This is a genomic window from Bacillus sp. FJAT-27001 (genome assembly GCF_019039175.1).
Lineage (GTDB): Bacteria > Bacillota > Bacilli > Bacillales > Bacillaceae > Bacillus > Bacillus velezensis.
In genome coordinates this window covers 1,025,625-1,082,061 of the sequence record NZ_JAHOAA010000001.1, presented here as the reverse complement: position 1 = coordinate 1,082,061, position 56,437 = coordinate 1,025,625, and the positions used below count along the sequence as shown (strand labels likewise).

General features: G+C 47.5%; 58 protein-coding genes (2 of these 58 only partly in view). 30 read left to right on the top strand and 28 right to left on the bottom strand.

Going from position 1 to position 56,437, the window contains the following annotated elements; translation table 11 throughout:
• From BGM27_RS04685 to BGM27_RS04670, 4 genes are all read left to right on the top strand, one after another.
• On the top strand, window positions 1–1,579 hold the 3' portion of the coding sequence (locus tag BGM27_RS04685; RefSeq protein WP_007409283.1) for a phospho-sugar mutase. It extends 164 nt beyond the left edge of the window; the window shows 1,579 of its 1,743 coding nt (coding positions 165–1,743); the start codon falls outside the window, past its left edge; the stop codon is at window positions 1,577–1,579.
• A gap of 145 nt (window positions 1,580–1,724) precedes the next feature.
• A complete protein-coding gene (locus BGM27_RS04680; protein ID WP_007409282.1) occupies window positions 1,725–2,861 on the top strand; it encodes a GAF domain-containing sensor histidine kinase in 1,137 nt (378 codons plus the stop codon).
• Window positions 2,861–3,508, top strand: coding sequence for a response regulator (locus tag BGM27_RS04675; RefSeq protein WP_007409281.1), 648 nt, complete (start codon window positions 2,861–2,863; stop codon window positions 3,506–3,508). Before BGM27_RS04680 ends, BGM27_RS04675 begins: the two co-directional genes overlap by 1 nt.
• Window positions 3,505–4,029: an NADPH-dependent FMN reductase gene (locus BGM27_RS04670; protein ID WP_007409280.1), complete on the top strand. Its 525-nt coding sequence runs from the start codon at window positions 3,505–3,507 to the stop codon at window positions 4,027–4,029. The genes BGM27_RS04675 and BGM27_RS04670 overlap by 4 nt, the downstream gene beginning before the upstream one ends.
• 14 nt (window positions 4,030–4,043) lie before the next feature.
• Here BGM27_RS04670 and BGM27_RS04665 read toward each other — a convergent pair whose 3' ends face one another.
• Window positions 4,044–4,286 (bottom strand): YhdB family protein, encoded by a 243-nt coding sequence (locus BGM27_RS04665; RefSeq protein ID WP_003155335.1) that lies wholly within the window; start codon window positions 4,284–4,286, stop codon window positions 4,044–4,046.
• A 190-nt stretch (window positions 4,287–4,476) separates the two neighbouring features.
• Between BGM27_RS04665 and BGM27_RS04660 the strand changes: the two genes are divergently transcribed.
• A complete protein-coding gene (locus BGM27_RS04660) occupies window positions 4,477–4,800 on the top strand; it encodes a DUF3889 domain-containing protein (RefSeq protein WP_007409279.1) in 324 nt (107 codons plus the stop codon).
• Window positions 4,801–4,844: 44 nt separating this feature from the next.
• Here the strand turns inward: BGM27_RS04660 and lytF are convergent, their stop codons facing one another.
• The 3 genes from lytF to BGM27_RS04645 form a co-directional block, all read right to left on the bottom strand.
• Complete coding sequence (gene lytF / locus BGM27_RS04655; protein ID WP_007409278.1) at window positions 4,845–6,299, bottom strand: peptidoglycan endopeptidase LytF; 1,455 nt, start codon at window positions 6,297–6,299, stop codon at window positions 4,845–4,847.
• A gap of 179 nt (window positions 6,300–6,478) precedes the next feature.
• Window positions 6,479–6,913, bottom strand: a complete 435-nt coding sequence (gene nsrR / locus BGM27_RS04650) for a nitric oxide-sensing transcriptional repressor NsrR (protein WP_007409277.1) — start codon at window positions 6,911–6,913, stop codon at window positions 6,479–6,481.
• Between the two features lie 139 nt (window positions 6,914–7,052).
• On the bottom strand, window positions 7,053–8,567 hold the full coding sequence (locus BGM27_RS04645; RefSeq protein ID WP_007409275.1) for a mechanosensitive ion channel: 1,515 nt from the start codon (window positions 8,565–8,567) through the stop codon (window positions 7,053–7,055).
• 169 nt (window positions 8,568–8,736) lie between these two features.
• On the opposite strand from BGM27_RS04645, the gene BGM27_RS04640 reads away from it, so the two are divergent.
• Window positions 8,737–10,143, top strand: coding sequence for a SpoVR family protein (locus BGM27_RS04640; protein ID WP_007409274.1), 1,407 nt, complete (start codon window positions 8,737–8,739; stop codon window positions 10,141–10,143).
• Window positions 10,144–10,180: 37 nt separating this feature from the next.
• Here BGM27_RS04640 and BGM27_RS04635 read toward each other — a convergent pair whose 3' ends face one another.
• Window positions 10,181–11,560 (bottom strand): alkaline phosphatase PhoA, encoded by a 1,380-nt coding sequence (locus tag BGM27_RS04635; protein ID WP_007409273.1) that lies wholly within the window; start codon window positions 11,558–11,560, stop codon window positions 10,181–10,183.
• A gap of 459 nt (window positions 11,561–12,019) precedes the next feature.
• On the opposite strand from BGM27_RS04635, the gene BGM27_RS04630 reads away from it, so the two are divergent.
• Window positions 12,020–12,844: a C40 family peptidase gene (locus BGM27_RS04630; RefSeq protein ID WP_007409272.1), complete on the top strand. Its 825-nt coding sequence runs from the start codon at window positions 12,020–12,022 to the stop codon at window positions 12,842–12,844.
• A 68-nt stretch (window positions 12,845–12,912) separates the two neighbouring features.
• Here the strand turns inward: BGM27_RS04630 and BGM27_RS04625 are convergent, their stop codons facing one another.
• Window positions 12,913–13,788 (bottom strand): transcriptional regulator CitR, encoded by an 876-nt coding sequence (locus BGM27_RS04625; protein WP_007409271.1) that lies wholly within the window; start codon window positions 13,786–13,788, stop codon window positions 12,913–12,915.
• Between the two features lie 109 nt (window positions 13,789–13,897).
• Between BGM27_RS04625 and BGM27_RS04620 the strand changes: the two genes are divergently transcribed.
• The 4 genes from BGM27_RS04620 (at window position 13,898) to BGM27_RS04605 (ending at window position 19,159) form a co-directional block, all read left to right on the top strand.
• Window positions 13,898–15,001 carry a citrate synthase/methylcitrate synthase gene (locus tag BGM27_RS04620; RefSeq protein WP_032865267.1) on the top strand — a complete coding sequence of 368 codons (1,104 nt, stop codon included), beginning with the start codon at window positions 13,898–13,900 and terminating at the stop codon, window positions 14,999–15,001.
• A 79-nt stretch (window positions 15,002–15,080) separates the two neighbouring features.
• On the top strand, window positions 15,081–15,950 hold the full coding sequence (locus BGM27_RS04615) for an SDR family oxidoreductase (RefSeq protein ID WP_007409269.1): 870 nt from the start codon (window positions 15,081–15,083) through the stop codon (window positions 15,948–15,950).
• A gap of 333 nt (window positions 15,951–16,283) precedes the next feature.
• Complete coding sequence (gene bcaP, locus BGM27_RS04610; RefSeq protein WP_007409268.1) at window positions 16,284–17,687, top strand: branched-chain amino acid transporter BcaP; 1,404 nt, start codon at window positions 16,284–16,286, stop codon at window positions 17,685–17,687.
• Between the two features lie 116 nt (window positions 17,688–17,803).
• Entirely contained in the window at window positions 17,804–19,159 is a 1,356-nt protein-coding gene (locus tag BGM27_RS04605; protein ID WP_007409267.1) for a sodium-dependent transporter, read from the top strand.
• Window positions 19,160–19,195: 36 nt separating this feature from the next.
• Here the strand turns inward: BGM27_RS04605 and BGM27_RS04600 are convergent, their stop codons facing one another.
• From BGM27_RS04600 to sigM, 3 genes are read right to left on the bottom strand one after another with little or no spacing between them, the layout of a single operon-like run.
• Window positions 19,196–19,486, bottom strand: a complete 291-nt coding sequence (locus BGM27_RS04600) for an anti-sigma-M factor (RefSeq protein WP_003155315.1) — start codon at window positions 19,484–19,486, stop codon at window positions 19,196–19,198.
• A complete protein-coding gene (locus BGM27_RS04595) occupies window positions 19,474–20,547 on the bottom strand; it encodes an anti-sigma factor (protein WP_007409266.1) in 1,074 nt (357 codons plus the stop codon). The genes BGM27_RS04600 and BGM27_RS04595 overlap by 13 nt, the downstream gene beginning before the upstream one ends.
• The gene (sigM, locus tag BGM27_RS04590; protein WP_003155312.1) at window positions 20,540–21,031 is read right to left on the bottom strand and encodes an RNA polymerase sigma factor SigM; all 492 of its coding nucleotides are present in this window, start codon (window positions 21,029–21,031) and stop codon (window positions 20,540–20,542) included. The genes BGM27_RS04595 and sigM overlap by 8 nt, the downstream gene beginning before the upstream one ends.
• Before the next feature lie 242 nt (window positions 21,032–21,273).
• On the opposite strand from sigM, the gene BGM27_RS04585 reads away from it, so the two are divergent.
• Window positions 21,274–21,873, top strand: coding sequence for a lysophospholipid acyltransferase family protein (locus BGM27_RS04585; protein ID WP_007409265.1), 600 nt, complete (start codon window positions 21,274–21,276; stop codon window positions 21,871–21,873).
• Window positions 21,874–21,918: 45 nt separating this feature from the next.
• Here BGM27_RS04585 and BGM27_RS04580 read toward each other — a convergent pair whose 3' ends face one another.
• Window positions 21,919–23,253 (bottom strand): hemolysin family protein, encoded by a 1,335-nt coding sequence (locus BGM27_RS04580; RefSeq protein WP_007409264.1) that lies wholly within the window; start codon window positions 23,251–23,253, stop codon window positions 21,919–21,921.
• Window positions 23,254–23,314: 61 nt separating this feature from the next.
• Window positions 23,315–23,740 carry a Cu(I)-responsive transcriptional regulator gene (locus BGM27_RS04575; RefSeq protein ID WP_007409263.1) on the bottom strand — a complete coding sequence of 142 codons (426 nt, stop codon included), beginning with the start codon at window positions 23,738–23,740 and terminating at the stop codon, window positions 23,315–23,317.
• 179 nt (window positions 23,741–23,919) lie between these two features.
• On the opposite strand from BGM27_RS04575, the gene BGM27_RS04570 reads away from it, so the two are divergent.
• From BGM27_RS04570 to BGM27_RS04560, 3 genes are all read left to right on the top strand, one after another.
• Complete coding sequence (locus BGM27_RS04570) at window positions 23,920–25,104, top strand: pyridoxal phosphate-dependent aminotransferase (protein WP_023842858.1); 1,185 nt, start codon at window positions 23,920–23,922, stop codon at window positions 25,102–25,104.
• A 32-nt stretch (window positions 25,105–25,136) separates the two neighbouring features.
• Window positions 25,137–26,381 (top strand): beta-ketoacyl synthase N-terminal-like domain-containing protein, encoded by a 1,245-nt coding sequence (locus BGM27_RS04565; RefSeq protein ID WP_007409261.1) that lies wholly within the window; start codon window positions 25,137–25,139, stop codon window positions 26,379–26,381.
• Window positions 26,382–26,611: 230 nt separating this feature from the next.
• A complete protein-coding gene (locus tag BGM27_RS04560) occupies window positions 26,612–28,000 on the top strand; it encodes a hemolysin family protein (RefSeq protein ID WP_007409260.1) in 1,389 nt (462 codons plus the stop codon).
• A gap of 13 nt (window positions 28,001–28,013) precedes the next feature.
• On the opposite strand, the gene crcB is transcribed toward BGM27_RS04560, so the two are convergent.
• From crcB to BGM27_RS04545, 3 genes are read right to left on the bottom strand one after another with little or no spacing between them, the layout of a single operon-like run.
• The gene (gene crcB, locus BGM27_RS04555) at window positions 28,014–28,373 is read right to left on the bottom strand and encodes a fluoride efflux transporter CrcB (protein ID WP_007409259.1); all 360 of its coding nucleotides are present in this window, start codon (window positions 28,371–28,373) and stop codon (window positions 28,014–28,016) included.
• Window positions 28,370–28,765, bottom strand: coding sequence for a fluoride efflux transporter FluC (locus BGM27_RS04550; RefSeq protein WP_007409258.1), 396 nt, complete (start codon window positions 28,763–28,765; stop codon window positions 28,370–28,372). The genes crcB and BGM27_RS04550 overlap by 4 nt, the downstream gene beginning before the upstream one ends.
• 1 nt (window position 28,766) lies before the next feature.
• Window positions 28,767–29,483, bottom strand: a complete 717-nt coding sequence (locus BGM27_RS04545) for a glycerophosphodiester phosphodiesterase (RefSeq protein WP_007409257.1) — start codon at window positions 29,481–29,483, stop codon at window positions 28,767–28,769.
• A gap of 169 nt (window positions 29,484–29,652) precedes the next feature.
• Between BGM27_RS04545 and BGM27_RS04540 the strand changes: the two genes are divergently transcribed.
• From BGM27_RS04540 to BGM27_RS04530, 3 genes are all read left to right on the top strand, one after another.
• Window positions 29,653–29,757 carry a YhdX family protein gene (locus BGM27_RS04540; RefSeq protein WP_003155299.1) on the top strand — a complete coding sequence of 35 codons (105 nt, stop codon included), beginning with the start codon at window positions 29,653–29,655 and terminating at the stop codon, window positions 29,755–29,757.
• A gap of 162 nt (window positions 29,758–29,919) precedes the next feature.
• Window positions 29,920–31,035 carry a mechanosensitive ion channel family protein gene (locus BGM27_RS04535; RefSeq protein ID WP_007409256.1) on the top strand — a complete coding sequence of 372 codons (1,116 nt, stop codon included), beginning with the start codon at window positions 29,920–29,922 and terminating at the stop codon, window positions 31,033–31,035.
• A gap of 63 nt (window positions 31,036–31,098) precedes the next feature.
• Window positions 31,099–31,830 (top strand): NAD-dependent protein deacylase, encoded by a 732-nt coding sequence (locus BGM27_RS04530; protein WP_369878810.1) that lies wholly within the window; start codon window positions 31,099–31,101, stop codon window positions 31,828–31,830.
• Window positions 31,831–31,863: 33 nt separating this feature from the next.
• On the opposite strand, the gene BGM27_RS04525 is transcribed toward BGM27_RS04530, so the two are convergent.
• Window positions 31,864–32,712: a polysaccharide deacetylase family protein gene (locus BGM27_RS04525; RefSeq protein ID WP_007409254.1), complete on the bottom strand. Its 849-nt coding sequence runs from the start codon at window positions 32,710–32,712 to the stop codon at window positions 31,864–31,866.
• Window positions 32,713–32,968: 256 nt separating this feature from the next.
• Between BGM27_RS04525 and dat the strand changes: the two genes are divergently transcribed.
• Window positions 32,969–33,820 (top strand): D-amino-acid transaminase, encoded by an 852-nt coding sequence (dat, locus tag BGM27_RS04520; protein WP_007409253.1) that lies wholly within the window; start codon window positions 32,969–32,971, stop codon window positions 33,818–33,820.
• A 41-nt stretch (window positions 33,821–33,861) separates the two neighbouring features.
• Here the strand turns inward: dat and BGM27_RS04515 are convergent, their stop codons facing one another.
• Complete coding sequence (locus BGM27_RS04515; protein WP_007409252.1) at window positions 33,862–34,446, bottom strand: TetR/AcrR family transcriptional regulator; 585 nt, start codon at window positions 34,444–34,446, stop codon at window positions 33,862–33,864.
• A 108-nt stretch (window positions 34,447–34,554) separates the two neighbouring features.
• On the opposite strand from BGM27_RS04515, the gene BGM27_RS04510 reads away from it, so the two are divergent.
• Window positions 34,555–35,106 (top strand): hypothetical protein, encoded by a 552-nt coding sequence (locus tag BGM27_RS04510; RefSeq protein ID WP_007409251.1) that lies wholly within the window; start codon window positions 34,555–34,557, stop codon window positions 35,104–35,106.
• Window positions 35,107–35,144: 38 nt separating this feature from the next.
• On the opposite strand, the gene BGM27_RS04505 is transcribed toward BGM27_RS04510, so the two are convergent.
• Window positions 35,145–35,645 (bottom strand): universal stress protein, encoded by a 501-nt coding sequence (locus BGM27_RS04505; RefSeq protein ID WP_007409250.1) that lies wholly within the window; start codon window positions 35,643–35,645, stop codon window positions 35,145–35,147.
• Between the two features lie 421 nt (window positions 35,646–36,066).
• Between BGM27_RS04505 and bmrC the strand changes: the two genes are divergently transcribed.
• Together bmrC and bmrD are read left to right on the top strand one after the other, a co-directional pair.
• A complete protein-coding gene (bmrC, locus tag BGM27_RS04500) occupies window positions 36,067–37,824 on the top strand; it encodes a multidrug ABC transporter ATP-binding protein BmrC (RefSeq protein WP_007409248.1) in 1,758 nt (585 codons plus the stop codon).
• A complete protein-coding gene (bmrD, locus tag BGM27_RS04495; RefSeq protein ID WP_020953957.1) occupies window positions 37,821–39,842 on the top strand; it encodes a multidrug resistance ABC transporter ATP-binding protein/permease BmrD in 2,022 nt (673 codons plus the stop codon). Before bmrC ends, bmrD begins: the two co-directional genes overlap by 4 nt.
• Before the next feature lie 39 nt (window positions 39,843–39,881).
• On the opposite strand, the gene BGM27_RS04490 is transcribed toward bmrD, so the two are convergent.
• From BGM27_RS04490 to BGM27_RS04470, 6 genes are all read right to left on the bottom strand, one after another.
• Window positions 39,882–40,502, bottom strand: coding sequence for an NAD(P)-dependent oxidoreductase (locus BGM27_RS04490; RefSeq protein WP_007409246.1), 621 nt, complete (start codon window positions 40,500–40,502; stop codon window positions 39,882–39,884).
• Window positions 40,503–40,530: 28 nt separating this feature from the next.
• Window positions 40,531–40,656 carry a hypothetical protein gene (locus tag BGM27_RS20500; RefSeq protein ID WP_007409245.1) on the bottom strand — a complete coding sequence of 42 codons (126 nt, stop codon included), beginning with the start codon at window positions 40,654–40,656 and terminating at the stop codon, window positions 40,531–40,533.
• 101 nt (window positions 40,657–40,757) lie between these two features.
• On the bottom strand, window positions 40,758–40,964 hold the full coding sequence (locus tag BGM27_RS04485) for an alpha/beta-type small acid-soluble spore protein (protein ID WP_007409244.1): 207 nt from the start codon (window positions 40,962–40,964) through the stop codon (window positions 40,758–40,760).
• A 224-nt stretch (window positions 40,965–41,188) separates the two neighbouring features.
• The gene (locus BGM27_RS04480) at window positions 41,189–41,404 is read right to left on the bottom strand and encodes a YheE family protein (protein ID WP_096335138.1); all 216 of its coding nucleotides are present in this window, start codon (window positions 41,402–41,404) and stop codon (window positions 41,189–41,191) included.
• Between the two features lie 82 nt (window positions 41,405–41,486).
• Window positions 41,487–42,845: a YheC/YheD family endospore coat-associated protein gene (locus tag BGM27_RS04475; RefSeq protein ID WP_007409242.1), complete on the bottom strand. Its 1,359-nt coding sequence runs from the start codon at window positions 42,843–42,845 to the stop codon at window positions 41,487–41,489.
• Window positions 42,835–43,926, bottom strand: a complete 1,092-nt coding sequence (locus tag BGM27_RS04470; RefSeq protein WP_012117192.1) for a YheC/YheD family endospore coat-associated protein — start codon at window positions 43,924–43,926, stop codon at window positions 42,835–42,837. Before BGM27_RS04470 ends, BGM27_RS04475 begins: the two co-directional genes overlap by 11 nt.
• A 237-nt stretch (window positions 43,927–44,163) precedes the next feature.
• Between BGM27_RS04470 and BGM27_RS04465 the strand changes: the two genes are divergently transcribed.
• Both BGM27_RS04465 and BGM27_RS04460 read left to right on the top strand, forming a co-directional pair.
• Complete coding sequence (locus BGM27_RS04465) at window positions 44,164–45,297, top strand: DUF445 domain-containing protein (RefSeq protein ID WP_007409240.1); 1,134 nt, start codon at window positions 44,164–44,166, stop codon at window positions 45,295–45,297.
• Between the two features lie 85 nt (window positions 45,298–45,382).
• On the top strand, window positions 45,383–45,733 hold the full coding sequence (locus tag BGM27_RS04460; protein ID WP_007409239.1) for a YlbF/YmcA family competence regulator: 351 nt from the start codon (window positions 45,383–45,385) through the stop codon (window positions 45,731–45,733).
• 39 nt (window positions 45,734–45,772) lie between these two features.
• Here the strand turns inward: BGM27_RS04460 and BGM27_RS04455 are convergent, their stop codons facing one another.
• The gene (locus BGM27_RS04455; RefSeq protein ID WP_007409238.1) at window positions 45,773–46,912 is read right to left on the bottom strand and encodes a DNA alkylation repair protein; all 1,140 of its coding nucleotides are present in this window, start codon (window positions 46,910–46,912) and stop codon (window positions 45,773–45,775) included.
• A gap of 383 nt (window positions 46,913–47,295) precedes the next feature.
• Between BGM27_RS04455 and BGM27_RS04450 the strand changes: the two genes are divergently transcribed.
• The 3 genes from BGM27_RS04450 to BGM27_RS04440 all read left to right on the top strand — a co-directional run bounded on the left by BGM27_RS04450 (window position 47,296) and on the right by BGM27_RS04440 (window position 51,168).
• Entirely contained in the window at window positions 47,296–48,162 is an 867-nt protein-coding gene (locus BGM27_RS04450) for a Cof-type HAD-IIB family hydrolase (protein ID WP_007409237.1), read from the top strand.
• A 112-nt stretch (window positions 48,163–48,274) separates the two neighbouring features.
• The gene (locus BGM27_RS04445) at window positions 48,275–49,777 is read left to right on the top strand and encodes a coproporphyrinogen III oxidase (protein WP_007409236.1); all 1,503 of its coding nucleotides are present in this window, start codon (window positions 48,275–48,277) and stop codon (window positions 49,775–49,777) included.
• Between the two features lie 101 nt (window positions 49,778–49,878).
• On the top strand, window positions 49,879–51,168 hold the full coding sequence (locus tag BGM27_RS04440) for a lysine N(6)-hydroxylase/L-ornithine N(5)-oxygenase family protein (protein WP_007409235.1): 1,290 nt from the start codon (window positions 49,879–49,881) through the stop codon (window positions 51,166–51,168).
• A 24-nt stretch (window positions 51,169–51,192) separates the two neighbouring features.
• Here BGM27_RS04440 and BGM27_RS04435 read toward each other — a convergent pair whose 3' ends face one another.
• Genes BGM27_RS04435 through BGM27_RS04425 form a run of 3 tightly spaced genes read right to left on the bottom strand, consistent with a single transcriptional unit; the run spans window position 51,193 to window position 53,293 of the window.
• Window positions 51,193–52,407: a cation:proton antiporter gene (locus tag BGM27_RS04435; RefSeq protein WP_003155266.1), complete on the bottom strand. Its 1,215-nt coding sequence runs from the start codon at window positions 52,405–52,407 to the stop codon at window positions 51,193–51,195.
• A gap of 7 nt (window positions 52,408–52,414) precedes the next feature.
• The gene (locus BGM27_RS04430; RefSeq protein WP_007409234.1) at window positions 52,415–52,912 is read right to left on the bottom strand and encodes a cation:proton antiporter regulatory subunit; all 498 of its coding nucleotides are present in this window, start codon (window positions 52,910–52,912) and stop codon (window positions 52,415–52,417) included.
• A gap of 27 nt (window positions 52,913–52,939) precedes the next feature.
• Window positions 52,940–53,293 carry a hypothetical protein gene (locus BGM27_RS04425; RefSeq protein ID WP_007409233.1) on the bottom strand — a complete coding sequence of 118 codons (354 nt, stop codon included), beginning with the start codon at window positions 53,291–53,293 and terminating at the stop codon, window positions 52,940–52,942.
• Window positions 53,294–53,476: 183 nt separating this feature from the next.
• On the opposite strand from BGM27_RS04425, the gene BGM27_RS04420 reads away from it, so the two are divergent.
• A complete protein-coding gene (locus BGM27_RS04420; protein ID WP_007409232.1) occupies window positions 53,477–54,244 on the top strand; it encodes an enoyl-CoA hydratase in 768 nt (255 codons plus the stop codon).
• 24 nt (window positions 54,245–54,268) lie between these two features.
• Here BGM27_RS04420 and BGM27_RS04415 read toward each other — a convergent pair whose 3' ends face one another.
• Entirely contained in the window at window positions 54,269–54,454 is a 186-nt protein-coding gene (locus tag BGM27_RS04415; protein ID WP_003155259.1) for a YhzD family protein, read from the bottom strand.
• Window positions 54,455–54,559: 105 nt separating this feature from the next.
• Here BGM27_RS04415 and BGM27_RS04410 point away from each other — a divergent pair, with 105 nt between their 5' ends.
• On the top strand, window positions 54,560–55,456 hold the full coding sequence (locus tag BGM27_RS04410) for an ABC transporter ATP-binding protein (RefSeq protein ID WP_007409231.1): 897 nt from the start codon (window positions 54,560–54,562) through the stop codon (window positions 55,454–55,456).
• Window positions 55,449–56,437 carry the 5' portion of an ABC transporter permease gene (locus tag BGM27_RS04405; RefSeq protein WP_007409230.1) on the top strand. 271 nt of this gene lie beyond the right edge of the window, so 989 of the gene's 1,260 nt are visible here — the first part of the coding sequence; its start codon is at window positions 55,449–55,451; the stop codon falls past the right edge of the window. The genes BGM27_RS04410 and BGM27_RS04405 overlap by 8 nt, the downstream gene beginning before the upstream one ends.

Here is a 56,437-nt window from a genome sequence, read left to right as displayed (position 1 = left end):
GGGTACGAACAGGATGAATATTTACACGGTCCGCAAAGCATCCGCCGGACTTGCGGCGTATATCGCGAAACAGGGGGAAGACGCGAAAAAAAGAGGGGTTGCGATCGCATACGACTCCCGTCATAAATCTCCTGAGTTTGCGATGGAAGCTGCAAAAACCCTTGCTTCCCAAGGCATTCAAACATACGTATTTGATGAGCTCCGCCCGACGCCTGAGCTGTCTTTTGCGGTGAGAAAGCTGAACGCTTATGCCGGTATCGTCGTGACGGCCAGCCATAACCCGCCTGAATATAACGGATATAAAGTGTATGGCGATGACGGCGCACAGCTGCCGCCGAAAGAAGCGGACATCGTCATTGCGGAAGTGAATGCCATAGAAAATGAACTAACGATTCAAGTTGAAGATGAACAGTCGCTGAAAGAAAAAGGTTTGATTAAAATAATCGGTGAAGAAATTGATAAACCATATACTGAAGAACTGACTTCCATCTCCGTACATCCCGAGCTTTCGGATGAAGTGGATGTCAGCGTCGTGTTCACTCCGCTGCACGGCACGGCAAATAAACCGGTGCGCCGCGGTCTTGAAGCACTCGGTTACAAAAACGTCACCGTCGTGAAGGAGCAAGAGCTGCCGGACCCGGATTTTTCAACCGTCAAATCGCCGAATCCGGAAGAGCACGCGGCATTCGAATATGCCATTAAACTCGGAGAAGAACAAAACGCTGATATTCTCGTCGCTACGGACCCGGATGCCGACCGTCTCGGCATTGCGGTAAAAAACAGCGAAGGCAAGTACACAGTGCTGACGGGAAACCAGACAGGCGCGCTTTTATTGCATTACCTGCTTTCCGAGAAGAAAAAACAGGGCGCCCTTCCTGAAAACGGTGTCGTCATGAAAACGATTGTCACGAGCGAATTGGGCCGCGCCGTCGCTTCATCGTTCGGATTAGATACGGTTGACACGCTGACAGGCTTCAAATTTATCGGTGAAAAGATCAAAGAATATGAAAAATCAGGCCAATACACGTTCCAGTTCGGGTATGAAGAAAGCTACGGCTACTTAATCGGCGATTTCGCGCGTGACAAAGACGCGATCCAGGCTGCGCTGTTAGCCGTCGAGGTATGCGCCTTTTATAAAAAGCAGGGCATGTCGCTTTATGACGCGCTGCTGTCCATTTTTAAAGAATACGGTTATTACCGTGAAGGCTTGAAGTCATTGACGTTAAAAGGAAAACAGGGAGCAGAGCAGATTTCCGCTATCCTGACTTCCTTCCGAAACGATCCGCCGAAGCAGATGGCCGGAAAACAAATCACGCAGGCTGAAGACTATTCAACGGGAAAACGGACTGTATTTGCCGATCATCATGAAGAAGATATTGATCTGCCGAAGTCAAATGTCCTGAAATATTTCCTTGAAGACGGCTCTTGGTTCTGCCTTCGTCCATCGGGAACGGAGCCGAAAGTGAAGTTCTATTTCGCCGTGAAGGGAACTTCTTTACAAGACAGCGAACAGCGTCTTGCCGCATTATCTGAAGCTGTCATGAAAACGGTGGATGGCATAGTGGAAAAAACGAAATAAACAACAAACCGCCGGAAGCGACATCCGGCGGTTTTTTTATACCCCTCATCCGAAAGTATGAGGAAAATTCATGCTGAAAACAAAGGAATATACAGAAAAGAATTGATATAATATGGATAATTCTGATTGGCCGGAGTGAGGGAAATTGACGAAAACGACGGTAGAAACGTTAAAAACGTTAAAAGCGATTGCGGAAACCTTAAACCAAAGCCACGATTTAAAGGAAGCGCTTGATAAAGTGCTTCGCGAACTGCTCAGCCTGACCGGGCTGCAGACAGGGTGGATTTTTCTGATTGAGCCGGACGGATCTTATACGCTCGCCGCATCCGCTTATTTACCGCCGGCTCTCGGTCAGCGGGAAAATGCACTCATGTGCAGCGGGGAATGCTATTGTCTGACCAAATTCAGCAATGGCGGATTGACAAAGGCCGTAAACATAATGAATTGTAAACGGATTGAATTTGCGGAACAGACGACGAACTGCCGCGATACGGAGGGCATTACCCATCATGCGACCGTACCGCTTGAGGACGGCGGCCGGAAGTTCGGTTTATTAAACGTCGCCGCAAGCGAAAAGACATTTTTCAACGAAGAAGAACTGCATCTGCTTGAAGCGGTTGCATTTCAAATCGGAACGGCGATTCAGCGGATGAAATTGGCCGAATTTGAGCAGCAGAACGCCCTGTTGATGGAACGAAGCAGACTTGCGCAAGAGCTGCATGATTCCGTCAATCAGATGCTGTTTTCTGTCAGCTTAACGGCAAAAGCCGCAAAGAGCTTTACAGATGATGATCGGCTCCGGCAGATGATTACGTTTATTCAAGAGCTGTCTCAGGATGCGCTAACAGAAATGAGGGCGCTTATTTGGCAGCTGAAGCCGGAAAGTTTGACGAAAGGGCTGTATGCGTCGATCAAAAGCTATGCCGCTCTTATCGGCCTGGAAGCCGTTTGTGAAATGGAGGATGAGCTGGAGCTTACGGATGAACAGGAACACGCGCTTTGGCGGATCGCCCAGGAAGCCTTGAATAACTGTAAAAAGCATGCGGGAACGGACCGGGTTATCATTTCCGCCGTTAAAAAGTCGGATTGCGCGGAGCTTCATATTAGCGACCGTGGAGCGGGCTTCAGCGCAGATACGCATACGGGGCTGCCGTCGCTCGGCGTGACCGGCATGAAAGCGCGCGCCGAAGCAATCGGAGGCCGCTTTACATTGCAATCCGAGCTTGGCGCCGGAACGATTGTCTCCGTTCGGCTTCCGTTTCGGGACAGGAGGTCTGATTGATGAAAATTGTGATTGCTGATGATCATCACGTTGTCCGCAAAGGACTGCGCTATTTCTTCGCCACTCAGGAAGACATTGAAGTTGTCGGTGAGGCGTCCACCGGTGCTGAAGCGCTTCAGCAAGCTGAAAAGACGGAGCCGGACATCATTCTGATGGATTTATCAATGCCTGATATGGACGGCATAGAAGCGGCAAAAATTGTGGCTGAACGATTTCCGGACATCAGTATCGTCGTTTTGACGAGCTATTCTGATCAGGAGCATGTCATTCCCGCCCTTAAAGCCGGCGCAAAAGCGTATCAGCTGAAAGACGCCCAGCCCGATGATTTAGTGAAAACGCTCTGGGAAGTGTATTCCGGACGTTACCGGCTGTCGGCGGATATTGTGCCTCACGTGCTGACCCATATGGTTCAGGATGATCAGGATAAGGAAAAATATGATCAGCTCACCCCTCGTGAAAAAGATGTTCTTCAAGAAATAGCCAAAGGGAAAAGCAATAAGGAAATTGCGGCGGCACTGTTTATTTCAGAAAAAACAGTGAAAACCCACGTGTCCAACCTGCTGTCAAAGCTGAATCTTTCCGATCGGACGCAGGCGGCATTGTATGCGGTAAAATATAATGTTTTTGGAAAGGCGGTAAAATCATGAGCATATTAGTGATCAGCGGCACACCGAGAAAAAACGGGCGGACTAGAATTGCCGCTTCTTATATAAGAGATCGGTTTCATACCGATTTTATTGATTTGAGCGAAAGTGATCTGCCGCTTTATAACGGTGAAGAAGAACAGAACGAGCTGCCTTCAGTGCAAGAGTTAAGGCGGCAGGTGAAAAAGTCGGCGGCCGTCGTCTTATTATCTCCCGAGTATCACAGCGGCATGAGCGGCGCTTTAAAAAACGCCATTGATTTTTTAAGCAGCGATCACTGGGCATACAAACCGGTGGCAATCATGGCCGCGGCGGGCGGAGGAAAAGGAGGCATGAACGCGCTGGCGAATATGCGGACGGTCATGCGGGGCGTCTATGCAAATGTCATCCCGAAACAGCTGGTCTTAGACCCGATTCACATCGACATGGAGCGCCGGACCGTATCTGAGGATATGGCTGTCAGCCTGAAAGAGATGATCGAAGAGCTGAATATGTTCACAAACATAAGAAATCCCGGCGTCTGACGCCGGGATTGTTTTTATGTCAGCATGGCTAATTGATCTTCATAAGCGAGCTCTGTCGCATGATCAATATACCCGAGAAGAGAATACAGCTCTTTTTCAAGCACCGCATGATCATATTCGAAATGATACGCGTGCAGAAAGTGCTCAATACGCTTTGATAATAAATCATCTTTTGTACGAACCATCAATATTAACAAATTGTCCCATTGAGACCGGTGTGTGTAATACAAGGCTTTGTCATAATCGGCATGATCCATCTAACGCTTCTCCTTTCAATGAGAAGTTCTCCGTTAGTTTATGCCGTCGAAGCCCGATGCAACGGGGGAAAAGTTGGTGGCCTTATCACAGCGGCATAGCAATATGAGGGAGACATAAAATAAAACCGCATATCCGTCTCTTCTTTGGACACGCTAAGATTGACAAAAAACGACTCAGGAGAACATAAAGATGAAATCCCTTCCATTTGCGCTTGCCCTCTTGTTTTGCGGCATTCTCATTGCCTCGATCGCTGAAAAAGGGCATACAGAACACCTTGATCCATCAGTTGAAAAATGGGAGCAGCTCGCATGGAACCAGCTTGAACGTGAATACAAGGGGTCCGAGCTTACCGATTATTCGTACATGGGCCGTACAAAAGTGAACCGGGAACAGACGAAAGATGTGTTTCGCGTAACGGTGCAAACAGCAAAAGAAACGTTTTCATCCCGTGCTGAAGTGTATTTCCATCCCGTGACAAAACACGTGATCAGCATTAATATTTTCAGACTGTAAAAAAAGCTGCACAGCCTTATTGAGGCCGTACAGCTTGTCAGATATCAGAAGAAACGTTTTGCGCCGAGGTAGCGCTGTTTCCAATAGGAATTGTTCATGCTGGAAATAACGACACCCGAATCGTTTGCATTAATAAACTGGCCGTTCCCGAGATAAATACCGACGTGGGAAGGTCCGGCTTTATAAGTTGAGAAAAAGACAAAGTCACCGACCGCCGGCTGGCTGACTGATGTCATCGTATTCCAGTAGCCTGCGGCTGAAAGTCTGGATACAGAAGTGACCTTATTGAGAACGTAATAAATGAAACCGCTGCAGTCAAAGCCTCTCGGCGTCGTCCCGCCCCATACATACGGTACGCCCAGCTGAGCTTTTGCGGCATCGATCATTACATTAATCTTCGCGCTTGTTGAACCTGTGCCGCCTGTGTTGCCGGACTGATTCGGAGTCGTGTTTGTCTGCTGCCCGGTAATCGTCAGCTTTTGTCCGATTTGAAGAACATCTGTTTTCAGATTGTTTTTCTCGCGGATCTGCTGGGCGGTCACATTGAACTTTTGGGCGATCACCCATAAAGAATCCCCGCTTTTCACGGTATATGTAGTGGTTTTCCCTGTATTTCCGGACTGGTTCGGAGTTGACGGTGAAGTCGAAGAGCCGGAAGATGACGTTTTGGTCAGCTTAAGCACTTGTCCGACCCGAAGCATGTCTGACGTCAGTTTGTTGATGCTTCTGATTTGCTGAACCGTCATATTGTATGCGTTTGCGATTTTCCAGAGTGAGTCTCCGCTTTTTACTGTATAGGAGGACGTTTGCGTCTGGTTTTTATTTTGGTTTGAATTGTCCTTTGACGGCGTGTTTCCCGAAGAAGACGTTCCTTTTGTTTTCAGGACTTGGTTTACGTAGATCGTATCCGTTTTTAAGTTGTTTAATACTTTGAGTTCCGCAATGGTCATATTGACGCTGTTTGCGATCTTCCATAGTGAATCGCCGAGTTTGACTTTATACGTCCCGGAAGATGATGACTGCTTTTTGCTGCTGTTTGAGCTGCTGCCCGGCGTGGTTTTTTTCTGATCGGTGCTTGAGGAAACTTTCCCCGTCACTTGCAGCTTCTGTCCCGCGCGGATTAAGTCGCTTGTCAGACCGTTCAATTTTTTCAGTTCCTGTACGGACATTTTAAAATCAGATGCGATCAGCCACAGCGAGTCGCCGCTTTTCACTGTATAAACGCTTTTAGTCGTGCCGCTGTTCTTTGAAGATGGATTTTTGCTGCCGGAATCTGATTTGCCGTTAGGAATGTTGAGCGTCTGCCCGATAGAAAGAACGGTGGATTTTAGATGATTGGCTGATGTAATGGCATCCACGCTCGTATTGTAGTTTTGGGCAAGCTTCCATAATGAATCTCCGCTTTTAACCTTAATCGTTTGTGCTTCTGCCGGTGTTACAGCTAACGCAGACCCGACGATCGCAGATGCAGTCAAACCGACCGCTACCTTTTTTCTCATAATGAATCTCCCTTTTCCTGCGATGATTTTACTATCCCCATTCGTTGCAGCCGCAAGGTGAGGATATCAGTAATGATAATCTTTATATCGGCACTTGTCTGCAATCGTTTATCATATTAATAGAAATAGTCCTTTTTTCTTATGCCGGCATAAAAAAAAGAAGGAATGCGGGCATTCCTTCAGCTTCTGAGCAGTCTCATAATCTCCTCTTTGTTTTTGACCAGATCCCTTAACGTATATTTGTCTAAAACGGCCAGGTAAGCTTGCAGGGCTTCATTCAGAAGGTTCTTTAAGTTGCAGGCGGGAGATATGATACAGAGATTTTTTTGGGAGTCAAAGCATTCTACGATGTTAAAGTCGTCTTCTGTATTTCGAACGACTTCTCCAATGTTTATGTCTTCCGGTGTCATTCCTAAACGGATTCCGCCTCCCCGGCCCCGGATCGTTTCGACATACCCGAGCTGGCCGAGGCGGTAAATGACTTTCATGAGGTGGTTTTTAGAGATGGAATAAGTATCTGCGATTTCTTTTATGTTGGAAAGTTCGTCGGAATGTCTGGAAGCCAAAAAAATCAAAACGCGTAAAGAATAATCGGTATAGTTCGTTAATTTCATAGAATGACCTCGAAAAAAGAGATTTTGCTTCTGTTACAGTCTATCATATATGAATCTAAAATGAAAAAAAAGGAATTTGCCCCCTTAACTCAAAAAAAAAAACGTGCGCTCCTTCTGAGCGCACGTTTTTTTTTTTGAGTTAAGACATCGGCGGCTTACGATCGTCAGCCGATTGATGTTTTTCAATTTTGCGATCCAATTTTGCGAGATAACGGGAGGCGAAATCTTTTCCGCCAAGACCGAATGAAAGTCCGAAGGCAAGCGCGAAACCGCCCAGAATCAGAATAAACGCGGCATTTACGATCGTGTCGGCGACACCGAGCTGATCCAGCGCCATAAAGATTGAAAGAGTGATAATGGTATATTTCGCAAGCGGCGCCAGGAATCTGAATTCCTTTCCGCTCAGCATGCCGGCAAGCAGCCTGCTGACGAGCTGTCCGGCCAAAAGTCCGATTCCGAGAATAAATACAGCGGCCAGAACATTAGGCAGGTAAGCGATAATACCTGTTGCGATAACGACGAGAAATTCGAGATGAACAAGCTGCAGCGCCTCTGCCGTAAAGAGCAGGACGATGATGATCTGAACAATCATGCCGACCGTCTGAGAAAGCGTCAGCTTCGGGGTACCCGCCTGTTCAAAGCCCATTTTACCGAGAAGAGAGTCGAAACCGGCCCGGTGCAGGAGCCCGGATACAATGCTGTTGACCCATTTTCCGATCCAGATGCCGGCGATGATCAGCACGATACCGATGATGATATTAGGGAGCATTGTGAAGACCGTGTGCAGCATGGCTGACGCCGGTTCAGAAATACCCGCCACATCAAGCCGGTCAAGCGCAGAAATGATCACCGGAATGAAAATCAGCACGTAGACAATCGTTCCGATGATTGCCGACAGGCTTGTATCCTTCAGGTATATAGAAAGCCCCATACGTGCGGCGAGCCTTTCCGTGCCGATACTCGCCAGAAAGTTTGTGACGATATCACGGACGAGACGGGCAACAAGCCAGCCGATTAAAACAATCAGCGCCGCGGCGAATAATTTCGGTATAAAGGACAAAACGCTTTGGATCATATTTGTAAACGGCCCTGATACTCCGCTGATTTGGAGAGCGGCCAAGACGCCGGGCAGGAACAAGAGCAAGACGAAGTAAAAAACGATTCGTGAAGCGGCCGTAACGGATCTGCTCATCTCCGCTTCTTCAGACACCATTGTCCATTTTCTGAACCGGCCGTTTTCAGCGAGTTTCATGCCCGCTTTTTTGACGAGATAGCTGAAAAGCGAAGCGGCTGCCCAGCCCAACAGCAGAATCAGGCCGGCTTTTAAAATGCTCGGCACAGCCGCCGTTATCGCTGACAGCATGCTGACAAAAGGCGAAGCCACGGTTGTCAGATGCAGAATGTTAAAGAATAGAATAAAAACGATGATTAATGCGATAAAATAAATGACTTTACTGATGACTTTTTCTGAGGAATAGCGCGCCGGCTTTTTTTCGGCGAACAGCCTGTCGTCGATTTTTGTTTTTTGCAGGCCTTTGTATACGGCTTTTTCAATGATTTTGGCAATGCCCCAGCCGATAAGCAGGACGAGCAGTGCGATGATCAGATTCGGGAGTTTGCTGAGATACGTCGTAAGCATGTCTGCTGTATTCAAGTAGAATCGCTCCTTTTCTTTTTGGGGTATGGTGTGTGTTTTACCCACTTACATATAAAGCAAACGGGGCGGATGTGCCGAAAGTTTTCAGACGGAAACCGGTCTGTTATTTCATCTTTTGAGAGGAGGGGTCATACATTATAAATAAGTCCAAGTAGGGGGGATTCGGTTGAACGCGGAGGAGACAAAAGGTTTACAGCGGGCAATTGAGGAAATAACCGACATTGCGAAGGGTTTCGGCCTTGATTTCTACCCGATGAGATATGAAATTTGTCCGGCTGAGATTATTTATACATTCGGCGCGTACGGCATGCCGACGAGATTCAGCCATTGGAGTTTCGGCAAACAATTTCACAAGATGAAACTCCATTATGATCTCGGTTTGAGCAAAATTTATGAACTTGTCATTAATTCCAACCCTTGCTACGCTTTTTTGCTGGACAGCAATTCGCTGATCCAAAATAAATTAATTGTAGCCCATGTTCTTGCCCATTGTGATTTTTTCAAACATAACTGCCGCTTTCAAAATACGAACCGGGACATGGTTGAGAGTATGGCGGCTGCGGCGGAGCGGATTAAGCATTATGAAAGAATTCACGGGATAAAAGAGGTGGAGTCCTTTTTAGATGCCATTCTGGCGGTTCAGGAGCATATCGATCCGTCGCTCGTCAGGCCGAAGCTGCTGTGGAGCGTCGATGACGAAGAGGAGGACGAAGAAGAAACCGCGCCATCGCCTTACGATGATTTATGGGGAATGGATAAGCCGAAGCAGGTGAAAAAGAAAAAAGGGAAAAAACCGTTTCCGCCCCGGCCGGAAAAAGATATTCTGCTGTTTATCGAAGAACATTCGCGGGAGCTTGAACCGTGGCAGCGTGACATTTTAACCATGATGAGAGAAGAAATGCTGTATTTCTGGCCGCAGCTGGAAACGAAAATCATGAACGAAGGCTGGGCATCCTATTGGCATCAGCGGATTATCCGCGAGCTTGACCTGACTTCAGATGAAGCCATCGAATTTGCGAAACTGAACGCAGGCGTTGTCCAGCCGTCAAAAACGGGAATCAACCCGTATTATTTAGGGCTGAAAATTTTTGAAGACATCGAAGAGCGTTATGACAACCCGACAGATGAAATGAAAAAAACAGGAGTAAAGCCCGGTTCCGGACGCGAGAAAATGTTTGAGGTCAGGGAAATTGAATCGGATATATCATTTATCCGCAATTATTTGACGAAAGATCTCGTGATGCGTGAGGATTTGTATTTATTCCAAAAGCAGGGCAGGGACTATAAAGTGATCGACAAAGAATGGAAGGCCGTGCGCGACCAGCTCGTGAACATGCGGGTCAACGGGGGATTTCCTTATCTGACCGTCAATGACGGGGATTACCTGAAGAATAATGAGCTTTATATTAAACATTGGTATGAGGGAATTGAGCTTGATCTGAAATATTTGGAGAAAGTGCTGCCGTATCTGTACCAGCTGTGGGGCAGGAGCGTGCACATCGAATCTGTTCTTGAAGACAGAGAAGTGATGTTTTCGTATGACGGCAAAGGAGTGCACCGGAGATATCTGTAAAAGAAGAAAGGATGCGGGGAAACCCCCGCATCCTTTTTTATTTTCCGTGTTTCAGGATGTGAAAGATCTTTTTGGCCTGGTCCGTGTTGTTTAAAAGCCCCGTAAATGACTCTCTTCCCGGACCGTATGCGTAAACGGGAACTTCTTCGCCTGTATGATCGCCGGTTGTCCAGCCGCTGTTGGTTTTCGCATTAAAGAGCTTAATGATTGCTTTGTAGATGCTCTTGTCAGCATTCTGTTTTGCGGCAGTTTCGATCTGTTTGATTTCAGCTTTTGACCATTTCAGGTCTGTATAGCGCGCAAGCACGGAAGATACGGATTTGCCTGCTTTGATTTGGTCAGCCATAAATGCCGGGGTTTTTTTTGCGGCAAGAATCGGTTCAACATGCCAGTTTTTATCGTCATTCGCGCCGATCGTCAATCCGCCGGTGGTATGATCAGCCGTGGCAACGACAAGCGTATGTTTGTCCTTTTTGGCAAATGCGATCGCTGCTTTATACGCTTTTTCAAAATCCTTCATTTCGCTCATTGCGCCGACTATATCATTGTCATGTCCCGCCCAGTCAATTTGGCTGCCTTCGACCATTAAGAAAAACCCATTTTTATTCGTGTTCAGCCTGTCGATCGCCGCCGTTGTCATGTCTTCTAATGAAGGGACGGCGTTTGAGCGGTCGATTGCTTTGTCGAGTCCGCCATCGGCAAACAAGCCGAGAATCTTCTTGTTACGATCCTTTTTAAGCTCCTGTTTTGATGTCACGTAGCTGTATCCCGCTTTTTTGAAATCCTTTGTTACATTGCGGTCTTTACGGATAAAGTTTGACTTGCCGCCTCCGAGGAGCACATCGACTTTCTGTTTTCCGTTGATGCGGTCATCAAAGTAGCTGCTTGCGATGTCATCCATGTTCTTTCGGGATTTATTATGGGCTCCGAATGCCGCAGGGGTGGCGTGGGCAATCTCCGAAGTTGCGACAAGTCCGGTGGATTTCCCTCTTTGTTTCGCTTCTTCGAGGACGGATTTTACCCGCTTTCCTTTTTTATCGACTCCGATCGCCGCGTTATACGTTTTCACACCCGTGGCCATTGCCGTGCCTGCCGCCGCGGAATCGGTAATATTGGAATCAGGGTCGTCAGGGTAAGTCATCATCATACCGGTGAGATTGGGGTCGAATGCCGTCAGTTTCATACCATCCGAAGGCTTTCCTTTGTTAATGACCGAACGGTAGGCGTTCATATAGGGAGCGCCCATTCCGTCACCGACCATGAAGATGACGTTTCTGATTTCGTTTTTGTCAGGCTGTTTTTTTGCCGCAGCCTGTTCGGAGTGCTGAAGCCCCGCGCCCGCAATCAGACCGGCTGTCAGTACGGATACGGCTGCCGCCGGCAGAAGTTTTGATCGAACCTGTTTAAATAGACTCATTCTCACTCGTCCTCCTTTAATCGTGTCTGCATGTCTAATGGTAGGGGGTGTTTGTAAAGAGCGCCTGTTCCTCCTGTAAATTTCAGGTGAAACATTGTTAGAAATGTAAATTCCGGTGTAAAGTTATGTTTTCAAGAAAGAGTGAAAACCATTCACTTTTTTGAAAAAGACGAGGGATTTTTTAACAAGGGATTATTTGGAAAATAAACTGCTTTGTTTTTCCAAAATACGAGGATCACAGGAAAAAAACATGACAAATTGACTCGTTTTTCGTCACGTTTGAAATCAAATTGAAATATTTAATACCCTTAAAAACTTTTTTCTGAAACGAATTAGTAAGAAATTTGTCACGGGAAGTCAAGTCTATTTCTAGTGGAAATTGAACCTTATAATAGGAAACAGATAAAAACTTTAAAAAAGAGACACATAAAATAGATAGAATCATTCAGGGAGGAAAATATGAAAAAGCAACTTGTTACAGCAACAACGGCAGTGGTTTTGGGGACGACTTTGTTTGCGGGCGCGGCATCTGCGCAAACGATTAAGGTAAAAAAAGGCGATACATTATGGGGACTTTCAAATCGGTACGGAACGTCAATTAATTCCATTAAATCTGAGAACAAATTAAAATCGGATATCATTTACATCGGTCAGACGCTTTCGATTAACGGTAAATCATCCTCAGGTTCAAGCTCAAGCAGCAAGTCATCATCGTCTACATATAAAGTCGTAAAAGGCGACAGCCTTTGGAAAATTGCGAATAAATATAAAATGACGGTAAACCAATTAAAAAGTTTAAACGGTTTAAAAACGGACCTGATCCGCATCGGACAAGTTCTTAAAGTAAAGGGATCAACTTCCGGTTCAACGTCTTCAGGATCTTCGTCATCAAAGCAGCCTTCATCCAGCCATAATGCTGCACAGACGAGCCTGAATGTAAACAAGCTGATTTCTGATGCGCAATCTTTAATCGGCACGCCGTATGTATGGGGCGGAACAACGACTTCCGGCTTTGACTGCAGCGGATTTATCTGGTACCTGTTAAACAAACAGACGAGTGTCGGCAGAACGAGCACTGCGGGATACTGGAGCTCAATGAAGAGCGTGTCCAGCCCGTCAAGAGGAGACTTCGTCTTCTTTACAACATATCAGGCCGGCCCTTCACACATGGGTGTGTACATCGGAAACAACAAGTTCATCCATGCCGGTTCTGACGGCGTCACAACAAGTGATCTGAATAACAGCTACTGGAAACCGCGCTACCTGGGCGCGAAAAGATTCTAGCAGCGATAGAAACCCGTTCATCAGAACGGGTTTTTTATTTAGACGGGACAGAGCTCCATTTGTTTCACCTAAAAATGAAAATGTGATAAAAAATCTAAAAAGGTTTTCTTTTTTTCATTTTCATAGAGGGCGATGGCGTATGCGCCCGCGCTCGGCATCTGGGCGAATTCGCACGGAATTTCAATCATGCTGCCTGCGGCGAGTTCGGCCCGTACCGCTGACAGCGGCAGAAATGAGACACCCAGCCCCTCTTTAATAAATCGTTTCGTAATATGCGTCTGTGTCACCTTCATTGTCCTGACGAAAGGGAACTGTATTCTGACCTGGCGGAGCAAATCATCCCAATAGTCAGGATGGTTATGGGTCAAAAGCAGATATTGTCCGAACAGGTCTTTCACTTCATCCGCCTTCCCTGTTCCGGGTTTTCGGCCGGGCGGCGCGACGAGGACAACGGGGTCATTGTACAGGGGGCGGCAAGTGAGGGAAGATGATTGCACCTTTAAGCAGCTCAGTCCGATATCGGCTGAGCCGTTTCTGATTTGAGAGGCGATTTCTTCCGATTCGAAAATGGTGACCGTCATTTCGGTTTCTTTATTGTCCTCTGTATAACGCTTCATGACAGACGGGAGAACGGTGTCGGCGATAAGCGGCGAAACAGCGAGTGTCAGCGTGTGCGAGTAGCCCTGGCGCACCCTGTGCAGTTCCGCCATGCTGTTTTCATAGTCTTCCAAAAGCCTCATGGCAAACGGCACGTATGCTTTTCCTTCTTCCGTCAATTGTATTTTCCGGCCGCTTCGCTGAAACAGCTTGCAGCTGATTTCTTTCTCTAATAATTTTATATGAACGGTGACGGTCGGCTGAGATAAAAAAAGCGTTTCCGCCGTTTTTCTGAAATTCTCATATTTTGCCGCGGTGACGAAGGTGTGAAGCCATTTAAAATCCATAGATGCACTCCTCTGATTAAAAGTTTTAATTAATTCCCTTAAAAATATTCATTATTTTTTAAATATTATATTTACTATAATAACAGAAAGAGGATAAGGGGGAATGAAATTGATTTATCGTGGATTGAAAGGGATTACTTGTGCAGAAACGGCTATCAGCCACATTGACGGAGAAAAGGGGCATTTAATATATCGCGGCTATGATGCGAAGGATATTGCGCTGCAATTCAGTTTTGAAGAAGCGGCGTATCTCATTTTGAACGGGGCGCTTCCTGATGAGCGGCAATTGCTTGCGTTTCAGGAAGAACTTGCAGCCGAGCGCGGGCTTCCGAAACATTTGATCGACTTACTGGAAACGCTTCCGGATGAAATGGACGACATGGCGGTGCTGAGAACGGCTGTTTCAGGTTTGGGCACAGATTCATTTACATATCCGCCCAAGCCGGAAGAAGCGATTAAACTGATTGCCGTCACACCAACGATTATTGCGTACAGATACCGCCGTAAACAAGGGCAGGAAGCGTTGTCACCTGAGGCGCGATACGGACACGTTGAAAACTATTTGTATATGCTGACAGGCAGGCAGCCGTCCGCAGCCCAAAAGAAAGCGCTTGAGACGTATATGATTCTGGCGATGGAGCACGGGATGAATGCATCGACTTTTTCAGCGAGAGTCACCGTTTCGACTGAATCGGACTTAGTGTCTGCCGTCACTGCCGCACTGGGTACGATGAAAGGGCCGCTGCACGGAGGCGCGCCTTCAGGCGTCACGAAAATGCTTGAAGACATCGGGACAAAAGAAAATGCAGAAGCGTATTTGGCAGCGAAGCTTATGAGGGGAGAACGCCTGATGGGCTTCGGGCACAGGGTGTACAAAACAAAAGACCCGCGGGCGGAAGCGCTGCGCATAAAGGCTGAAGAAGTGGCGGGAAATGATCCGTCGCTTGACTTGGCGCTTTATGTGGAGAAGGAAGCCATCCGCCTGTTAGAGCAATATAAGCCCGGACGGAAGCTGTATACGAATGTGGAGTTTTACGCAGCGGCTGTGATGCAGGCCATTGATGTCGACAATGATTTGTTTACGCCGACCTTTTCAGCAAGCAGAATGGCAGGCTGGTGCGCACACGTGCTTGAACAGTCCGCTGACAACATGATTTACAGGCCGTCTGCGAAATACACCGGCGCTTTTCCCGAAACGGCTCAGCAGCTTTAATTACCGGCATATTTGTCCGTTTAACTCCCCGCACTGCGTGGTATCGTCTCAGTAATACCAATTGCAGGAGTGTGAGAATATGAATCCGATGGACAGACAGACGGAAGGACAAAAGCCGCAGGTGCAAAAGCGCCAGCCCGGCATTGAGTCAGACATGGAGCCGAAACCGCTCTTGGAGGACCCGGATGTAAAAGGGTCGGGCAGATTAAAAGGAAAAGTCGCCGTCATCACGGGCGGAGACAGCGGCATCGGCGCAGCGGCTGCGATCGCTTACGCGAAGGAAGGGGCGGATCTTGCCATCCTGTACCTAGACGAACATGCCGATGCCGAGAGAACGAAAAAGCGTGCGGAAGAATACCAGGCCGAATGCCTGTTAATTCCGGGAGACGTCGGTGATGAGGCGCATTGTCAGAAGGCGGTCCGGCAAGTCTTAGATCACTACGGAAAAATAGATATTCTCGTTAATAATGCGGCTGAGCAGCATCCGCAAAACGGGATTCTTGATATTACAGCTGAACAGCTGGAGAAGACATTCCGTACAAACATGTTTTCTATGTTTCATATGACAAAAGCCGTGCTGCCCCACCTGCAAAGAGGGAGCGCCATCATTAATACAACGTCTATTACCGCTTATCAGGGAGACACATCATTGATCGACTATTCGTGCACGAAAGGCGGCATCGTTTCCTTTACGCGTTCAATGGCGATGTCATTGGCCGATCAGGGGATCAGAGTAAATGCGGTGGCCCCTGGCCCGATCTGGACCGCCCTGATTCCGGCAACGTTTACTGAAGAAAAGGTGGAAAAGCATGGTCTGGACACTCCGATGGGAAGACCGGGACAGCCTGCGGAACACGCCGGAGCTTACGTGCTTCTGGCTTCAGACGAATCTTCCTATATGACGGGGCAAACCATTCACGTAAATGGCGGCAGATTTATTTCAACATAATACGCAAGTCTTATCCCGCGCTTTTAAAAAGGGCGGGATTTTTATTTGAACGTACATATGAATACGATTTTCAAAAAATGGAAGTCTCCAGCTGAATCACTAATGTTAATATTTCACAGTGGAGAATCCGCTGCGTTCTGTTTTATGAAAACTAAAAATAATATATAGAATTTTCAAAAAAATTATTTTCATTTTTATATTTTTCGCTATAATATGACATAGGAGAAAGGGATGATGTGCTGAAACATTTCATGCGAAAAATAAGAATTTAGTCATTATTGCTATTGTTATCTGAATATTCTAACATATATTAATTTACAAGGAGTGAAGCAGATGAAGGGGAGCGTATTCAGAAAGAAAAGCATTCAGGACCTGCTTGCCGCAACGGGCGGGGAAAAGTCGCTGAAAAGAGAGTTAGGGGCCTTTGATCTGACCCTTTTGGGGATAGGGGCCATCATCGGAACGGGGATTTTTGTATTAACCGGAACAGGCGCTGTCACGGCGGGGCCGGGGCTGACCGTTTCATTTGTCATCGCCGCTCTTGCGTGTTTATTTGCGGCTCTGTCATATGCCGAATTTGCTTCAAGCGTCCCGGTTTCGGGTTCCGTCTACACGTTTACTTATGCGACACTGGGTGAACTTCTCGCGTTTATCATCGGATGGGATTTAATCTTGGAATATATGCTCGCCGTCAGCGCGGTTTCGGTCGGGTGGTCCGGCTATTTTCAATCATTCTTGGCGGGCTTCGGCATTCATCTTCCGACCGCATTAACGGCCGCGCCGGGATCCATTAAAGGCACGGTCACATTCTTTAATCTCCCCGCATTTGTTATCGTGCTTGCGATTACATTCCTCCTCTATTTAGGCATTAAGGAATCGAAGCGGGTCAATAATATTATGGTCATTTTAAAGGTTCTGGTTGTTCTATTGTTTATCGCCGTTGCGGCCGTATATGTCAAACCTCACAACTGGCAGCCGTTTATACCGATGGGGTTCGGCGGTGTTTTCAGTGCCGCGGCGCTCGTTTTCTTCTCTTTTATCGGTTTTGACGCCGTCTCTTCCGCCGCTGAAGAAACGAAAAATCCGGCGAAGGATCTGCCGAAAGGAATTATCTTTTCATTAATCGTCTGCACCGTGCTGTATGTGACCGTATCGGCGATTATGACGGGCGTCGTTCCGTTTGCCCGCTTTGAAGGCGTTGACCATCCCGTGTCTCTCGTCCTGCAGATGGCCGGACAGAATTGGGTGGCCGGGATTATTGATATCGGCGCAGTGTTGGGGATGACAACGGTGATGCTCGTCATGCTGTACGGCCAGACGAGGGTGATGTTTGCCATGTCCCGTGACGGTTTGGTGCCGGGAGCGCTTTCAAAAGTCCATCCGAAGCATAAAACGCCGCACGTGGTGACATGGGTGTTCGGCATCCTGTCAGCATTACTCGGCTCGCTCGTCCCGCTTGATGAACTGGCGAAGCTGGTGAACATCGGCACGCTTGCCGCATTTGTCCTGATTTCCGTGGCGGTTATCGTATTGAGAAAGAAACAGCCTGATCTGCCAAGGGCTTTTAAATGTCCGGGGGTTCCCTTTATTCCGATATTGTCCATTCTGTTCTGCGTGTTTTTGATTATTAACCTCGGCGCCACCACCATATTCCGTTTCTTTATCTGGCTGATCATCGGTCTGGTGATTTATTTCTTATATTCGAGAAAGCATTCGAAATTAAACGGGGATTTGTAAGGAGCGGCACCCGCCGCTCCTTTTTTTTTTTTTCGGAATAATGAAACATATTGAAATGGGCTTAAGTTATCGCAGCGAATAAGGGATAATATAGGGCGGAAGGGAAGTGGAAAGTCGTGTCTGACCAAAAAAGGGTTCAATGGGCCTCAAAAATAGGATTTATTATGGCCGCTGCCGGTTCGGCGATCGGCCTGGGAGCCATTTGGAAGTTCCCTTACGTAGCGGGTACGAACGGGGGAGGCGCTTTTTTTCTTGTATTCGTCCTCTTTACCGTGCTTTTAGGCTATCCGCTTTTGCTCGGTGAATTTATTTTCGGAAGACGGAGCCAGACAAATGCGATTGATGCCTACAAACAAGCCGCGCCGAAGTCGGTATGGCACCTTACGGGTTATGTGGGTGTGGCGGCCTGTTTTTTAGTTTTGTCTTTTTACAGTGTTGTCGGCGGGTGGATTTTGCTTTATGTGTTAAAAGCCGTTACCGGTTCTTTATCCGGGCTCACTCAGGAGCAGTACGGCACGGTGTTCGGGACGGTCATTGAAAATCCGATCCAGACTCTCATTGCGCAGCTTGTATTTATGATCATGACGGTGGCGGTCGTCGCAAAAGGCGTGCAGAAAGGGATTGAACGTGTCAGTGCGGTGCTGATGCCGATTTTATTCGTGCTGTTTCTATTGCTTGTGCTGCGATCAGTCACGCTCGATCATGCCGTTGAGGGGATTAGATTTTTATTGGTTCCGCACTTTGAAGATTTGACGCCGGAATCCATCCTATATGCTTTAGGACAGGCGTTTTTTACATTAACGCTCGGTGTTTCGGTCATGGTGACATACAGTTCATATCTTCCGAAAACCCAAAATCTTCCGGGTTCGGCGGGTTCCATTGTTATGATGAATGTGCTCGTTACGCTGTTTGCGGGACTGGCCATTTTCCCGGCGGTTTTTTCGTTCGGCTTTAAACCGGATGAAGGGCCTACACTGCTGTTTACCGTGCTGCCGGCTGTGTTTGACCGGCTGCCGTTCGGCTCGCTGTTTTTTATCAGCTTTTTGGCGGTCTTTTTCTTCGCCGCGCTGACTTCGGCCTTTTCGATGGTGGAAATTATCGTGGCGACTGTGGGGAAAGGTGATGAAACGAAAAGAAAGAAGCTGTCGTGGACAAGCGGTCTGCTCATTTTCTTAGTCGGAATTCCGTCTTGTTTATCATACGGTGTTCTCGGTGATGTTCATTTGTTCGGAAAAACGTTTTTTGATCTTGCGGATTTCACCGTCAGCAATGTGCTGATTCCGCTCGGCGCTTTATTAATATCAATCTTCGTCCCGCTGAAAATACCGAAGCAGGAGCTGTTTGCCGAGATGAAAAGCGGTTCCGCCATCGGCTATCGTTTCTTTCAGGTGTGGTATTTCCTTCTGAAATATCTCGTGCCGCTGGCTATCATCGTCGTATTGCTGCATTTAGTCGGCGTTCTTTCATTTTAAAAAAACAGGCCCCCGTAAAAGGGCCTGTTTTTATGTTTAAAAACCGAATTGCAGATTCGTATCAACGGCAACGATCGTATATACACAGACAATGACGAACAGATTGAGAATGACACCGAGCAGTCCCGGGCCCGTCCGGCCTTTTTTAATAAACAGCTCAATGATGCCGAACGGCACGGCGGCCATCGCAAACGGCAGCATCTGATAAGAATAGAAAGTCACATTGCTGATGATTGCCACGTTCAAAAGCAGCAGCGACAAAATCGCGGTACCGACTGATATCCAGCCGAAAACATTATGCTCTTTAAAAATTCTTACCAATTCCATAATTCCACCTCACCGATGTTTGCTGCTTTTACTGTTTTGTTTTTCAGCAGACGTTCGATTTCTTTTGTCGGCCCCGTCACGACAGAGCCGTATACGTTCATTCCGTGATGTTCAACATAGTCGATTCGGCTGCCCAGATTCATGTCTTTGCGTTTCGATATTGCATGCGCCCATTTTTTATGGCGGGACATAAATTCAAGGGCATTGATAAATTGTTCACGGTCTGTCTGTCCTTGCGTTTCGAAAGAGGACACCATCTTGGAATCTTTCCCGGGAAATCCTAACGGCTCAGCATAAGGACTGTCTTTCAGATTTTTCTCCGTTTCGACCGCGTTCCATAAAAACTTCACATCGTATTTTTTAAAAGTCGAATATATTTGAGAAGAAGGATAGGCCCTGTCATAAGAAAGATAGACCTCCGCCACGCTTCCTTCAGGCAATTTTTTTAATGTCTGTCCGGCTTTTTCAATCGTGGGTTCCTTTAAGCCGGAAGGATGGGCGAAATAATGCTTTGCCTGTGCCGCGTCTAGATCATAGTAGTTAACGGCAGGCGATTTGACCGTATCTAAAAACATTTCAATCCGTTCTCCGCCGACGGATTTCGTTTTTGTGCCGATCTGCTTTTGCAGCGGAAATTCCGTATTCATTCCAAACAGCTTCACCTGGCTTTTCAGTCCGGAGGTATCGACGAGGACGTTCGGCATTGTAGTCGCCACCGTCACTGCCGCGGTCTCCATTAATTGATTGCCGGTGCTTTCTTTTCCTCCCAGACCGTAATAGAGGTAGCTTCCTAATGTGCAAAGCGGCAAAATCATCAAAGTGGAGATGACGGCGAGAACTGAAATCCGCAAATACGATTTGCGTTTTCCGTATGATAAAATGGCCTTCTGTTTTTCCGGGCTGATGCCGACGTCCCATTCCCGGTCGTCCTGCATTTCGCTTTCAATCAACTCCTGATAGACTTCCAGCTTTTCCAGCTCTTCTTCAAAGGCGGCCATTTCCCGGTCGCTCATTTCTCCATTTTTGTATTGGTAAAAACGCTTTTTAAATTCTTCATTCATCATTAACACCTCTATTATAAAGTGCTTTCAGCCGCTGTCTGGCACGAAATAAAACACTTTTAAAATTAGCCTCTGAAATATTCATAATATGGGATGCTTCTTTGTAATTCAGTTCTTTTAAATAATACAGTGTTAAGGCCTCCCGATAATTGTCGGGAAGTTCGGACATATACCCTGTCAGCACTTCCTTGATTTCAATCTGATGAGCCGGGCTTTGAACAGCCGTCTGAAAAAGGCTCCCAATTAAGTCATCGGAAATGGTCACTTCCTTTTTATGTTTTCTGACATAATCTATAAACGCATTTCTCGCCACTTGAAAAAGCCATGGCTTTACTTTGCTGTGGTCGTAGGAGTGAATGTGTATGTATGCCCTCATAAAGGTTTCCTGCAGCAAATCTTCAGCGAGATGCTTGTCTTTTGTCATGGAGAGCAGGAACCGGTAAACATCATTCATATACATTTGGTAAATTTCATCGATCGTCACTGCCTTTTCTCCCCTCTATGTTATACACGCATAAGAAAGGTTTAAAGTTGCACGTTCCATGCAAACGGCTTAAATTCATTTTCACCTCATCAAACACCATTTCTCTATAGTACCCAAAATCCGTCATAAAAGATAGAGATCGGCGGAGGAAAAATATAATTATTAGTACCAGGTAATAAAAAATATTGTTATAATAGAGAGAGAGAGAACACTTTTGATCATTACAACAAAGGAAGTGCGTTATGTATAAGTTTTGTGCAAATGCCATCAAATGCATTCTATCCCTGCGCGGAGGAGTGAAAGTGTACAATAAAGAGAATCTTCCGTCTGATAAAGGATTCGTTATCGCGTGCACGCATGCGGGCTGGGTGGACGTCCTCACGCTCGGTGTCGGGATATTGCCCCATCAGATTCATTATATGGCGAAAAAAGAGCTGTTTCAGAAAAAGTGGATCGGACGTTTTTTGAAGAAGATTCACGCGTTCCCGGTTGACCGTGAAAATCCGGGCCCAAGCAGCATTAAAACGCCGATTAAGCTTCTGAAGGAAGGAAAGATTGTCGGGATTTTTCCGAGCGGTACGAGAACATCAGAAGACGTCCCGCTGAAAAGAGGGGCCGTGACCATCGCCCAAATGGGAAAAGCGCCGCTCGTTCCGGCCGCATATAAAGGGCCGTCTACGGGAAAAGCGCTGTTTAAAAAGGGAAAAATGCGGCTTATCATCGGCGAGCCGATTTTTTTGGAGGACTTTTCCGATCTTGCGCCGAAGGAGAGGCTTGCGGCCATGACAGAAGAGCTGAATGCCAGAATTAAAGAGCTTGAGAAAAAACTTGAACAACTGTAAATGAAAAAAAGCTTGCCGTCTGTATCAGACGCGCAAGCTTTTTTGTTATGCTTCTTTTTGTTCGGCGGTTTCCAGCAGTTCATCAAACGCCAGTTTTTTCACTTCGATATATGCGACGTGGTGGCCGTCAATTTCATTAATGATAAATTCACAGCCTTCTTCGATAATCGAGTCGTATTGTTCGACGTCGTATTTCTGGGTAAGGAACCAGCCGCCGATAGTGTCGACCTCGTCATTTTCCAAATGGATGCCGAGGAGTTCGTTCACTTGATCAATCAGGACCTTGCCGTCAAGCATGTAATGGCCGTCGCCGAGTTTACGGATTTCGTTGATTTCATCGATATCAAATTCATCACGGATTTCCCCGACGATTTCTTCAATAATGTCTTCAACGGTGACAAGCCCCGCGGTTCCGCCGTATTCATCCGACAGAATCGCCATATGAACCCGTTCCTTCTGCATTTTTACAAGCAGATCGTGAATCGGTGCCGACTCAATCACATGGATGATCGGATTGACAAAATCGGTAATCGGCGAGTCGACTGATACTTCGCCGCTGATGCAGGCGGTCAGCACTTCTTTAATGTTAATAACGCCGATAATATTATCTTTGTCACCCTCTTCGACAGGGTACCGGGTATATTTTTCAATCTGAATGATGTCCATCATTTCAGAAATTTTGATATCATGCGGCAGACTGACGATTTCCGTACGCGGAATCATGATTTCTTTTGCAAGTCTGTCGTCAAATTCAAAGATTTTGTTCACGTATTTAAATTCAGACTGGTTGATTTCACCGCTTTTATAGCTTTCCGATAAAATGATGCGCAGCTCTTCTTCAGAGTGGGCAAGCTCATTTTCAGACACCGTCTCAAGACCGAACGCCTTCGTTAAAAGACGGGCGGAGTTGTTCAGAAGCCAGATAAACGGGAACATGATGCGGTAAAACCAAATGAGCGGTTTCGAAAACAGCATTGAAACGGCTTCCGCTTTCTGGATGGCGACTGTTTTCGGCGCCAACTCTCCCACGACCACGTGTAAGAATGTAATGATCGCATAGGCGAGAATAAATGAAATAATATGCGATAATGAGCTTGGTACGTTTATCTTTGTGAAAAGCGGATGAAGCAAGCGTTCAATCGTTGATTCGCCTAAGACACCAAGACCGATGGAAGTCAATGTTATGCCGAGCTGGCACGCCGATAAATACTCATCTAAATGCGTGGTCACTTTTTTGACACCGATTGCGGCTTTATTTCCTTCTGCTATAAGCTGGTCAACCCGTGAGCCTCTGATTCTGATTATCGCAAACTCAGATGCTACGAAAAATGCCGTCAGCGCGATTAAAACCGCGACTAAAATCAAATTCACAATGTCCAATTAGAACCTTCACTTCTTTTGGGAAGATGAAGGTAACACCTCCTGTTAGTAAGATAATGGTTTAACTTAACAGCAGCATAAATGATTGAAGCACTGCAAGCTTTTCAGGAGCCAGCCTTTTTTTCAGCTGGGCGCGCTCCTCTGGTTCAAGCTTTTCAAACCGATTCAAGATCACGGAGATGTTTTGATTCATGTGATCAATTTCCGATGCCAGATTTCCAATATCGTCAGGCAGGGCTGAAGAGGGAAACTGGTTCTCCAGTCGATCTTTTATATCAGACAGGGCCAATCGCTGCTTTTTACAAGCGACTATAAACTTTAACCGATTAAGTGCAAGTGTATCGTAGTAACGATAGTTCGAACAAGACCTGTCAGGCTTTAAAAGCCCGAGGTTTGTGTAGTAATCCACCGTGCGTTTCGTTACACCGGCAAGCTCTGCTAATTCACTGATGCGATAAGTCTCAGCCCCATCTAAATCCCTCCCCAACCATCACGTTATAGTTATGAGAATAGTTTAATATATGAAGGGGAGTTTGCACAAGTTTATTGTTTTCCGTCTTTCTCCTGAAACGGCGCGGCGGGCTGTCTGAAAAAGCGTTGACTGCGCCATGTAAATCTTTCATAATCATTGTAAATAGAAACGGAAGAAAAAGACAGAAGGGACAGATGACAGTGGCCGGTTTATCACGGGAAGTGACACAGAATCTGGAGAAAGGTTCATGGATACGCAAACTATTTGATGAAGGCGCTCGGCTGAAAAAAGAGTTCGGCGCCGATAAGGTGTTTGACTTTTCAATAGGAAATCCGGTTGCGGAGCCACCTGAAACATTTAAAAAGGCGCTTTGCGAAGCGGCTGAAACAGGGCGGCACGGATACATACAAAACCAGGGGCTTCCGGAGGCGAGAGAAAAGGTTGCGCGCTTTTTGTCAGAGCGGTTTCAGACAGAAATTTCCCCCAGGCATACAGTCATGACGGTCGGAGCCGGCGGGGCGCTGAATGTCGCGCTGAAAAGTATTTTAAACCCCGAGGAAGAAGTCATCCTTCTTTCGCCTTATTTTGCGGAATATAAAGCGTATGTTGAAAATTACCGCGGCAGACCCGTCATCTGCCCGCTGACTGACTCATTTGAGATTGACATTGAAGCGGTTAAAGGTGCGATCACCCCCCGTACGAAAGGACTGATCGTTAATACGCCGCATAATCCGACGGGGACTGTGCTCAGCCAGAAAAACCTTAACGAATTGGGCGCCTTATTAAAAGAAGCCGAAGAGCGGAACGGCCAAAGCATATTTATTTTATTTGATGAACCGTACAGCCAGCTGATCTACGGAGAAGAGCAGGCGAATCCGTTTCAGGCGTATCACCGCGTGATTTTAGTCAGTTCGTTCAGTAAAGATCTCGGCATTGCGGGGGAAAGGCTCGGGTATATCGCGGCAGACGCCCAAATGCCTGAGGGCGATCTTCTGACGGATGCGTTCGTTTTCTGCAACCGGACGCTCGGCTTTGTGAACGCTCCGGTCATGATGCAGCGCGCCGTGGCGAAAATGGATGATCTTTCGATTGACGCTGAACCTTACAGAAAGCGGAGAGACCTTATGGTGGACATCCTCACAGAAGCCGGCTTCGAATTTGAAATGCCGAAAGGAGGCTTTTTCGTCTTTCCGAAATCACCGATTGAAGACGAGGTGGCGTTCTGCATGCATGCCGCACAGAAATACAAACTATTGATCGTACCCGGCAGCGGATTTGGAAAAAGCGGCTATTTCCGATTATCTTTCAGCGTGCCTTCAGAACAGATCAGACAGTCGCGCGATATTTTCAAAGCACTGTATCAAGATTTTTCTTCATAGCTTCCAATACATAAAGATGGGAGAACGGACAAATGTCGAGGAGTAATAATGGCACGTCAGACATCAGCATTACAGGAATCGGAGTCTTAACCGCGGTCGGACAAGGCAAGGAGGCGTTTCTCGATGCGCTTATGGAGGGGCGGCACGCCTTTGATGTGATGAAACGGCCCGGCCGGCAGAAAGGCAGTTCGTTTATCGGCGCGGAGCTTAGCGAATTAACGCCGCCGGACGCGCTGTCGAAGCGCTTGTACCGAAGGGCCGCATTATCGGGAAAGACGGCGCTTATCGCTTTATATGAAGCGTGGCATGACGCTCAATTAGACGGCGCTGATCACAGCCGCACCGGTCTGATTATCGGCGGCTCGAATATGACGCAGCGCGAATTGCTGCAGGCCTTTGAGAAAAACGGTGAAACGCCGCAATTTGTAAATCCGACATACGGGCTTTCTTTTATGGATAGTGATTTGTCGGGGCTTTGTACGGAGCAATTCGGGATAAAAGGGCCGGCCTTTACGGTCGGCGGCGCGTCGGCAAGCGGCCAGGCGGCGGTTATTCAGGCTGCTCAAGGAATCAAAGGCGGCCTGTTTGACCGGTGCATCGTGATCGGGGCGCTGGCCGATCTGTCGTACATGGAGTGTCATGCTCTCCGTTCTTTGGGAGCGATGGGCACTGATACATACGCTGAACGGCCTGAAGCCGCCTGCCGCCCGTTTGACCGGCATACGGACGGGTTTATATTCGGAGAGGCGTGCGGGGCGATTGTGCTGGAACGCGCTGAATCTGCCGAAGAGAGGGGCGCACGATCGTGGGCCGGCTTAAAGGGCTGGGGGATGGCTTCTGATGCGAACCGCAACCCGAATCCTTCAGCAGAGGGCGAAATGACGGTGATCCGCCAGGCGCTGGAGCGGGCCGGTCTTTCAGCAAAAGAGATCGATTACATCAACCCGCACGGCACCGGTTCGCCGATCGGTGATAAGACTGAATGCCGGGCGCTTTCTGAAAGCGGCCTGTCGCACGCGCGGATTAATGCGACAAAATCGATTACCGGACACGGTCTGAGTGCGGCCGGAACGGTGGAAATCATTGCTGCTCTCTTGCAAATGCGGGAAAACAAGCTTCATCCGATCCGAAACTTAACGGAGCCGATTGACGATTCATTTCAGTGGGTGACCGACGGGCCGAGCGCCCATACCGTACACCATGCGTTAAGCTTAAGCATGGGATTCGGGGGGATTAATACGGCGCTTTGTTTAGAAAATCATTTCCGGAGCAGATAACGGCAGCCTTCTTTTTGAAGGCTGTTTTTTATATGATAAAAAATCTGAAAATGATGAAAGAATGGAGTTGTGATACAATAAACTATACAAATGACAATCATGCTTTGACTTAGGAGGTGGCAGGATGGGGCCCTCTGTGTAGTCAATCACCCATTTCGTTCCTCTCGCTTAAGAAAAAACGATGAAATCAGGAGGTGACGTCCTTATCCTTCAATTCGGGATAAGGTGAAATGGACGATATTGACAGTTTGATTTTAATCGGTGTGCTCATTACGTTAACGGCATTTTTCGTGGCGAGTGAATTTGCGATCGTCAGAGTGAGAAGATCCAGAATCGATCAGCTCATTTCAGAAGGGAACAGACGGGCGGTGCTCGCAAAGCGTATCATTACGGATCTTGATGAGTATTTATCCGCCTCGCAGCTTGGCATTACACTCACATCCATCGGGCTCGGCGTACTGGGAGAGCCTGCATTTGAGCGGATGCTTCATCCTGTGTTTCAGGGCATGGGGCTGCCGGATTCTGCTGAGCATGTGATTGCTTTTGCTGCGGCGTACGGGCTGATTACGTTTCTGCATGTCGTCGTCGGTGAGCTTGCGCCTAAAACGGTTGCGATTCAAAAAGCGGAAAAGCTGACGTTATGGATTGCCGGACCGCTTCGGTTATTTTACGTGTTCATGTTCCCGTTTATTTGGGTGCTGAACGGCTCCGCGAGAATTCTGACCGGTTTGGCCGGATTAAAGCCGGCATCTGAGCATGAAGGCTCCCACTCTGAAGAAGAGCTGCGGATCCTGCTGTCAGAAAGTTTAAAAAACGGAGAAATCAATCCGTCTGAATATACGTTTGTGAATAAAATTTTTGATTTTGATAATCGGATCGCCAAGGAAATCATGATCCCGAGAAAAGAAATCGCGGCTGTTTCCACTGATATGGACGTTCCGGAAATGCTTGATATGATGCTGAAAGATAAATATACGCGCTGGCCCGTAACGGACGGGGACAAAGACAGTGTCATCGGCATGATCAATACGAAGCATCTCTTTTCAGATCTGCTGTTTATGACAGAAGATGAAAAAGCGGAAGTATCCATCACGTCTTACATCCGCCCGGTGATTGAAGTCATCGAGACGATCCCGATACACGACCTGCTGATAAAAATGCAGAGAGAACGGATTCATTTGGCGATATTGTCTGATGAATACGGCGGAACGTCCGGTCTTGTGACGACCGAAGACATACTTGAAGAAATCGTCGGCGATATCAGAGACGAATTTGATGAGGACGAACAGCCGCAGATTCAAAAGCTGTCCGAACGCCATTATGTGCTGGACGGAAAGGTTCGGATTGATCAGGTGAATCATCTTCTCGGCGCAGGGATTGAAGAGGAAGTCGACACGATCGGCGGTCTTGTGCTGAAACGGAATATTGACATCTGTGCGGGTGAGTCGATACAAATCGGGGGATACACTGCCCTCATATTAGAAATGGACGGCCGGTTTATTAAACAGCTTGAACTCAAAGAAGAACAGGGCCGCCCGGGCGGTCAGGGAACAATAAACCGCCAGCTGCCCGTGCCTGAAGCGGTCATGCTTCATAACGCAACCTTGAGCGAAAAATAAGCTCAAGGTTTTTTTAAATGGATATCATAACAAAGCCGCACCAGAACGCCAAAAGGCTTCCGGCTGCTGAAACAGCGATGTAGAGCAGGCTTTCCTTTATGCGATTGTTCATCATCAGCTGCACGGCTTCAATACTGAACGTGGAAAAGGTCGTAAACGCACCGAAAAAGCCCGTCGCGATGATGATGCCGGCAGAAGGATTATCCAGGCCCAGGCCGGTGAACATGCCGAGGCCGAAGGAGCCGAGCAGGTTGACCGCAGCCATGCCAAGCGGAATCGGAAAACCTTTTGTTCTTTCTGAAATTGTTTTACCCAGCAGAGAACGTAATATCGCTCCGATACCCGCTGCGATAAGCATCAGGACGATCGTCATGGCGTATCATGCCCCCTTCCCGCTGCGTGAAGGGCAATCCGCCGTCCCCAGAAAATGCCGGCACATGCAAGGGCAATGCCAGAGACTAATGTCGCGGCAGCATAACAAAAAGCCGCTGCGGGAGACGATTGCAGCAGAAAAATGGTTTCTTTTGCGAAGGTTGACATCGTCGTGAAACCTCCGCAAAAACCGGTTCCTAAAAAGGCGGTCAAAAGAGGGCGTTTGGCCCGAATGATGAAATAACCCGTAATAAGACCGAGTAAAAGGCTTCCCGCCGCATTTTCGAGGAAAGTGGCCGCCGGGAAAGAACCGCTGTGAATGTGCGCGCTCATTTCAAAGCGGAGCAATGCGCCAAGCGCGCCTCCGATAAAAATTGCGATATATTGTTTCATATCAGCCATCCTTAGAAATAAAATCCGGAAAATCAGTTACAATGCCGTCAACTGCCATCATTTGCAGTTTTTCGGCCGTCTTTTGATTTCTGACCGTCCAGGCAAATACTTTCAGGCCGTGTCTGTGAGCGGTGGAAATCAAGAACCGATTCAGGCGGGTATATTTAATATTGACATAATTTACGGCTGATTTGTAGGCGGCCAGCTGGCTTTTGGAAAACATCCCGAAGCTGGGTCTTGCAATTATTGCAGTCGGAACGGACGGATACATGTCGTGAAAGGTCTGAATTGACTTGAGGCTGAATGATTGAACGATAGGGTGGATGGAAAAGGAAAACCTGCTTAACAGCTGGCCGACTGCTTTTTCAAGACCGACTTGAGAAACGTGCCCTTTCAGTTCAATTAAAAAACCGATTTCAGAATGATAACGCTTCAAGACCTCTTCGAGCAGGGGAATCCGCTCCCCTTTAAACTCAGCCCCATACCAGCTGCCGGCATCCAGAGACTGCAGCTTCTTCAGCGTAAAATCTTTTACAAAACCGGAGCCGTCCGTCGTCCGGTCGACTTTGTCATCATGGATGACGACAATCTGGCCGTCTTTTGTGAGCTGGACGTCAAGCTCAATGAAATCAGCGTTCATTTCGGCAGCGATATCAAATGCCGCAAATGTATTTTCGGGCGCGTAACCGGATGCGCCGCGATGAGCGATGGTATACAAGCTTGTCAGCTCCCCTCATGGGCATTTCTGTTATTATATCAGATTCGTATATGCACAGCGATTCAAACTGGTGAATGTGCGAAACAGTATTTTTTTGGAATAAAGATAGTGCTTTTTTCGGTTTACAATCCGCAGTGATGATTTATAATGGCAAAAAGGAGGCGAGATCATGGGAAAAGGGAGATTGAAAGTGGAAGAAAGAATTAAGGCCGAAACCGATGCTGAAATCCAAAAAGCGACTCTCCTGAAACAGACACAATCAAAGAAGAAATAGTGCCTGACCCTGTTGTATCTGGCTGAAAGATGAACGAATGTGTGAAAACCCCGGCTGTGCTCTGAGGCCGGGGTTTTTCAGGCTGCCTAAAGACATTAAAAGAAGCTGATGTCCGAATGTTTTAGTATAATAGATTTTCGACAAGACAAAGGAGCATATGCCATGATGACACAATTTCAGAGCTTTTTTACGCTTGACCATATTTTGCAGATCAGTATCAGCATCGGAATTTTAGCGGCTTTTCTCGTTTTGAGAAAACTGTTTGTCAAATACTTTTTTCAGCTCATTTACAAATTGGCAAACAAGCCGAAAACCGACATATTCAAACAGATTGCCGTAGCGTTTGACAAGCCGGCCAGGTGGTTTTTCGTGGCGCTGGGTCTGTTTTTGGCGATTGAGTATTCGCCGTTTTTAGACGGGCAGATGGACATTGTCAAAAAATTGTACCGCTCTCTGATCGTTGCGCTGATCGCCTGGGGGCTTTGCAATCTGACATCGGCGTCTTCGTTTTTATTTCATAAAGTCAATCAGCGTTTTGAGCTTGATATGGATGACATTTTGGCGCCGTTTTTATCCAAGGTGCTGCGCTTTGTCATTCTCGCGCTCAGCGTCAGTGTGATCGCACAGGAATTCAATTATGATGTAAACGGGTTCGTGGCCGGACTCGGACTTGGCGGATTGGCCTTCGCGCTTGCGGCTAAAGATACGATCAGCAATTTTTTCGGCGGCATTATCATCATTACGGAAAAGCCGTTTACGATCGGCGACTGGGTCGAGACGTCATCTGTGACGGGGGGCGTTGAAGATATCACATTCCGAAGCACAAGGTTCCGGACGGCGCAGGGGGCGCTTGTTACCGTGCCCAATTCAACGCTGTCCATGGAAGCCATCACAAACTGGACGAGGATGACGAAGCGCCAGGTCACGTTTTCCGTTCGTGTTTCTTATGCGACGCCGATTGATCGTTTAGAGCGGTGCATCACAAGGCTCAGAGAAATGCTTCGTGAACATGAAGGCGTGCATGATGATACGATTATGGTTAACTTTGACGTGTTTGCGGACAGCTATTATAATCTGTTTTTCAACTTTTACACAAAGACCATCGTCTGGGCGGAAAGCTTGGACGTGCGGCAGGATATCAACCGCCGGATTATTGATATTTTTGCTGAGGAAGGCGTGGAATTCGCCTATCCGGGCCAGAATGTATTCGTAAAACAGAAAAGCCACGATGATCCGGTTCATGTGAAGGATCATTCCGGAGAAAAAGAACGGGCATAACAGGCGCCGTTCTTTTTTCATGATATGATAAAAAGAAAAGGCGGTGGAAGAGTGGAAGCGTTTATGACATTGATCAATCAGGCGGAACGTATCGTGGTGCTGACGGGAGCGGGAATGAGCACGGAATCCGGCATTCCTGATTTTCGTTCGGCGGGCGGTATATGGACCGAAGACACCTCCAGAATGGAAGCGATGAGCAGGGAATCCTTTGAACGCCGTCCGCGTGAATTCTGGCCTAAATTCAAACAGCTCTTTCAGATGAAAATGAGCGGAAGCTATGAGCCGAATGCCGGCCATACGTATTTGGCGGATCTTGAAAAGCGGGGAAAGCAGGTAGACATTTTCACGCAGAATATTGACGGGCTGCATAAGAAAGCGGGAAGCAGCAGTGTCTATGAGCTTCACGGTTCAATTCAGACCGCCGCATGCCCCCGCTGCGGAGCGCGCTACGGGCTTTCTCATCTGCTGAAGGACGAAGTGCCGGAATGTACGGCGGAAATCGGTGATCATGCGGTATGCGGCACCGTATTAAAAACGGATGTCGTGCTGTTCGGCGATCTCGTTCAGCATTTTGAAACCCTTTATGAAAAGCTTGATAAAGCTGATCTTCTTCTTGTGATCGGCACTTCGCTTGAAGTGGCGCCGGCAAGGTTTGTCCCTGAGGATGCGGGACGGATTCCCGGTTTGAAGCAGGTGATCATTAACCTTGAGCCGACATATTGCGACCATTTATTTGATCTTGTCATCCATGAGAAGATCGGTGAATTTGCAAAACGGATCAGCGCCGCGACATAAAAAAAGCCGGATCATATACAGATCCGGCTTTTCTTATTCATGGACGGGAATCATTTGATCCGTCAGAACATCAAAGGAGTAGCCCTGGGCTTTCAGTTTTTGGATCAGGCTCGGCAAAGCGTGCACCGTCGCAGGCAGATCGTGCATTAAAATGACATGCGGCCTGCTCGTATGAACGCTTTCCAAATATGCGAGCTGATTCAATACTTCCGGCACGTACCGTGCGTTTTTGTACTTCCAGTCTTCACTGTCTATCGTCCAGTCCCAGTACACGAATCCGCCTTTTTCGAGATTCTTAATCTGGGCATCCGTCAATGACGGTTTACTGCCGTAAGGCGTGCGGACAAGATCCGTTTTTACTCCGGTGATTGCCTCGAGTGTATCGCGTCCCTGCTGCATTTCGTTCAGCGGTGATGTCGGTGTTTGATAAAACAGGTGATTATCGTGCGTCACGCCGTGCAGGCCGAGCGCGATTCCTTCCTGCTTCGCTCTTTGCACGGAATGCTTATAGGCTTTCATCCGCGGTTCAAGCATAAAAAAAGTGGCCTTTGCGCCATTTGCCTTCAATACATTCAACAGCTGTTCAGTATATGGAGACGGCCCGTCGTCGAAGGTTAAATATACCGTTTTTTTCCCTGGGTCACGCTCTCTCTGCAAATGTTTCATTAAGACGTCGGGAGAATCATTTTTCAGCCGCAGGCTTTCTGCTTCATCCCGAAGCTGCCCGTTTGCGGTCACGGTGACCTGTTTGTTTTTTGCGGCGGAAGCGGAATATCCCATTATGACGATTACCAGAAGCAGTCCGCACAAAACTGCTAAACTCGTAAGTTTAAAAGCCAATGAAAACAGGGAAGGGGAAGCACCTTCTTTTGTGTTGCGCATAACAATCTCTCCAGTAGCATAAGTTTCTGCATAATGCCGATAACAGCGGAGGCTTGCGAAGTGCCATAAGTTAACAGCATATGTATGTCGAATCAAGTATACAGGAACAAAACTGGAAAAGACATAGAAAAGATGTCGAATAATAAGATTTTAAGAAAAAAATAAACTCCGCAGCCGGCTCGTTCAGTATGATAGAATAGTTGACAATAACAGCTGAGAATGCACATCACGGCAGATAACGATGAGGAGGGTTTACATGAAGACATTAGTAAACGGCCAGTTGATTGATCGTGAAGAAGCGGCAGTTGATATTGAGGACCGCGGATATCAATTCGGTGACGGTGTGTATGAGGTCATCAGAGTGTATAACGGCGCCTTATTCGGTCTGCGTGAGCACATCGACCGTCTTTTCAGAAGCGCCGCAGAAATCGGCATCACCCTGCCGTTCTCCGCAGAGGACATAGAATGGGATCTGCAAAAGCTTGTACAGGAAAACAAACTCATTGACGGCGGGGTCTATATACAGACGACGAGAGGGAAGGCGCCGCGCAAGCACCAGTATGACGAAGGATTGGAACCGCAGACGACTGCATACACCTTTTCAGTGAAAAAACCGGAAAATGAACAAAAAGCCGGAGCGCAGGCCATAACGGCGGAAGACAAACGCTGGCTGAGGTGTGACATTAAGAGTCTGAATTTACTGTATAATGTGATGATTAAACAAAAAGCCTATGAAGCAGGCGCTTATGAAGCGGTGCTGATAAGGGACGGAGCGGTCACGGAAGGAACCTCTTCCAATGTATACGCCGTCATAAACGGCACTGTCCGGACGCATCCTGCAAATGAGCTGATTTTAAACGGCATTACGCGGATGAAACTGTTAGAGCTGATGAGAGAAAACGGGATTGAGGTGCGGGAGAAGGCTCTTACCGAAGACGAACTCAGGGATGCGGATGAAATTTTCATCTCGTCAACGACGGCTGAATTAATCCCGATCGTAACCCTTGACGGGAAACCGGTCGGAAGCGGAGCGCCGGGACCTGTAGCCAAAACGATTCAGGAGGCTTTTCAGTCGCACATTCAGCAAGAGCTCGGCGTTCAGTCATAAGCTGAAAAAAGGCCGGAACACATCCGGCCTTTTTACTTCAGTCAGATAAAAAGAGATTCGATATGCTGCACGAGCACACGGGAGATCTTCTCTTTTGAAAGACGCTTAGGTTCAAGCATGGCATGCAGCGCCAATCCGTCGGCGATGGCGTACATTTTCTCCGCTTCGATCTCTTTATCAAGATTCGGTTTCAGAAGCTTATTTTCATCCAGCCAGTCAATCAGACCGCGGATATATGCCAAGATCCCGTCCTGCTGGGGTTGAAACTCTTCTCCCTTATGTCTGGCATAAGCTGTGAAAGCGAACCATACCTCCATTTCAGCCATCGTTTCTTCATCTGTCGGGATGATTTCAAGCATCAGACGCACCGCTTTTTCTTTCGGCGGCAGATCTTTCATGGCAACTTCGTTAATTCTGGCGGCCGCTTTTTCTTTTACGAGTGTCATCGCATACCCTAAAAGCTCATCCTGGGTGGTGAAATAGTGCCTCAGCGCGCCTAAAGAAAGACCCGCTTCCTGGGCGATGTTTCTCACTGTCGCTCCTTCCATTCCCCGCTCCAAAATCGTCCGCCAAGTGGCTTCGGCTATTTGTTTTCTTCTTTTTTCATGATCGATTATTTTAGGCATGGTTCCAGTGTAACAGGAAATATTTTTTCTTGCAATTTTGTAATACAGTTGTATTAAATAAAAAGCAGTGATACAATGCATTTTAGAAAACGATAAGGGGGAACCGGATTGAACGCGATTGCTTGGTTGATTGTCATTTGTGAGGCTGCTTTTTGGGCGGCTGTCATCTTCGGATTGGCGGCGCGCTATATATTCAGGCGGCAAAAGCTCGGAATGTTTTTTTTCGCTCTCATTCCTTTATTGGATGCCGTACTGTTTCTGGCGGCCGCAGCTGATTTATACAGAGGGGCGGCGGCGACTATGGCGCATGCGGTGGCGGCCATTTATATCGGAGTGTCTGTCGCCTTCGGGAAAAGCATGATTCAATGGGCGGATGAGCGGTTCCGCTATTATGTGGTCAAGGAAGGGGCAAAACCGGTCAAGCGGTACGGGCTGGATTATGCCAAACATTATGCAAAAGGATGGGGAAGACATGTATTAGCATTTGTCATCGGCGGCGTTCTTTTAGCCGGAACGGTATTTCTCATTCAGGACGCTTCCCGCACCGAAGCGCTCAGCAAGCTGTTAAAGGGCTGGTCTGTCGTATTGTGCATCGATTTTTTGATCATGGCGAGTTTTTTTGTGATGCCGAAAAAAAGAAGAAACAGCCGGGAGCTGTAAAAAAAGCAGCTTTTGATTAAGCTGCTTTACAGAAAGAATTATTTTACGATCAGCACGGGAATATCGGATTTCGATGACAGTTTTTCACTGACGCTTCCGAATAAAAGTTTTTTCAGCCTGTTCTGGTCCCGGCTCCCCATGACGATCAAATCCGCCGATATACGGTCGGCATGCTCGATAATGGCATCAGCGGGATCACCTTCTAAAATGTCGATATCCCCGTCAATCTGGCTGTCGTTCATCAGCATTCTCGCTTCCGCAACGATTTCTTCCGTACGGTCTTCATAAATCATCGGATCAGGGGAGATTCTTTCCGCCTGGAGCGGGTCAGGAACGCTTGCAATCCCGCCGCCGATATACGTTGCCCCGGCTCCCGGCCTCGGGGGATCAACAATCGTCCGGGTATCTTTTGCATTGTGGGAATGTACGACCGTTAAATCCGCGTGAAATGTTTTTGAAAGGTCTATGGCTTTTTGAAGCGCTTTTTTACTATCATCACTTCCGTCAAAAGCTGCTATCAACCGGTCCGCGTGAAACATCGGCCTCATCCTTTCAGTAAAAAAGGTTTGTTTTACAATACCCGAATGGCAGAAATGTAAAACCTGCATTGACAAAAAAAGGATTTGTTTATATGATGAAGGAACAATATAGGGAAAAAGGAGGTATGGATCATGTCAAAACTAAAGCTTGTCAACTCATCTTCAGCTGAATACCGGCGTGACTCCCATACAGCGTCCGTTTTCTGAACATTCGCTTAAAAACGGGGCAGTCGCGCATAAACGGCGGGTCTGTACCTTATTTATAATAATAAGAGGCATGGAGCTGAGGCTTCATGTCTTTTTTTATACAAAAAAATGAAAGAAAGACAGGTGTGATGCATGTGGCGGTATTAGCGAAAACAATGAAAAACAATCCGGAAAAGCTTGAGGGCGGCTGATTGATGAAAGGGGATGACGGTATTTGTTTACTGTATTAAAAAAGCTCGCGTGGTTTTTTAAAGCCTATTGGCTGCGCTATACGACAGCGATTGTTCTGTTATTGATTGTGAATGTCATTGAAATGTTTCCGCCTAAACTTCTCGGTAACGCGATAGACGATATGAAGGCGGGCGTGTTTACAAAAAGCGGGATGCTGTTTTACATATGTGTTTTTCTCGCATTAACGGCAGCCGTCTATTTACTGTCTTATTTTTGGATGTATCAGCTTTTCGGCGGGGCGAATGTCATGGAGAAGATTCTCCGTTCAAAGCTGATGGGAAGGCTTCTTCAAATGTCACCGCCGTTTTACGAGAAATACAGAACGGGCGATTTAATGGCGCGGGGGACAAATGACTTGCAGGCCGTCAGTATGACGACGGGCTTCGGGGTCTTAACGCTCGTTGATTCGACGATGTATATGCTGACGATATTTTTGACAATGGGGCTTCTCATCAGCTGGAAGCTGACATTTGCCGCGATTATTCCGCTGCCGATAATGGCGGCTGCGGTCAGCCTGTACGGAAAAAAGATCCATGAGCGGTTTACGGAAGCGCAGGATGCTTTCGGATCATTAAATGACAAGGTGCTGGAGTCGGTATCCGGCGTCCGGGTCATCCGGGCTTTCGTGCAGGAAAAAAATGATGTCAGCCGGTTCGGTGATATGACGGCGGATGTATATGAGAAAAACATGAAGGTGGCGTTTATCGATTCACTTTTTGAACCGACTGTGAAACTTCTCGTCGGCCTCAGCTATCTCATCGGTCTCGGCTACGGCGCTTATCTCGTTTTTCAAAACCGGCTGACGCTGGGAGAGCTGGTATCGTTTAACGTGTATCTCGGAATGATGATCTGGCCGATGTTTGCGATCGGAGAATTAATCAATATCATGCAGCGCGGAAATGCCTCCTTGGATCGTGTCAATGAGACGCTTTCCTATGAGCCTGACGTGACAGGACCCAAGCACCCCGCCGGCATCAAGGAGCCCGGGCGTCTTGTTTTTGAACAAGTGACTTTCACGTATCCGAGCGGAGCGGGACCGGCGGTTTCTGATGTATCTTTTTCCGTAGAAAAAGGGCAGACACTCGGCATCGTCGGGAAGACGGGAAGCGGAAAGACGACGATCATTAAGCAACTGTTGCGTGAATATCCGCCCGGTGCGGGAGCAATCACGTTTACAGGCGTTCCGATTCAGGAGATTCCGCTTGAGGAGCTCCGCGGGTGGATCGGCTATGTGCCGCAGGATCATATTTTATTTTCGAAGACTGTAAAAGAGAATCTGCTTTACGGACGGCAGGATGCAAACGAAGAGGAAATCGGCAGCGCGCTGAAAGATGCGCATTTTGAAAACGATATCGGCATGCTTTCCGACGGGCTTGAAACGCTTGTCGGCGAGAAGGGCGTAGCGCTCTCTGGCGGACAAAAGCAGCGCATCTCAATTGCGAGAGCGCTTTTGACCGATCCTGACATTCTCATATTAGATGATTCGCTTTCTGCCGTAGACGCGAAAACGGAAGCCGCCATCATTGACAGCATCCGTAAAAAACGGCGGCATAAAACAACGATTATCACCACCCACCGGCTCTCGGCAGTTGAACACGCAGATCTCATTCTCGTCATGGATGAAGGCCGGGTGTCTGAAAGAGGCACGCACCGGGAGCTATTGGCGCAGAACGGCTGGTATCGTAAACAATATGAGAGGCAGCAGCTGTCCTCTCTTGAAGAAGGGGGGACGGGCGCATGAAGACCGGGAGAAGATTATGGAATTACGCGCTTCAATATAAGAAGCTGCTGATATGGGCGGTCGTCCTGCTCATTATTGCGGTCGGCACTGAGCTGACCGGCCCGTTTATCGGAAAAAAAATGATTGACGACCACATTCTCGGCATTGAAAAAACATGGGTTAAAGCCTCTGCGGACGATCCGGGCGCCGTCAGGTTCCGGGGGCATGATTATGTCAGAGAAGACCGGCTCAAACCGGGGGCGGACAAAACCGGAGAGGCGCACATTTATCAAGTCGGTGCGGGCTACTATTTTGTTGACCGTCCCGTCAGTTTTGACGGAAACCGTTCGGTGTCTGACGGCCGGCTGACAATATCAAACGGTAAAGAAAGCAGGTCATATCCCGCCATTACGTTATCAAGACAGGAGATTTTTCAATTTTACCGTCCCGAAATAAAAGGATTGCTGACGCTGACCGCCATTTACGCGGGACTGCTCATGTTTTCCGTATGTTTTCATTACGGCCAGCATTATCTGCTGCAGATGGGAGCGAACCGGATCATACAGCGCATGAGGCAGGATGTATTTTCACACATTCAGAAAATGCCGATCCGCTACTTTGATAATCTGCCTGCCGGAAAAGTCGTGGCCCGCATTACGAATGACACAGAAGCGGTCAGGGATTTATATGTAACGGTGCTGTCGACATTTATCACAAGCGGCGTTTATATGCTCGGCATTTTTACGGCGCTGTTTATGCTTGACGTCAGGCTGGCCGCCGTTTGCCTGCTGATTATTCCGATTTTAATGATCTGGTCGGTTGTGTACCGCAAATACGCATCCGTCTTCAACCAAAAAATCCGTTCCATTAACAGTAACATCAATGCGAAAATGAACGAATCCATTCAAGGAATGCCGATTATTCAGGCGTTCCGCCGCGAAAAGGAAACGATGAAGGAATTTGAAGAATTGAATGAAGCTCATTTTCGCTACAAAAACAAAATGCTGTCCTTAAATTCCCTCATGTCCCACAGTCTTGTCAATGTGTTGCGCAATCTGGCGTTTGTCGGGCTGATATGGTATTTCGGAGGCGCGAGTCTGAGTGTGGCCGGAATTGTTTCGATCGGCGTTTTATACGCGTTTGTTGATTATTTAAACCGTTTGTTCCAGCCGGTTACGGGGATTGTCAACCAATTTTCGAAGCTTGAATTGGCCCGTGTCTCTGCCGCCAGAGTATTCGAGCTTTTACAGGAGGAGGAAACAGAAGAAGAAGGCGCTCCCGTAGACAGAAAGGCTGAAGGAACTGTGGAATTCCGCGATGTTTCTTTTGGATATCGAAAGGGAGAAGAGGTGCTGAAACACATCAGCTTTACAGCTGAAAAAGGGGAGACGGTCGCCCTCGTCGGCCATACAGGGTCCGGCAAAAGCTCCATCCTGAATCTTCTGTTCCGTTTTTATGATGCCCAAAAAGGAGGTATCCTGCTGGATAATAAAAGCATATACGGCATGTCGAGGCAGGAGCTGAGGTCGCATATGGGCATTGTGCTGCAAGACCCGTATCTTTTCTCGGGCACGATCGGCTCCAATGTGACACTCGATGATCAGCGTATTTCTTTGGAGCAGGCGGAAGAAGCGCTTCGCCAAGTCGGCGCCGCAAGTCTTCTGCAATCCCTGCCGAAGGGCATCAGAGAGCCCGTTACCGAAAAAGGCGGCACACTGTCCTCAGGCCAGCGTCAGCTGATTTCTTTTGCAAGAGCGCTTGTGTTCGATCCGGCCATATTAATTTTGGATGAGGCGACGGCGCACATTGACACCGAAACAGAAGCAGTCATTCAAAAAGCGCTGCAAGTCGTTCAAGAAGGGCGCACGACATTTATTATCGCCCATCGGCTTTCCACGATCAGACACGCAGACCAGATTCTCGTGCTGGAAAAGGGCCGCATTATTGAAAAGGGAAGCCATGACGAATTAATGGCGCAAAAGGGGCAGTACCACCAAATGTATGAATTGCAGAAAGGAACGGCGAAGTCCGCGGTGTAATCGGAAAGGGTGAATCTAAAGATTCGCCCTTTTTTTCATTCAGTAAGCCAGTCCCACCCGTTTTCTGACAAACTGCGGGCTGATCAGCTCACGGTACAGAAAGTGCGCCGTGTCTCCGACGGTGATTTCAGCGCCGTCTTCAGGAAGGCGATCCTGTTCGAACCGGTAAACTCCGGCAGCATCTCCGTCAGGAAGGTAGGTGGGACAAATGATCGTCCAGTCAAGATCGTCTGCCAGCAGCATTTCGTATACGCGGGCGTGTTCCTTTGCGGCTCTTGTTGATTTTCGTTTTGATTCTGCCGATTCAAAACGGTATTGATCAGGCATAAGCCGTGATTGAAGGATACCCGCCGTGCCGATCGTAATCAGACGCTGAACATGATGCCGTTTCATGCTGTCTATTATATGGGTCATAGCGGCTGAAAGGGTATCGTCACCGTCCGTGCCGAGACAGCTCACGACTGTGTCCGCTTTGGAAATCAATCGGCTTACATCTTCCCGCCGCCTCGCATTCCCTGTTATGATTTGTTTTTCAGGAATGGGAAGGACTGTTCCGGCTGATCTGACAAGAGCGAATATCTCCATGTGTCCATGTTTCTGCGCTTCTTTTATAAAAGCCTGTCCGACTCTTCCCGTTGCTCCGAGTAAAGCGATGTTCATGTAAAAAACCTCCTCGCCGCTCATTATATCATTCAAAGCAGCGGGGAAAAGAATACCTGTGAATAAACGGGAAATGGTGGGCAACATATTCATTGACCAAAGAGACACTTACGAACTGAATCAGCTCCCAATTGACTGAGGCAATGAATGACATGTTTTCCCTCCTTTTTTCCTAGGGTATGTGGAATAGGAAAAAAGGGTGACGGCATAAAAGAAGACGCGGTATCCCGCGCCTTCTGTAAGCCATTTATTGAGTTATTGTACGCCTTGGCCGCCCATGTTCTGCTGTGCGAAAGATACTAAACGTTTCGTGATTTCTCCTCCGACAGAACCGTTTGCGCGAGAAGTTGTTTCTCCGCCAAGGTTTACGCCGAACTCAGAAGCAATTTCGTATTTCATTTGGTCGATTGCTTGAGCAGCGCCGGGTACTACTAGGTTGTTTGAAGAGTTGTTGTTTGCCATTTGTATGATCTCCTTTATAAAGTAGTATGGTTGGGTTTGCTGGAATTGCACCAGCCGATGGTTTTCGGAATGAAAACCATTGCCAGCTCGGCTTCACCCAATGCTGTTTGCCGCTTTGTACTACGTATTATGGTGAATCAAACGGCATCTCATTCGGAAAACGGTGTGGTAAATAGCGGAAGGAAAAAGAAAAGCCCAGCCTGGTGCGGCTGAGCTTTTAGCTTTCAGTCATATATGTGATAAAGCATTAATTCATGCAGCTCTTTTACGAGAGCCGGCTCTTCTTTTCCCGGATGTGTGTGTCCCCATTCAATGTCTCCGGACTTGTGGTAAATCCCTTCGTAATGCGTACCCTGCCAGTAAAATGAAATCTGCCATCCGGGCAGTTTCTCTTTTTTAAATAACGGTTTCCAGCTGAAGTGCGAAATCATGGCGTTCACGCTCCTTATGGGAAATGTTGATCTTGTTCATTGTAGCTCATCGTTCAATGCCTGTCCCGGGTAAACCTAAAAAAAGACAGCCTCACCGCCAAAGTTTTTCCGGGGCGGTGATGGACCGTTCTGATAAATACGACGCGTATTCAAAATTTCTCCGTTTTGTCAGGTAATCGACCGATCTCAGCTTCGGATGGGAAAAAATGCTGCGCCCGGGGCGGGAATTGGCTTCAAACATCCAAACTTTCCCTGAATGATCGACGCCGAGGTCAAAACCGATTTCGCCGATAAAACCTTCAATGTGCTCATTTAACACGCGGCTGACCGCCAAGGCGGCTTTTGAAAGTTTCCGCATCATGCCGACTCTCTCGCGCGGATCGCCGTATAATTCAGCTAACGTCCTGACTTCTCCGCCGGTTGCGAGATGCGTCGTGATGCTGTTTTCACCGGAAATTTTTGCCGCAATGGCCGTCACTGTCCATTTCCCCTCGGCGTTTTTATTCGTGTGCACCCTGAAATCGACGGGGCGCCCATCCAGCCGGATCAGGTCAATGCCTTGCTGAATCAAAAATGCGGACGGGTCATTGTTTTCTTTAAATGATGTCATGAAGGATGCCGCATCTGAATACTCTGCCGTCACCACCGTTTTTTCCTCATTCGTGTGTTTGACAGATAAGCCGGCATCTGTTTTTTCCACCTTGTAAATCCCCGTTCCGAGTGCGCCGTCTGCAGGTTTGATATAGACGGTGCCAAACGTGCTGCATAATGTTTCTAACGCTTCCGCATTCGGGTGCAGGACAGATTTTGGCAGAAGTGAAGCGGTGAGACTGTTTTTTTCCAGAAGCTTATGAATGTCCCATTTATTAAAGAATTGCGGATTAAACCACGGAATCTGATAGTCATTCATCAGCCTTTGTTTTGTCTGCTGTAAAAGCGGAACTTCTTCCGTTTTTCGGCTCGGGAGCCTGTCATATACGACATTCGGAAGCGGGACGGCCGTCCGTTTCCAGCTGTTTTCTTTATAAATCAGCGCTTGGACGGTGCCTTCCTCCCAGTTGATCTGATGGGCCCCGAAAACGAAACAATATCCGTTCGCCTGTTCATGAAGAGAGAGCATCTTGGAAAAGAAGGCTGTACGGTCTCTTAACGGGCGGGACGGCGATGATGTGAACCCGGCTGTGAAAACGCCGATCAGCGGTCCGATGTGCACCGTCTGGCCGTGTATGAGAAAGTCAGCCCGGCTTTTATGCGGTATCAACAGCTCCTCAAACAAATCTTCAGAAAGGAGCGCGCTTTTTTCAAGTGATTGAGAAAAGGCTACACGGCATTTGACAACTTTGGTCCCGAAGGCAGCGGATAAAAGCCCTTCCCGTTTCATGGAGGAGGGGAGAAACAGCGTATTTTTGCTTTTTTTATCGATGCCGACAATCATCCCTTTATGATTCACGCGGTAATACTCCTTTCCGGCTTTCCTGTGACTGAAGTTCGCGGAAGCGTCTCAGCGGACTCGTATACAAATCCTCTTTCGCCTCCGGAGCCACGCTTAAAATAGCTTTCCGTCCCGGCTTTGAGTTGACATCCAAAAGCCAGATGCGTCCGTCTTTGGCATAACAAATATCGAGCCCCAGCTCAAACAGCGGCCCGAACCGTTCATCAAGGAAATAAGGGACGGATTGGGTGATCGAAAAGACATCATCCAATAAAACGGCCTGCTGCTTTCTCGGAATTTCCTCAAACCATGTGTCAAACTTAATCGGTTCGGATCCTCCGGGCAAATGAGATAAAAGACCGTTCTGATAACCCCTTCTGACCGCTTTTCCGACCGTTTCCCAAACGCCTGACTCAGTTTTGCGCATGAAAATGCGGATGTCGCACGGATGCCGCTCTTTATCCTGGATATTTAAGTAGGATTGAAGCAAATAGCGGTGCTGCAGCACTTTTTTGCACCAAGACTTAAAAGACACGTGATTGGAAAATGATTTTGTTTGTTTGTTTTTTCCGATATAGTAAGTGGCCGTAATTGATTTTTTGCCTGTTTCAAGCAGGATGATGCCTCTGCCTCCCGCGCCGAAAGCGGGCTTAAGTATACATGCTTTTTCCTTGGCTAAGTATGATTGCACCTGTTCATAGCGGCTGACTTCGGCCGTTTCGGGAATATAGGGACTGATCAGATGATGCTTTTGGAGCGCATCCGTGACCGTCCATTTATCAGGAAGCCCCCGGCCGATAAATTCCGTTTTCCGATATTTTTTCAGCCATTCGACGATCGGTTTGGCTTTTTGCGCTTCAGCGGATTTTCCGTAAAAACAGCGGTCGTAAATATATTCGGGAATATCGATTTCCGTTTCGTTCCACTTTCCGCTTTGCGGGTGATAGACGAGCGCTTTCACGCGCAAAGAATCCGGAAATATATCAAACGGTGTAAAGCGGGCTAAGCGCACATTATATTGAGGCGCTCTTTCAGCCAATTCCCCGGCGTAATCTTCTTCGTGCCGGCGGGATACAGACATAAAACCGAGTGTTGTCATATTATTACTCCCCCTTTATTCAAAAAGCCGCTGATGGAACGGCCCTTCCATCCAATAAATATGCTAAGCGCATCATAAAAGATGATCTACTGTAAAGAGTACGAAACAGCATCTTGCCTTATTCCTCACAAACAACAATTCAGGTTCTTCATTTGCCCGCATGCCCGCCAGCCTCTATAATACGAATAGATATATCATCAAGAAAATAGAACATAAGATGGAGGCAGAAGAAAAGGAATGGGCATAGCAGGAACGTTTCTATTTATGATTGTGATCGGAGCCGCGATCGGCGCGGTGACGAATCATCTTGCCATTCAGATGTTATTTCGTCCGTACCGGCCGTATTACCTGTTCGGAAAACGGGTTCCGTTTACGCCGGGGCTGATCCCGAAAAGGCGGGATGAATTGGCAAAACAAATGGGGCTCATGGTGACGAACCACCTTTTAACCCCGGAAGGAATAAAAAAGCGGCTTTTATCAGATACCGTTAAAAACCAGGCGCTTCTTTTCGCCGAACAATTCACGCAAAAAATGGCCGCTTCCGAGATGACGGTGCACGAAGCTTTGGCCGCCGCGGGCATCCGGAATCCGCAGGAAAAGACGGATGCCTGGATTGACCGTTTTACCGATGAAAAGCTTTCGGAACTGTACCGGAAATATGAGCACCGCGCCATAAAAGACTGGCTTCCTGATGAGCTTCAGGAAAAGCTGGATGAAAAAGTCCCGTTGGCCGCAGATTATATTCTGAAGCGGAGCATTGATTATTTTGAGAGCGAAGAAGGGAAAGACAGGCTCGGAAATATGATTGACGACTTTTTGAATTCCCGGGGGATGCTCGGCAGCATGGTGCAGATGTTCCTCGGCAATTCAAGCTTGGCAGACCGTGTGCTGCCTGAGCTGTTAAAGTTTTTGCGCAATGAGGAAACGAAAAAGCTTCTGGCTGATCTGCTTTCTCAAGAATGGGGCAAGCTCAAATCTTATACACTTTATGAGGCCGATGAAAAGTGGAATGCGAAAGATCTGCTGTTCAGCATGAAAAAGCGGGCTTTGGCCGCACTTCAAACCGCGCCCTTTTTCGAATGCCGGCTCGGTGACATCATTTCCCGTTATGAAGGGGAGATTACGGGAACGTACGCGCCGAAGCTGCTTGATGCGGCACTCGGCAGTATTGCCGCTCATTTGAAGGATGTGCTGAAACGGCTGCGTCTTGAGGAAGTGGTCAAAGAGCAGGTTGATCAGTTTCCCGTTGAACGGCTGGAGGAAATGGTGCTGTCGATTTCCAAGAGAGAATTTAAGATGATAACGTATTTAGGCGGTCTGCTCGGCGGGATAATCGGAGCAATTCAGGCTTTGTTTGTCATTCTTTTCTAAGGAAAACATACGCCGATGATGAAAGTCGCTCCGCAGTCTGTTATAGTGGAGTGGTATGTCCGAAAGGAAGAAAGGAGCGGTTACTATGGCAGTTCATTTTTATGATGCAGCATATGATCTTGAAAAAGCTTTGCGAAACAGTGATGAATACAGCCGTCTGAGAGGGCTTTATGATCAAGTAAACGCAGATGAATCCGCAAAACGCATGTTTGATAACTTCCGCAATGTACAGCTGCAGCTGCAGCAGAAACAGATGTCAGGTGAAGAAATCACTCAGGAAGAGGTAGAGCAGGCACAAAAAACGGTGGCTCTCGTACAGCAGCATGAATTGATTTCTCAGCTGATGGAAGCGGAACAGCGCATGAGCATGCTGATCGGCGAGTTAAACAAAATCATTATGAAACCTCTTGAAGAGCTTTACGGCAGCCCGCAATAAGCTCCACACCCCTCCATCTATGAAATGGAGGGGCTTTTTTTATTCAACAGAAAAATCAAGCGAACCTTTTACCGTTCCGTTAATGATGACAGACAGAGTGTGAATTCCCCGATAATGCTTGCGGGTGGTTAAATCTTTAAGGGAATGATGTTTGCTGAAGGCTTTTACGTCTCCGTTATCCATGGCGGACTCCGACATCTTAAACACCTTGCGGCTGCGGTGCCCCCTTTTCTTTACAAAATCAATTGCGTATTCAACCCTGACTTTTTGCCGGGCGGATGAGCGGATCTGAAAAGAAAAATGTATGCTTGTTCCGATGGCGGCCGTTTCCGGATTCAGTGTAAAACGTTCCAATGAAATCCGGGAGGCGTCTTCAAACCCGAAAACCGCAAGCGCCTGTTTGTCTCCTCTTTTTAACAGTGTCCTGCAGGCGTGCTTCAAAATCCAGTCCGTGTGCGGACAGCTTCCGAACCGCTCGGCTGCGATCTGTGCCAGAAGATCCGGATGTGTTTTGGAGATGTCATTCAGGTTATTCGCCACGCTTTTTCTGACATATAACGAGTCATCCTGCATCAAGCGGTCCAGAACAGGGAGAATCGGAGAAGGATCTTCAAGAAGAGCCGGAATGGAGATTCCCCATGGCAGGCGCGGTCTTGAGCCTTCGCTGGCAAGCCTTCTGACATGTTCGTCCGGATGCTCCGTCCAGGAAAGGAACTCTTTGAACATCCGCACCCGGTCAAGCCTGATATACGGGCGGACCGCAAATTCGGAAGTGGAAAAACGAGTGAAATACTGAAGCGCCTTCATTGATTCGTCCCAGTGATCCGTTCCGTACTGTTGGACATAATCGGGAAAAATAATCCCGGCGAGCCCTGAGAAGTGGGGAGCTGTCTCATATAAGACGTCAAGCGCCCGTATGTAATCCTTCGGCAGTGTTTCATATAAAGAGTCTGTGATCCGGCGCATTCGCTGTTTTAACGTCAGTCCGGGCCAATCTTCCTGAAACATCAGCGCCCGGCACTTGTCCCGCTCAAAAGCCGGATACGCCGATTTGATTCTGTTCAGAAGTGCTTCTGCAAATTCTTCGTTATAAATATCTTTTAATAGAGACATGACAGTCACCGCTTTTTTTCTTTTATTATATGGGAATGTATGTTCTCTTTCAACTTTATCATACATTCAGCATAGATATTTCCTCTGATTTTTTTAGTTAAAAAAACCCTTGTTTTTTAACAATATAATTGAGATAATAACTCTGAAAGCGCCTACACTTACAGATGATCTAAGGATACGGTCGCCTATACTGCCTGGTATGATAAGGGGTAGCAACAGAGAGTAAGTGAAACGAGCGCATCAACGGTCAAATAAGGGGTTCCTGATATATTTCGTAAATAGAAATACACATTGGGGAGAAGGCAGCAAATCGATCGTATCCCAACAAAACGACAGTTCAAAGTCTGCTTGAGGCAGGCTTTTTTGCTGCGGAGAAAAGGTTGTTCTAAACATAGAGACAGGGTCATATCCTAATGACAAGTACAGTCATCAAGGAGGGGGACTTCTCTGTGTCAAAACAAATGCTGGCGTTAAATATAGACGGAGCGCTTCTTCGCTCCAACGGCAAACTTCATCAGACGACAAAGGATGCCATCGAATACGTCAAGAAAAAAGGAATTTACGTCACACTGGTCACAAACCGCCATTTTCGCTCTGCTCAAAAAGTGGCGAAAATATTAAAGCTGAATGCAAAATTGATTACCCACAGCGGCGCATACATTTCTGAAAAAATAGATGAGCCGTTTTTTGAAAAGAAAATATCAGAAGATCACACGTTTAATATTGTTCAGGTGCTGGAAAGCTATCCATGTAATATCCGGCTTCTTCACGAAAAATATTCGATCGGAAACAAGAAGAAAGTGAACTCCAATCTGGTCGGGAAAACGATGATTCATCCGTCTGACCCGATTTTTTATCCGGTGCAGTTTGTCGAATCATTAAGTGACCTGCTCCTTGATGAGCCGGTTTCAGCGCCCGTCATTGAAGTGCATGCCGAAGATGGTCTGCAGGCTGATATAACGGATACGATAATGAAAGCATTCCCGGCCGTCGATGTGATCCGCGTCAACGGAGAAAAACTGAACATCGTGCCTAAAGGGGTTTCAAAAGAAAGCGGACTTTCGATGGTCGCCGCTGATCTCGGGCTTTCAATGGAAGAGGTTGTGGCTATCGGCCATCAGGAAGATGATCTGCCGATGATCGAGCTGGCCGGTCTCGGCGTCGCGATGGGGAATGCCTCAAATGAATTAAAAAGAAAAGCGGACTGGGTGACAAGGTCAAATGATGAACAGGGAGTCGCCTATATGATTAAGGAATATTTCCGTATGCAGCACCGCAAAGGCTTTCTCGATAAGTTCCATATGAAACGGCCGTAATCAAGAGCCGCAGACGCGAAACGCCGGTCTGCGGCTTTTTCGCGGATTGATTTTAGCCTGTTCTTTCTGTACACTAAAGAAAGTTTTGAATCTGAAAAATAAGGTGATCACATTGCAAATAAAAATAGACGGCATCACGGATGACAGGCTGCATCGTCCGCTGCAAAACATCGCGAATTTATTTTTTGAAGAGTGTGTTCTTGCATACGGCGAAACGGAGGAACCCTCTGATCTCGTCATCTCACTTGCCATTTCTCAAGATGCAGACAGCGTGTCGGTATCTGGAGAAATCAAAGGAACCGGCGAAAAGGAACATCATACGAAACCGCTTCTTGCCGGATGGAGCGAAAAAGAAGTATTTAAACAGGTGAAAAACACGCTGTCGTACGTCTACTTAAATCTTCTTCAATCGCATACGGGCATGACACAAAAATGGGGAATCTTAACCGGCATCAGGCCTACTAAACTTCTTCATAAAAAGCTGCAGAGCGGCCTGACAAAAGAAGAGGCGCACGCCGATCTGAAAAAAGATTATCTGATCCATGATGAAAAAATCAATCTGATGCAGGAGATTGTCGACCGTCAGCTCGCTGCGGTTCCCGATCTGTACCGGGTCAAAGATGAAGTCAGCATATATATCGGCATCCCGTTCTGCCCGACGAAATGCGCCTACTGCACGTTTCCGGCTTATGCCATTCAAGGACAGGCGGGAAGAGTCGGCTCCTTTTTATGGGGGCTTCACTATGAAATGCAGAAAATCGGAGAATGGCTGAAGCGGCATGATATCAAAGTGACGACCATTTATTTCGGCGGCGGCACGCCGACAAGCATTACCGCTGAGGAAATGGATCTTTTATATGAAGAAATGGTCCGCTCTTTCCCGGATGTCGCGAATATCAGGGAGATTACCGTTGAAGCGGGCCGACCCGACACGATTACGGAGGAAAAGCTGGCCGTTTTAAATAAGTATAAGATTGACAGAATCAGCATCAACCCGCAATCTTATGAAAACGAAACGCTTAAGGCCATCGGCAGACATCATACAGTTGAAGAAACCATCGAAAAATACCATCTTTCCCGCAAACACGGCATGAACAACATCAACATGGACCTGATCATCGGCCTGCCGGGAGAAGGGACGGCTGAGTTCAGGCACAGTCTTGAGGAAACGGAAAAGCTGATGCCTGAATCTTTGACCGTTCATACGCTTTCTTTTAAACGGGCGTCAGAAATGACGAGAAACAAGCATAAGTATAAAGTTGCCGACAGACAGGAAGTGTCCCGCATGATGGATGACGCCGTCCGCTGGACAAAAGAGCACGGCTATACGCCGTACTACTTGTACCGGCAGAAAAACATTCTCGGAAACCTTGAAAATGTCGGATACTCCTTCCCTGGTCAGGAAAGCATCTACAACATTATGATTATGGAAGAAGTGCAGACGATTATCGGTATCGGCTGCGGCGCGGCAAGCAAATTCATTCATCCGGAAACCGGAAAAATCACGCACTTCGCCAATCCGAAAGATCCGAAATCATATAATGACCGATTCGAGCATTATACAGAAGAGAAAATCAAATACTTAGATGAGATGTTCGTCAAATCCGCATTATAATATCAAAAACGGCACGGAATCAGCGTGCCGTTTTTTTATGTTTAACCGTCTGTAAAAACGGGAAAAGACCATCAGACTGTTATTCGCAAGAGGTGCATAATATGTATGATGTCATTGGAGCGGGAATCGGGCCGTTTAATTTAGGGCTTGCCGCATTGTTAGAGGATATACCCGGAACAGACGCTCTTTTTTTCGATAAAAAGAAAGAATTTGCGTGGCATCCCGGTCTATTAATTAAAGGGACGGATTTACAGGTGGCGTTTCTGGCGGACCTGGTCACGCTCGCCGATCCGAAAAGCCGCTACACGTTTTTAAACTTTCTCCATGAACATGACCGGCTGTACCGGTTTTATACGTTTAATGAATTTGATATTCCGAGACGGGAATTTAACGACTATTTGAGCTGGGCGGCTTCAGAAATCAAATCATGCCGTTTCGGCTCAGAGGTAATCGGCGTGAAAAATGCCGGCGGACATTATGACGTCAGCGTCAAGAACATTGAGGACGGAAGCATCAGTGTCTATCAAACGAAGCATTTCGTCATGGGGACGGGGTCTGAACCGCTTATTCCCGCAGAGATTGCTGCCGAAGCGCGTCAGGACACGATGGTCAGCACGGAATATTTGTTTCGGAAAGACGAGCTCGCCGGCGCCGAATCAATTACAGTGGTCGGCTCCGGACAGAGCGCCGCGGAGATCTTTTCTGACTTATTGCACGATGAAAAATACCGCCGCAGCCGGCTGCAATGGGTGACACGCTCCGCCGGATTCCGAGAATTAGAAACCGCCAAGCTCGGGCAGGAAATGTTTACACCTGATTATGTGGAATATTTTAACCGCCTGCCTTTTAAAGAACGGCTGAACACACTTCCTGAGCTGGACGGACTGCGCCACGGCATTGATTCTGACACACTTGCCGCCATTTACGATGCCCTGTATCACAGATCGATCAGCGGAGGTTCGCCTGACGTGTATATTCAGCCGATGGCGGAGCTTGAAAAAATTGAAAAGCAAAACGGGCGCTGCGTACTGAGCTTTCATCAATGGCAGATGGATGAAACCTTTACGGCCGATTCAGAAAAAGTGATATTGGCGACCGGTTTTAAACCTCATATTCCGGAATGGTTTACGGCAATTGCCCCCGATATCGAATGGGAGGATGAGAAACGGTTTAAAGTGACGGCCGATTCCCGTCTTGTCTTTAAGGACGACAGGCGGCATCATTTTTTCACATTAACGAATCTTGATCATGCTCACGGAACGGGCGCTACGAATTTGAAGCTGTCTGTTTACAGAAATCAAAAAATCATCAATACCATTCTGGGAAAAGAGCATTTCTCCATTAATAAAAAAACGGCTTTTCAGCAATTTCTTCCCGCTCAAAAAAACTGACCCCTTATGAAGAGGTCAGTTTTTTTATGATTTCTGCGGCTTCTTTTCAGGCGTCTTCCATTTGAACACGCTGTTCAACAGGAGATATATCCGCTTCGATTCTTTCGTGAGCAAAGGGCCGAAGATGGCCAGTATCAAAACATATAAGGCGGCGAAAGGTTTAAGTGAAGCGGACAGGCCGCCGGCGATGCCGAGATTTGCGACGATAATGGAGAATTCGCCGCGTGACACAATGGTCAGCCCGATATTAGACGATGCTTTATGAGAAAGCCCCGCCCGGCGCCCGGCGATCATGCCGGCGATAAAGTTTCCGGCAATCGTCAGCAGAACGGCGCCAAGGGCAAGCCATACCGCATCTCCGAGTGAAAACGGATCAATGCTGAGACCGAAGCTGAAGAAAAACATGGCCCCGAAAAAGTCACGGAACGGCACGACAAGATGCTCAATCCTGTCAGAATGGGCCGTCTCCGAAAACACGAGTCCGAGCAATAGCGCGCCGATCGCTTCAGCGACATGAATCGTTTCGGAAAAGCCGGCAATGAAAAAGAGCGCGGCGAAAATGACGATGACAAATACCTCGTTTGAACGGATATCAAGCAGCTTGTTCAGCAGAGGCGGCAATTTTCGGGCGGCAATGAAAAACAGCAGCATATATCCGAAAGCGATCACGATTGACATCAGCGCGCCTCCGACAGACGTCGCGTCTCCCAGAACAAGCCCGGAAACGACCGATAAGTAAACCGCCAGAAAGATATCCTCAAACATAATGATGCCGAGAATCAGCTCCGTTTCCGGATTGGCCGTGCGCTTTAAGTCGACAAGCACCTTTGCGACAATGGCGCTTGATGATATCGTGATGACGCCCGCCAATACAAGCACTTCCAAAAAGGAAAAGCCCGTGATAAAGCCGTAGATCAGCCCTAAACTGAAATTAATCAGAATATAAATCGTTCCGCCGGCGGCGATTGAACGTCCGGATTTGACTAATTTTCCGACCGAGAATTCAAGCCCGAGGTAAAAGAGGAGGAACAGGACGCCCATCCGTCCAAAAAATTCAATCACTTCCCGGCTTTCGATAAACGTCAGGTCAATGATGCCCGCTTGGGGCGCGTGCGGCCCGACAAGCATTCCTAAAATGATCAGGAAGGGGATGATCGAGAATTTAATTTTATTGGCGATGACACTCGCAATGGCTACAAGAACTAACGCCGTACCGACTTCAAATACGAGATGGTCCATAAACAGATCACACTCCGTCTCTGGAGAGGAAGTCTTGGATCAGCTTTTTCAGATGCTTTCTTTCACCTGAGAGGACGAGTGTATCGTTTGCTTCAAGGAGCGAATCAGCGCCCGGGTTTAAAAGCTTTTTCCGGTTATGCTTAATGATGGCGATGACCGTCACGTCATAGTTCTGCCGCACATCCAGTTCGCCGAGCGTCCGCCCTGCCGCTTTTGCCCCTTTTTCAACTTTAAACCATTCGATAATCAGATCGTTGAACGCCATTTCAATCGATTCAAGCGCCTGCGGTTTATACACCATACCGCCGATAATCGCGGCAATCTGTCTTGCTTCCGCATCATCAAGTGAAATGCTTGCCAGAAGCTCATCAGGGTCGCGGTCATCAAATCTGTAAATTTCCCGCCTGCCGTCATCATGAATGATGATCGTCATTTTTTCATGATTTCTCGTTTCGATTTCGAATTTTTTCCCGATACCGGGCAGATCGTTTTCTTTAATATTCATAAAAAATCCCTCCGGAATATACTGTTTTTACATCGTAAATACAGATTGGCAATGAGAAATGGTCTGATGCCGGAGGTAATTTGACTGGTATTGTATCGGAATGGCGCATGTCCTTTCCATTGTGGAATCAATGAATTGATCAAGAGGTTTGACAGATAACAGGGAGATCATCCGGGATAACGCACCGTATCCTTTTGACAGGCCTTGCGGAGCGGTTTTGGTTTGAACCGGCGTCTTTGCCGATTCCGTTTCCTGCGGGTAAACCGAAATTTGTACATGGCTGTCTGTTTCTGTCACCAATTGGGAAGGAAGAGCGACATCCGAAGGGGGGAACAGCACCATAAAAAAGCTCAGTAACAAGCTGAGTATCACATATTTCATTATCGGCGTTTTTCCCCCTTTTGTTTTGTATATCAATTTCACTATATAAAAATGTATGTTCAGTTTCAAATGATATGCATTTTTCGGTATCTATTGACCTTGAAAAATAAAGGAGTTTCGCTTCGGCGGAAGGAATATATCATTTGAACAAAATATGTAAGCGGATACAAGGAGGGTGTAAACATGCAGTATATTCGTTATGAAGAAAAGGGAAAGATCGCAGAGATTGTGCTGAACCGGCCTGACAGTTACAACGCGCTGAATGAACAAATGCTCCGGGAATTGGAAAACGCATGCGTGATGGCAGCCGACAGTGAGGCGCTTATCGTGCTTTTACGGGGGGAAGGCCGGGGATTTTCCGCGGGCGGTGATATTCAGATGATGACGTCGGATCATGATTCAGGAGAATATGAACGGCTCATGAAAATGATCGAATCCATTACACTGACGCTCTATGATATGAAAAAAATTGTGATAGCCGCCATCCACGGAGCTGCGGCGGGGCTCGGGCTGAGTTTCGCGCTGTGCGCCGATGTGGTGCTCGCTGAAGAAAACGCCCGCCTCGCGATGAATTTCATCGGCATCGGATTGGTTCCCGATGGAGGAGGCCATTATTTATTAATGAGACGCGTCGGTGAGATCGAAGCGAAAAAACTGATTTGGAGCGGTGAAAAATTGCCGGCTGAAAAAGCGGTGCGGCTCAAGCTTGCCGACGGGCTGTTCAGCGGCGGCCCTGCGGAGGGGGCGCAACCGTATATCGACCGATTGCTGCATGCGCCGCTGTCAGCGATGATTGAAACGAAGGCTATTTATCAGAGCCTCCATATCAGCCGGTTAAAAGATGTTTTGTCTCTTGAACGAAAGGCCCAGGAAAATATGAGAAAAACGGATGATCATAAAGAGGGCATCCGCGCCTTTTTAGAAAAACGGACGCCGCAATTTAACCGGTAACATACAGAAGCCGGAAAGCTTCTGTTATCTGTGGAATAAAATCAGCTTTCCGGCTTCATTTACCAAGCGATGAGTACTGTTCTCAAGCTTTTTTTCCTTCAATAAAGCCTCTCCGGCGGCCTTCGCCTCCGCCTCATTATCCGCTTCGATCCGTTCATCCAGCAGCGTTTCTCCCGACGCATGGAATGCGGTCAATACATATTGTCCCATCATGTCACCCCCTTTATAGAATGATATTCTGATAAAGAATTTAAAATCCTCCATTAATTTTTACCCATTATTAGTATATAATGGGTCAAGGAAGGAGTTGGATTCGTGCTTACAATTGAAAACGTAACGAAAACATTCGGCAGCTTTACCGCTGTTGACAATTTGAACCTGCAAATACCTGAAAGGGAAATGTTCGGGCTGCTCGGCGCAAACGGCGCGGGAAAAACGACGACCTTTCGGATGATTTTAGGTCTTTTAAGCCTGACTGACGGGCATATCACCTGGAAAGGGCAGCCGGTCAATTATTCCATCAGTGAAAAAATCGGCTATCTCCCGGAAGAGCGGGGGCTGTATCCGAAAGTGAAGGTGAGTGACCAGCTTGTCTATTTGGCGAGATTAAAAGGAATGGGCAAAAAAGAGGCGGAAAAAGAGCTCATGACATGGCTCGAGCGGTTCGGCATTACAGATTACAAGAATAAGAAAGTCGAAGAGCTGTCGAAAGGAAACCAGCAGAAAATCCAGTTCATTTCGGCCGTCCTGCATAAGCCTGAACTGCTGATTCTCGATGAACCTTTCAGCGGTCTTGATCCGGTGAATGTCGAGCTGCTGAAAGAAGCGGTCATTTCTTTGAAAAACAGCGGCGTTTCCATCGTTTTTTCAAGCCACCGAATGGAGCATGTGGAAGAACTTTGCGAGAATTTGTGCATTCTCCAGAAGGGAAAACCCGTCGTTCAAGGCAATCTGAAAGACATTAAGCGGTCTTTCGGCAAAAAAAATGTCACCGTTCATTCAGATGATGACCTCAGCTTTTTAAAAACGCATGAAGGCGTCGTGAAATGGAAGGAAACAAATGACGGGATCAGACTGCAGGTCGCGAATGAACCGGTTTCTCAGGATATTTTCCGGGCGCTGCAAGGGAAAGGTTTTATACGGAAGTTCGAATTGGAAGAGCCGTCACTGCATGATATTTTTATAGAAAAGGTGGGGGCCGTTTATGAATAAATTTTGGATTATGCTGTTCCATACATATAAAAACAAAATCACGACAAAGTCATTCATTATTTCGACCGCCATTACCGTTTTATTAGTATTAGCGGTGACCAACCTGCAATCGATTATATCCGTGTTTCAATCGGATGACGGCAAGCAGCAAATTGCGGTGATTGATGAAACGGGCGGGCTGTACCCGGCGTTTGCAAAACAGCTTAAAGCGGCGGATACAGACAATGATCTGCAGGCAATGGAGACGAAGGAGTCCGAAAAAGATGCCGTAAAGCGTGTCAAAGACGGTGAATGGGACGGACTGTTTATCATCAGACAAGATCAAAAAGGAACGATAACAGGAGCATACAAGGCGCTGACCATTTCCGATGAATCAGCGTATAAACTGCTCAAGCAGGCTTTAACCCAGACAAAAACCGCTGTTGAAACCGCCAAGCTCGGCATTTCGGCAGAAAAAGTCAGCAGCCTCTACACTCCGCCGGAAGTCAGCAAAGACGCGCTGGAAAAAGGGGCGAAATCTGAGGAAGAGCTCGGTCAGGTAATGGGGCTTGTATACATCATGCTGTTTGTCATCTACTTCTCAGTTATCATGTACGCAAGCATGATTGCGATGGAAGTGGCGACGGAAAAATCGTCCCGCGTCATGGAAATTTTAATTTCAAGCATGCCGCCGATTCAGCAGATGTTTGCCAAACTGTTCGGTATCGCGCTCGTGGGGATCACACAGTTTGCGGTGCTGATTGCGGCTGGTTATCTCTCACTGAAGCTGAACCCTCAAAATGATGCGTCGTCGCCGATCAGTGCATTTCTTAATTTTAAGGATGTTCCCGTCTCGACGATAGTCTATGCCGTCATTTTCTATTTGCTCGGCTATTTTCTTTACGCGACGCTTGCCGCGTTTCTCGGCAGTGTTGTCAGCCGGATAGAGGACGTACAGCAGACGATTCAGCCGATGGTTTTTTTAGTCGTGGCAGGTTTTAT

What these genes read in the sequence shown, in the direction of transcription:
- BGM27_RS04570 (WP_023842858.1), top strand. Translation starts at nt 23,920, where the DNA reads ATGACAGTGGCCGGTTTATCACGGGAAGTGACACAGAATCTGGAGAAA.
- BGM27_RS04615 (WP_007409269.1), top strand. Translation starts at nt 15,081, where the DNA reads ATGAATCCGATGGACAGACAGACGGAAGGACAAAAGCCGCAGGTGCAA.
- BGM27_RS04625 (WP_007409271.1), bottom strand. Translation starts at nt 13,788, where the DNA reads ATGGATTTTAAATGGCTTCACACCTTCGTCACCGCGGCAAAATATGAG.
- BGM27_RS04505 (WP_007409250.1), bottom strand. Translation starts at nt 35,645, where the DNA reads ATGTTTCACGCGGACCGGTTGATAGCAGCTTTTGACGGAAGTGATGAT.
- BGM27_RS04670 (WP_007409280.1), top strand. Translation starts at nt 3,505, where the DNA reads ATGAGCATATTAGTGATCAGCGGCACACCGAGAAAAAACGGGCGGACT.
- BGM27_RS04435 (WP_003155266.1), bottom strand. Translation starts at nt 52,407, where the DNA reads ATGGACCATCTCGTATTTGAAGTCGGTACGGCGTTAGTTCTTGTAGCC.
- BGM27_RS04440 (WP_007409235.1), top strand. Translation starts at nt 49,879, where the DNA reads ATGTATGATGTCATTGGAGCGGGAATCGGGCCGTTTAATTTAGGGCTT.
- BGM27_RS04465 (WP_007409240.1), top strand. Translation starts at nt 44,164, where the DNA reads ATGGGCATAGCAGGAACGTTTCTATTTATGATTGTGATCGGAGCCGCG.
- BGM27_RS04675 (WP_007409281.1), top strand. Translation starts at nt 2,861, where the DNA reads ATGAAAATTGTGATTGCTGATGATCATCACGTTGTCCGCAAAGGACTG.
- BGM27_RS04550 (WP_007409258.1), bottom strand. Translation starts at nt 28,765, where the DNA reads ATGAAACAATATATCGCAATTTTTATCGGAGGCGCGCTTGGCGCATTG.
- BGM27_RS04485 (WP_007409244.1), bottom strand. Translation starts at nt 40,964, where the DNA reads ATGGCAAACAACAACTCTTCAAACAACCTAGTAGTACCCGGCGCTGCT.
- BGM27_RS04515 (WP_007409252.1), bottom strand. Translation starts at nt 34,446, where the DNA reads ATGCCTAAAATAATCGATCATGAAAAAAGAAGAAAACAAATAGCCGAA.
- BGM27_RS04560 (WP_007409260.1), top strand. Translation starts at nt 26,612, where the DNA reads ATGGACGATATTGACAGTTTGATTTTAATCGGTGTGCTCATTACGTTA.
- BGM27_RS04470 (WP_012117192.1), bottom strand. Translation starts at nt 43,926, where the DNA reads ATGACAACACTCGGTTTTATGTCTGTATCCCGCCGGCACGAAGAAGAT.
- BGM27_RS04540 (WP_003155299.1), top strand. Translation starts at nt 29,653, where the DNA reads ATGGGAAAAGGGAGATTGAAAGTGGAAGAAAGAATTAAGGCCGAAACC.
- BGM27_RS04525 (WP_007409254.1), bottom strand. Translation starts at nt 32,712, where the DNA reads ATGCGCAACACAAAAGAAGGTGCTTCCCCTTCCCTGTTTTCATTGGCT.
- BGM27_RS04585 (WP_007409265.1), top strand. Translation starts at nt 21,274, where the DNA reads ATGTATAAGTTTTGTGCAAATGCCATCAAATGCATTCTATCCCTGCGC.
- BGM27_RS04425 (WP_007409233.1), bottom strand. Translation starts at nt 53,293, where the DNA reads ATGAAATATGTGATACTCAGCTTGTTACTGAGCTTTTTTATGGTGCTG.
- BGM27_RS04665 (WP_003155335.1), bottom strand. Translation starts at nt 4,286, where the DNA reads ATGGATCATGCCGATTATGACAAAGCCTTGTATTACACACACCGGTCT.
- BGM27_RS04660 (WP_007409279.1), top strand. Translation starts at nt 4,477, where the DNA reads ATGAAATCCCTTCCATTTGCGCTTGCCCTCTTGTTTTGCGGCATTCTC.
- BGM27_RS04595 (WP_007409266.1), bottom strand. Translation starts at nt 20,547, where the DNA reads ATGAATGAAGAATTTAAAAAGCGTTTTTACCAATACAAAAATGGAGAA.
- nsrR (WP_007409277.1), bottom strand. Translation starts at nt 6,913, where the DNA reads ATGAAATTAACGAACTATACCGATTATTCTTTACGCGTTTTGATTTTT.
- BGM27_RS04420 (WP_007409232.1), top strand. Translation starts at nt 53,477, where the DNA reads ATGCAGTATATTCGTTATGAAGAAAAGGGAAAGATCGCAGAGATTGTG.
- BGM27_RS04460 (WP_007409239.1), top strand. Translation starts at nt 45,383, where the DNA reads ATGGCAGTTCATTTTTATGATGCAGCATATGATCTTGAAAAAGCTTTG.
- bmrD (WP_020953957.1), top strand. Translation starts at nt 37,821, where the DNA reads ATGAAGACCGGGAGAAGATTATGGAATTACGCGCTTCAATATAAGAAG.
- BGM27_RS04490 (WP_007409246.1), bottom strand. Translation starts at nt 40,502, where the DNA reads ATGAACATCGCTTTACTCGGAGCAACGGGAAGAGTCGGACAGGCTTTT.
- BGM27_RS04535 (WP_007409256.1), top strand. Translation starts at nt 29,920, where the DNA reads ATGATGACACAATTTCAGAGCTTTTTTACGCTTGACCATATTTTGCAG.
- BGM27_RS04630 (WP_007409272.1), top strand. Translation starts at nt 12,020, where the DNA reads ATGAAAAAGCAACTTGTTACAGCAACAACGGCAGTGGTTTTGGGGACG.
- crcB (WP_007409259.1), bottom strand. Translation starts at nt 28,373, where the DNA reads ATGACGATCGTCCTGATGCTTATCGCAGCGGGTATCGGAGCGATATTA.
- BGM27_RS04530 (WP_369878810.1), top strand. Translation starts at nt 31,099, where the DNA reads ATGACATTGATCAATCAGGCGGAACGTATCGTGGTGCTGACGGGAGCG.
- dat (WP_007409253.1), top strand. Translation starts at nt 32,969, where the DNA reads ATGAAGACATTAGTAAACGGCCAGTTGATTGATCGTGAAGAAGCGGCA.
- BGM27_RS04415 (WP_003155259.1), bottom strand. Translation starts at nt 54,454, where the DNA reads ATGGGACAATATGTATTGACCGCATTCCATGCGTCGGGAGAAACGCTG.
- BGM27_RS04600 (WP_003155315.1), bottom strand. Translation starts at nt 19,486, where the DNA reads ATGGAATTGGTAAGAATTTTTAAAGAGCATAATGTTTTCGGCTGGATA.
- lytF (WP_007409278.1), bottom strand. Translation starts at nt 6,299, where the DNA reads ATGAGAAAAAAGGTAGCGGTCGGTTTGACTGCATCTGCGATCGTCGGG.
- BGM27_RS20500 (WP_007409245.1), bottom strand. Translation starts at nt 40,656, where the DNA reads ATGTCATTCATTGCCTCAGTCAATTGGGAGCTGATTCAGTTCGTAAGT.
- BGM27_RS04565 (WP_007409261.1), top strand. Translation starts at nt 25,137, where the DNA reads ATGTCGAGGAGTAATAATGGCACGTCAGACATCAGCATTACAGGAATC.
- BGM27_RS04635 (WP_007409273.1), bottom strand. Translation starts at nt 11,560, where the DNA reads ATGAGTCTATTTAAACAGGTTCGATCAAAACTTCTGCCGGCGGCAGCC.
- bcaP (WP_007409268.1), top strand. Translation starts at nt 16,284, where the DNA reads ATGAAGGGGAGCGTATTCAGAAAGAAAAGCATTCAGGACCTGCTTGCC.
- BGM27_RS04455 (WP_007409238.1), bottom strand. Translation starts at nt 46,912, where the DNA reads ATGTATGATAAAGTTGAAAGAGAACATACATTCCCATATAATAAAAGA.
- BGM27_RS04430 (WP_007409234.1), bottom strand. Translation starts at nt 52,912, where the DNA reads ATGAATATTAAAGAAAACGATCTGCCCGGTATCGGGAAAAAATTCGAA.